Origin of the sequence: Parahoeflea alexandrii (assembly GCF_027214025.1) — a bacterium.
Taxonomy (GTDB): Bacteria; Pseudomonadota; Alphaproteobacteria; order Rhizobiales; family Rhizobiaceae; genus Hoeflea; species Hoeflea alexandrii_A.
Genome location: NZ_JAPWHB010000013.1, coordinates 1 through 40,541 on the forward strand (window position 1 = coordinate 1; position 40,541 = coordinate 40,541).

At 61.3% G+C, this 40,541-nt stretch carries 34 protein-coding genes and 1 pseudogene; 19 read left to right on the forward strand and 16 right to left on the reverse strand.

Annotation, left to right across the window (positions count from 1 at the left end; genetic code table 11):
* Nucleotides 1–240: 240 nt before the first annotated feature.
* The 8 genes and pseudogenes from O4H62_RS25405 (at nt 241) to O4H62_RS25440 (ending at nt 9,189) form a co-directional block, all read left to right on the forward strand.
* The gene (locus tag O4H62_RS25405) at nt 241–1,089 is read left to right on the forward strand and encodes a cytochrome P450 (RefSeq protein WP_269391687.1); all 849 of its coding nucleotides are present in this window, start codon (nt 241–243) and stop codon (nt 1,087–1,089) included.
* Nucleotides 1,086–1,406 carry a 2Fe-2S iron-sulfur cluster-binding protein gene (locus tag O4H62_RS25410; RefSeq protein WP_269391688.1) on the forward strand — a complete coding sequence of 107 codons (321 nt, stop codon included), beginning with the start codon at nt 1,086–1,088 and terminating at the stop codon, nt 1,404–1,406. The genes O4H62_RS25405 and O4H62_RS25410 overlap by 4 nt, the downstream gene beginning before the upstream one ends.
* Before the next feature lie 19 nt (nt 1,407–1,425).
* Nucleotides 1,426–2,559, forward strand: coding sequence for a C45 family autoproteolytic acyltransferase/hydolase (locus O4H62_RS25415; protein ID WP_269391689.1), 1,134 nt, complete (start codon nt 1,426–1,428; stop codon nt 2,557–2,559).
* Between the two features lie 138 nt (nt 2,560–2,697).
* Nucleotides 2,698–3,639 carry a LysR substrate-binding domain-containing protein gene (locus O4H62_RS25420; RefSeq protein WP_269391690.1) on the forward strand — a complete coding sequence of 314 codons (942 nt, stop codon included), beginning with the start codon at nt 2,698–2,700 and terminating at the stop codon, nt 3,637–3,639.
* A gap of 190 nt (nt 3,640–3,829) precedes the next feature.
* On the forward strand, nt 3,830–4,996 hold the full coding sequence (locus tag O4H62_RS25425; RefSeq protein ID WP_269391691.1) for an acyl-CoA dehydrogenase family protein: 1,167 nt from the start codon (nt 3,830–3,832) through the stop codon (nt 4,994–4,996).
* Nucleotides 4,993–7,092 carry an acetate--CoA ligase family protein gene (locus O4H62_RS25430; protein ID WP_269391692.1) on the forward strand — a complete coding sequence of 700 codons (2,100 nt, stop codon included), beginning with the start codon at nt 4,993–4,995 and terminating at the stop codon, nt 7,090–7,092. The genes O4H62_RS25425 and O4H62_RS25430 overlap by 4 nt, the downstream gene beginning before the upstream one ends.
* A gap of 123 nt (nt 7,093–7,215) precedes the next feature.
* Nucleotides 7,216–8,424 carry an NAD(P)/FAD-dependent oxidoreductase gene (locus O4H62_RS25435; protein WP_331284492.1) on the forward strand — a complete coding sequence of 403 codons (1,209 nt, stop codon included), beginning with the start codon at nt 7,216–7,218 and terminating at the stop codon, nt 8,422–8,424.
* A 48-nt stretch (nt 8,425–8,472) separates the two neighbouring features.
* Nucleotides 8,473–9,189, forward strand: a pseudogene (locus O4H62_RS25440) (IS6 family transposase).
* 292 nt (nt 9,190–9,481) lie between these two features.
* On the opposite strand, the gene O4H62_RS25445 reads toward O4H62_RS25440, so the two are convergent.
* A complete protein-coding gene (locus tag O4H62_RS25445; RefSeq protein WP_269391694.1) occupies nt 9,482–10,459 on the reverse strand; it encodes a winged helix-turn-helix transcriptional regulator in 978 nt (325 codons plus the stop codon).
* Nucleotides 10,460–10,646: 187 nt separating this feature from the next.
* Nucleotides 10,647–11,207, reverse strand: a complete 561-nt coding sequence (locus O4H62_RS25450) for a MarR family winged helix-turn-helix transcriptional regulator (protein ID WP_269391695.1) — start codon at nt 11,205–11,207, stop codon at nt 10,647–10,649.
* A gap of 186 nt (nt 11,208–11,393) precedes the next feature.
* Between O4H62_RS25450 and O4H62_RS25455 the strand changes: the two genes are divergently transcribed.
* The 9 genes from O4H62_RS25455 to O4H62_RS25495 all read left to right on the forward strand — a co-directional run bounded on the left by O4H62_RS25455 (nt 11,394) and on the right by O4H62_RS25495 (nt 24,985).
* Nucleotides 11,394–13,220 carry an AMP-binding protein gene (locus O4H62_RS25455; protein ID WP_269391719.1) on the forward strand — a complete coding sequence of 609 codons (1,827 nt, stop codon included), beginning with the start codon at nt 11,394–11,396 and terminating at the stop codon, nt 13,218–13,220.
* 13 nt (nt 13,221–13,233) lie between these two features.
* Nucleotides 13,234–14,418 (forward strand): beta-ketothiolase BktB, encoded by a 1,185-nt coding sequence (gene bktB / locus O4H62_RS25460; RefSeq protein WP_269391696.1) that lies wholly within the window; start codon nt 13,234–13,236, stop codon nt 14,416–14,418.
* Between the two features lie 47 nt (nt 14,419–14,465).
* Complete coding sequence (locus O4H62_RS25465; RefSeq protein ID WP_269391697.1) at nt 14,466–16,847, forward strand: 3-hydroxyacyl-CoA dehydrogenase/enoyl-CoA hydratase family protein; 2,382 nt, start codon at nt 14,466–14,468, stop codon at nt 16,845–16,847.
* 17 nt (nt 16,848–16,864) lie between these two features.
* Nucleotides 16,865–18,664, forward strand: coding sequence for an acyl-CoA dehydrogenase (locus tag O4H62_RS25470; RefSeq protein ID WP_269391698.1), 1,800 nt, complete (start codon nt 16,865–16,867; stop codon nt 18,662–18,664).
* Nucleotides 18,665–18,726: 62 nt separating this feature from the next.
* Nucleotides 18,727–19,866 (forward strand): ABC transporter substrate-binding protein, encoded by a 1,140-nt coding sequence (locus O4H62_RS25475; RefSeq protein ID WP_269391699.1) that lies wholly within the window; start codon nt 18,727–18,729, stop codon nt 19,864–19,866.
* Between the two features lie 92 nt (nt 19,867–19,958).
* Complete coding sequence (locus tag O4H62_RS25480) at nt 19,959–20,993, forward strand: branched-chain amino acid ABC transporter permease (RefSeq protein WP_269391700.1); 1,035 nt, start codon at nt 19,959–19,961, stop codon at nt 20,991–20,993.
* 4 nt (nt 20,994–20,997) lie between these two features.
* On the forward strand, nt 20,998–22,761 hold the full coding sequence (locus O4H62_RS25485; RefSeq protein WP_269391720.1) for an ABC transporter permease subunit: 1,764 nt from the start codon (nt 20,998–21,000) through the stop codon (nt 22,759–22,761).
* On the forward strand, nt 22,758–23,468 hold the full coding sequence (locus tag O4H62_RS25490) for an ABC transporter ATP-binding protein (RefSeq protein WP_269391701.1): 711 nt from the start codon (nt 22,758–22,760) through the stop codon (nt 23,466–23,468). Before O4H62_RS25485 ends, O4H62_RS25490 begins: the two co-directional genes overlap by 4 nt.
* 530 nt (nt 23,469–23,998) lie before the next feature.
* Entirely contained in the window at nt 23,999–24,985 is a 987-nt protein-coding gene (locus O4H62_RS25495; RefSeq protein ID WP_269391702.1) for a LysR family transcriptional regulator, read from the forward strand.
* Here O4H62_RS25495 and O4H62_RS25500 read toward each other — a convergent pair.
* The 13 genes from O4H62_RS25500 to O4H62_RS25560 all read right to left on the reverse strand — a co-directional run bounded on the left by O4H62_RS25500 (nt 24,927) and on the right by O4H62_RS25560 (nt 37,126).
* Entirely contained in the window at nt 24,927–25,160 is a 234-nt protein-coding gene (locus O4H62_RS25500) for a DUF2274 domain-containing protein (RefSeq protein WP_269391703.1), read from the reverse strand. The two genes, O4H62_RS25495 and O4H62_RS25500, sit on opposite strands and share 59 nt — an antisense overlap.
* A 3-nt stretch (nt 25,161–25,163) precedes the next feature.
* A complete protein-coding gene (locus O4H62_RS25505) occupies nt 25,164–26,345 on the reverse strand; it encodes a TrbI/VirB10 family protein (protein WP_269391704.1) in 1,182 nt (393 codons plus the stop codon).
* The gene (gene trbG, locus O4H62_RS25510) at nt 26,342–27,397 is read right to left on the reverse strand and encodes a P-type conjugative transfer protein TrbG (RefSeq protein ID WP_269391705.1); all 1,056 of its coding nucleotides are present in this window, start codon (nt 27,395–27,397) and stop codon (nt 26,342–26,344) included. Before trbG ends, O4H62_RS25505 begins: the two co-directional genes overlap by 4 nt.
* Nucleotides 27,394–28,077: a conjugal transfer protein TrbF gene (gene trbF, locus O4H62_RS25515; protein WP_269391706.1), complete on the reverse strand. Its 684-nt coding sequence runs from the start codon at nt 28,075–28,077 to the stop codon at nt 27,394–27,396. The genes trbG and trbF overlap by 4 nt, the downstream gene beginning before the upstream one ends.
* Nucleotides 28,077–29,396, reverse strand: coding sequence for a P-type conjugative transfer protein TrbL (gene trbL, locus O4H62_RS25520; protein WP_269391707.1), 1,320 nt, complete (start codon nt 29,394–29,396; stop codon nt 28,077–28,079). Before trbL ends, trbF begins: the two co-directional genes overlap by 1 nt.
* Before the next feature lie 4 nt (nt 29,397–29,400).
* Nucleotides 29,401–29,673 carry a putative entry exclusion protein TrbK-alt gene (gene trbK-alt, locus O4H62_RS25525; protein WP_269391708.1) on the reverse strand — a complete coding sequence of 91 codons (273 nt, stop codon included), beginning with the start codon at nt 29,671–29,673 and terminating at the stop codon, nt 29,401–29,403.
* Between the two features lie 2 nt (nt 29,674–29,675).
* Nucleotides 29,676–30,449 (reverse strand): P-type conjugative transfer protein TrbJ, encoded by a 774-nt coding sequence (gene trbJ / locus O4H62_RS25530; protein WP_269391709.1) that lies wholly within the window; start codon nt 30,447–30,449, stop codon nt 29,676–29,678.
* A complete protein-coding gene (gene trbE / locus O4H62_RS25535) occupies nt 30,446–32,929 on the reverse strand; it encodes a conjugal transfer protein TrbE (protein ID WP_269391710.1) in 2,484 nt (827 codons plus the stop codon). The genes trbJ and trbE overlap by 4 nt, the downstream gene beginning before the upstream one ends.
* 10 nt (nt 32,930–32,939) lie before the next feature.
* Complete coding sequence (locus O4H62_RS25540; RefSeq protein ID WP_269391711.1) at nt 32,940–33,200, reverse strand: VirB3 family type IV secretion system protein; 261 nt, start codon at nt 33,198–33,200, stop codon at nt 32,940–32,942.
* The gene (locus O4H62_RS25545; RefSeq protein WP_269391712.1) at nt 33,200–33,532 is read right to left on the reverse strand and encodes a TrbC/VirB2 family protein; all 333 of its coding nucleotides are present in this window, start codon (nt 33,530–33,532) and stop codon (nt 33,200–33,202) included. Before O4H62_RS25545 ends, O4H62_RS25540 begins: the two co-directional genes overlap by 1 nt.
* Complete coding sequence (gene trbB / locus O4H62_RS25550; protein WP_269391713.1) at nt 33,529–34,512, reverse strand: P-type conjugative transfer ATPase TrbB; 984 nt, start codon at nt 34,510–34,512, stop codon at nt 33,529–33,531. Before trbB ends, O4H62_RS25545 begins: the two co-directional genes overlap by 4 nt.
* A 176-nt stretch (nt 34,513–34,688) precedes the next feature.
* Nucleotides 34,689–35,129 (reverse strand): CopG family transcriptional regulator, encoded by a 441-nt coding sequence (locus O4H62_RS25555; RefSeq protein WP_269391714.1) that lies wholly within the window; start codon nt 35,127–35,129, stop codon nt 34,689–34,691.
* 11 nt (nt 35,130–35,140) lie between these two features.
* The gene (locus O4H62_RS25560; protein ID WP_269391715.1) at nt 35,141–37,126 is read right to left on the reverse strand and encodes a conjugal transfer protein TraG; all 1,986 of its coding nucleotides are present in this window, start codon (nt 37,124–37,126) and stop codon (nt 35,141–35,143) included.
* Between the two features lie 306 nt (nt 37,127–37,432).
* On the opposite strand from O4H62_RS25560, the gene O4H62_RS25565 reads away from it, so the two are divergent.
* Both O4H62_RS25565 and O4H62_RS25570 read left to right on the forward strand, forming a co-directional pair.
* A complete protein-coding gene (locus tag O4H62_RS25565) occupies nt 37,433–38,473 on the forward strand; it encodes a nucleoid-associated protein (RefSeq protein WP_269391716.1) in 1,041 nt (346 codons plus the stop codon).
* Nucleotides 38,463–39,665, forward strand: coding sequence for a hypothetical protein (locus O4H62_RS25570; RefSeq protein ID WP_269391717.1), 1,203 nt, complete (start codon nt 38,463–38,465; stop codon nt 39,663–39,665). The genes O4H62_RS25565 and O4H62_RS25570 overlap by 11 nt, the downstream gene beginning before the upstream one ends.
* Before the next feature lie 417 nt (nt 39,666–40,082).
* On the opposite strand, the gene O4H62_RS25575 is transcribed toward O4H62_RS25570, so the two are convergent.
* On the reverse strand, nt 40,083–40,541 hold a 459-nt coding region (locus O4H62_RS25575; protein ID WP_269391718.1), incomplete at its 5' end, for an integrase core domain-containing protein.

Genomic DNA, 40,541 nt, shown 5'->3' on the forward strand with positions numbered 1-40,541 from the left:
CCGCCGCCCCCGCCGCGCCCCGCCCCCCCCCCCCCCCCGCCCCCCCCGGCCCCCCCCCCCCCCGCCCCCCCCCCCCCCCCCCGGGGGGGGGGGGGGGCGAACTACTACCGTGAGAAACCCTGGCGCTCGCCCAGCGTTGTGTTCGAAGTAGACCCGCCGGATCACACGCGAACCCGGAGGGTTCTGGGTCGAACGCTGTCGATAAAGGTTGTGCGCGAGCTTGAGGAGCGGACGGCCGAGATGGCGGCAGATCTGGTTGAGAAGGTCCTGGCGGCCGGTCGGTTCGACGGCATCCGGGATTTCGGCAAGCCGCTGGTGATGCGGATCATCCCCGACGCTCTTGGTCTGCCGCCGGAAGATCGTGACAACCTACTGACCTACAACTATTATCTGTTAAAGGGACGGGGCGCTTGGCGGCATCTGCCCTGGACGGATGAGGAACTGGCTGAATCCGAGAAGGTAACCGCCTGGATTGCCAGAGCCTGCGAACGCGAGAACCTCGCGCCCGATGGGCTCGGAGCTCAGATCTATGCTGCTGCTGACGCCGGAGAGATCAGTTCCTACGAGGCAGGCATGCTGGTGCGGTCGTTTCTGTCGGCCGGCACCGACACGACCTTCGGCGCAATTGCCAACACGCTGAACTTCCTGATGACCTATCGGGACCAGTGGGACAAGCTTCGCGACGATCCCGGTCTTGCGCGGAACGCCTATGAAGAGGGCATGCGCTTTCGCGGCCCGGCCCAGATCATCGCCCGGAACACGTTGGACGAGATGGACTATTGCGGCGCGCGTATGGGCAAGCATGACAAGGTCATCGCATTTGTCGGTTCGGCCAATCGCGACCCCGACCGCTGGGAGGATCCCGACAGTTTTCAGATCGAGCGCAATGCGAACGGGCACCTGGCGCTGGGGGTTGGCATTCACGGCTGCGTTGGCCAGATGGTCGCCCGAATGGAGGCCGAGAAGCTGCTGGGAGAACTGGCCCGGTGCGTGCCGGACATGCGGATCGGGCCCGATGGCGTGGAGTATTCCGCCAACGGTCGGGTGATCGAGAAGCTCGATCTCGAGATCCTGGGGCACTACGCATGATCGCCGTGACGTTCGTTCTGGCTGATGGCAGCGAAGTCGAGCTGGCGGGGCAGGTCGGGCAGACAGTGATGGAACTGGGCCGCAACAACGGCATCCCCGGCATCATCGCCGAATGCGGCGGCGCCGCCATGTGCGCCACCTGCCATGTTTATGTCGACGAATCGGATCTGGACCGGGCAGGCAGCGTGGGGGAAATCGAGGAGGAGATGCTGGACATGACCGTCGCTCCGCGGCTGCCCCGCAGCCGGCTTTCCTGCCAAATCCGCCTGACGCCGGAAATGACCGGCCTGCGCGTACACATTCCCGAAGCCAGCTGATCACTCAGAGAGACCCGCCATGCCCCATATCTGTCCCGTAATCGAAATCTCCGGCAACCCGTTCGATCGGGGCGTCCAGTATGGCCAGGCGGCGGCGACGCTGATCGCTAAGGGTCTTGGTCACTACATGGCGCAGATGACCGGCATCGGATTCGACGTTTCACGCATCCATTCGGTCGCCCGTGCCTATCTGCCCCGGATGGAGGACTATGACGCCGGTCAGGTTGAGGAAATGCATGGCATCGCCAAGGGCGCAGGAGTCGGGATCGAAGATATAGCGTTCATGAACGCACGAACCGAAATCCTCAAATTGGCGCAAAACCCCCAATTGCGCGAACGCGCCGGCATTGAATCAGGCAATGATGAATGCACAAGCGCGCTGGCGCTGCCCGAGGCCACAAGGGACGGTCGTCTGATCATCGGCCAGAACTGGGACTGGAAGGCCGAATGTGCTCAATCCACACTGCTCCTGAAGATCCGGCGTGACGACGGCCCGGATATCTTGACCTTTACCGAAGCCGGGGGACTGGCGCGATCCGGAATGAATTCGGCCGGGCTTGCTGTGGTTTCCAACTATCTGGATTGCGATCGGGATTACCGGGAACTCGGGGTTCCGCTGCTGATGACGCGACGTCGGATTCTGGAACAGACCTATCTGGCGCAGGCCACGCATCATCTCTACAGCACCCGCCGTTCCGGCTCGAACAATATACTGATCGGCGATGCAGGAGGGGCAGGCTATGACATGGAATGCGCGCCAGATGAGGTGTTCGCAGTGTTTCCGTCCGACGGAATTCTCTCTCACGCAAACCACTGGATCGCGCCTGCTGCCCAGGCCAAGTTGCGTGACATGGGCATTGCGAACACGTCGGACACGCTGTTTCGCGGCTTCCGCGCCGATCAACTGCTTCGCGCAGCCAAAGGCAAGATCACACGCGACACCTTCAAGACGGTGTTTTTGGATGACTATCAGTCGCCCTACAGCGTCTGCCGCCCGGTTCGTCAATCGCTGACCATGACCGCCAGTGCGACAGTCGCTTCAATCATCATGGAGCCGGCGCTCGGGATCATGGAAGTGGCGATCCTGCCAGCGCAGAATCCCATCTATCAGATGGTCAATCTGGACATGGACCCGGCCTTCGTAAAAGTCTGATCCGTCAGGCATTTACCGGGATTGAAGGGCGGACGCGAAATTCGGTGGGGCGGGACGGCAGATGGATTGACAATGTGACGGTGTAGCGAAATTGTCATGTCTCCTTGTCGCCGCTGCGAGGGAATTGGAGAATTAATCATGTCTAAGCGCACGGATCTCCCTCCTTTGAATCCATTGCATGTATTCGAGGTGGCCAGCCGTTTGGGCAGCTTCACGAAGGCGGCGAAGGAACTGAATGTTACCCAGTCCGCAGTCAGCCGCCAGATCGCGACGCTGGAGGGCCATCTCAACGTCATGCTGTTCTCGCGACTGAAGGACGGCGTTCTCCTGAGCGATCTGGGCGAATACTACCGGGCGGAAATCAGCGCCGCCTTTGCACGTATCAGCCATGCGACAAGCGAATTGCAGGCGACTAAGAAATCCGAGCCGGTCAGGGTCAGGGTCTACAGCACATTCGCGGCAAACTGGCTGATCCCGCGCCTTCCGGAGTTTCAGGCGCGTCATCCGGAAATCGAGATCCAGATGAATACCAGCACAAGTCCCGTTGATTTCACGCGGGATGCCGCCGATATCGCGATTCAGTTCGGATCGGACCATTGGGCGAACGCCCAGGCCCGGTCGTTGCTGCCCGACGTTCTTCAGCCGGTGTGCTCACCCCGGTACGCGCAACGGCATGGTCTGCACGACAGCTTTCGGGGTTCCGACGATGTCAAATTGATCGAGGCCCATCTGCGGACCAAGGACTGGAGTTACTGGCTGGGTGTCCACAACATGGACAAGGAAGATTACCGCGTGATCAAACTGCCCAATTCGCTTTTGGCCTATCAGGCGGCGATGTCCGACATGGGCATCGCGATGGCCCAGGTTTCGCTGGTCAAGCCGCATTTCGAAAGCGGCGCCCTGGTCCCGGTTGGCAGTCCCGTGATGCGACCCGGCCTGGGATATTTCGTGATCTGGCCTGAATCCATATCGCTGGGTGCGCGCACCAAGGCTTTTGTGCAATGGCTCAGCAACGAGGCACGCGAAGAGATTTCAAATGTCCTGGAGCCCGCGCTGGTCCGCAACGGGGCCGCCAGCTGAGGTGATCGCCGCGCGACGGATTGGTGCATGAGGTATCCTCATGCCCAGCTTTCCACGTGCGCCGGTTTAGGGGTCCATGAGACCGGACGGGTCATAATCATTTCTCATCCCGCACCGACCAATGCGACAGTTCCCAGCGCCCGGGTTTGTTCTATTCTGGTCAAAATGGATGCCAAATGACGGGATCGACATGAATTTCCTTTTGTCTCATGAACAGCAGGTTTTCTCTGACAGTATTCGCAGGTTCGCCGAGAAGGAGCTTGCTCCAGGGGCTGCCAGCCGTGCTGCGCTGCCAGGTTACCCGACTGATGTTGCACGCCAATTGTCTGCTTTGGGTCTGCTGGGCATCACCTTTGATGAAGCGGACGGCGGCAGCGGCGGCAGCCTGCTGGATTCGATCCTCGCGCTCCAGACGATAGCCGAGATATGCCCGCGCAGCGGCGATATCGTTCAGGCCGGCAATTTTGGCCCGATCCGTGCCTTCTATGAATACGCGACGCCTGAGCAGAAGGAGCGTTGGCTGGGCAGGCTGCTGCGGTCGGAAATACTGATCTCTCTGGGAATGTCTGAGCCCGATGCCGGTTCGGCCGCCACTGATCTGCGCACGACCGCAAAGTTGGACGGGCAGGGATACCGCTTGAACGGGACGAAGGTGTTTGGCACCCATTCCGCCGAGGCCGAGTTGTTCCTCGTTTATGTGCGGTTTGGCCCGGGCGTTGGCGGCATCGGTTCCGTTCTGGTCGAGCGCGGCACGCCCGGCTTTACGATTGGCAAGGCAACGCGGTTCATGAATGGCGAGGAGTGGGCGCAACTCTATTTCGAGGATTGCCTGATCCCGCGTGAAAACCTGCTGCTGGGGCCGGGTGGTTTCAAGAAACAGATCAATGGGTTCAATGTCGAACGTCTCGGCAATGCGTCGCGCGCGGTGGCAGTGGGGCGGCATGCCTTCAACCTTGCCCGCGACTATGCGGCGAACCGGGTTCAGTTCGGGCGGCCATTGTGCGAATTCCAGGGGCTGCAATGGAAGTTCGCTGACATGCTGCTAAAGCTCGAAAGCGCCCAGTTGATGCTGATGCGTGCGGCGACACGGCTGGAAAACGGTCTTCCTTCGGGCCATGACACTGCGCTGGCCAAGCTGGCCTGCAACGAGGCTGGATTCCATGCTGCAAACGAGTCTTTGCAAATAATGGGCGGGCTGGGGTTCAGCGAGGAAAGCACGGCGCAGTACTGCCTGCGGCGCACAAGGGGCTGGATGATCGCGGGGGGCTCAATCGAGATCCTGAAGAACCGCATCGCTGAAGGGATCTTCGACCGTCGTTTCCCGCAGCGCAGCAGTCTTTCCGAGGTGGCGGAATGAAAAGCCCCCTGTTGCAGGCATTGACCCGACCGCGTTCGGTGGCCGTGATAGGTGCGTCCGACAATCTGGCCAAGCTGACATCGCGCCCTCAAAGTTTTCTGAAGCAGCACAGGTTTCCGGGGCAGTTCTATCCGGTCAACCCGGCGCGGGAGACCGTTCTGGGGATCAAGGCCTGGGGCTCGGTGGCCGCGATACCGGCCGAGGTCGATCATGCCTATATCCTGCTCGATGCAGCCGCCGCGCTGACGTCGTTCGAGGATTGCGCAGCTGCCGGCGTGCGGGTGGTTTCGATGCTGGCCGATGGCTTTGCCGAAGCCGGAGCAGAGGGCAAGGTGCTCCAGGACAGGCTTTCCCGGCTGGCGCAAGACGCCGGCATTCTGCTGATCGGTCCCAATTCCACAGGCGTGGTCCATGTGCCGGGCGGGTTTGTCTGCACGACCAACGCGGCCTTTCGCGAAGCGCCGCTTCTGGTGGGCCGCACTGCGGTGCTGTCACAGTCGGGCAGCATGATCGGTGCCATCCTGTCGCGCGGAGCGGCGATGGACATGGGTTTTTCCACGCTGGTGTCGGTGGGGAACGAGGCCGCGGCAGGAGTTGGCAGGATAGGGCAGATTCTGCTGGACGACCCCGAGACAGACTCCTTCATCCTGTTTCTGGAGACACTTCGCGAGGCCGATCAGGTGGCGGCCTTTGCACGCAGGGCCGCTGCACAGGGCAAACCCCTGGTCGCCTATGTGGTGGGGCGCTCGGAGGAGGGGCAGGCGCTGTCCGTCTCGCATACCGGGGCGCTGACGGGCGGGCGCGCTGCGCTCTCGGCATGGCTGGCTTCGGTGGGGATCGCCGAAGTGGAGAATTTCGAGACGCTTCTGGCTGCGCCGACCAGCCTGATCCGGGCCGGCGGTCTGGCTGGACGACCGCGCACGGCTACGGTGCTTTCGACCACGGGTGGTGGCGGGGCGATGGTGCTGGACCAGATCAGCCTGCGAAAGGTGCCGATCGCCGGATGCAGCCTCGAGGCCCGGCGCCTGCTCGAGGCGGACTACATTTCGCTTGGTCATGGCAAACTGGTCGACGTCACTCTGGCAGGCGCCAAATACGAGACGATGCGCCGGGTCATCGATACGCTGATTCATGACCCGGAGACCGGGCTTCTGGTGATTGCCATCGGCTCTTCGGCGCGGTTCAACCCTGAGCTCTCGGTCAAACCAATCGTCGATGCGGTTCAACAGGCGCGCCCGGGCGCGGCGCCGGTGGTGGCGATTCCGCTGCCGGATGCGCCAGAGAGCCTCAGGATGCTGCAACAGGCCAGTATTGTCGCCTTTCGCTCGGTCGAGATCTGCGCCGAAGTGGTGGCGCTGCTGATGGGCGACAGAATGCCCGTGCCGGAGGTTGCGACGCACCTGTCGAACGAAACCCGGTCGCTTCTCAGGGGACTGAGCGGCACACTTGAGGAAACGGCGGCGGGTGCGGTCTTTGAGACGCTCGGCATCGCCCGGCCTCGCAGTCTTGTTCTTGGACCTGATGATCCGGTGTACGAAGACAACGGGCTGGGCTGGCCGGTGGTGGCCAAGCTCGTGTCGCCCGACCTGCCTCACAAATCCGAGGCTGGCGCGGTGACGGTCGGCATCCGCTCGTTGGCCGAGTTACAGACCGCGATCGAGCGAATGAGCGCTGCCGCAGAGGCGCATAGGCCCGGCTATCGCAGGCGCGGCATCCTGGTGCAGGAAATGAAATCCGGCGTTGGCGAAGTCCTGTTGGGACTGACGCGTGACCCACTTGTCGGGCCGGTTCTGACAGTCGCAACCGGTGGTGTGATGACCGAAATCTACAAGGACGCCGCCGTTAGGCCTGCCCCGGTCTCCCGCCAAACGGCCGAGCAAATGATTGACGAAGTTCGGGGGTTGGCCGTTCTGCGCGGCTTTCGCGGGCGCCCCCGCGGCGATCTTGACGCGCTTGCTGAAGCAATCGCCGCCTTCTCGCAGATCGCGCTCTGCGATGAGGTCACTGAAGCCGAGATCAATCCCCTTCTGGTTCAAGAACACGGCGTGGTCCTGCTGGATGCGCTGATCTGTTTGCGAAGTGCAGAGTTATCCTAATCGAAGCCGCAGGAAACGACTGCTGCTGATGGTGCACAGGGGCTTGCGCTCCAGAGATTGGCAGTCGGCCGCGAGATCCGGTCGGTGAACGTTACATGTAAGGAGTGCCACTTGTCGGGTATTGTGGTTATCGGCGCGGGACAAGCCGGCGCGTCGCTTGCAACACGGTTGCGCAGGTCCGGTTATGAGGGCCGGATTACGCTCGTCGGCGCGGAGCCTTTGCCTCCCTATCAGCGTCCACCCTTGTCAAAGAGGTATCTGCTTGGCGAGATTTCGACGGAGAGTCTGTTGCTGCGGCCGACGGAATTCTACGCCGATCAGGCAATCAGCCTGAGACTTGGCGAGCCGGTCAGCGCGCTCGACCCGGTGACCCGCCGCATCCGCATCGGTGACAGAGTGTTGACCTATGATCAGCTGGCGCTGACAACCGGATCGGTAGCCCGGCGCTTGCCGGCCGGGATCGGCGGCAACTTGGCCGGGATCCACTGCCTGCGCAATTACTCCGATGTCGACCGGATGTTGACTGATTTTCGCAAGGCACGGCGGGTTCTGATCGTGGGCGGCGGCTTTATCGGATTGGAGGCTGCCGCGGTCGCGGCGGAGCGCGGCCTGGGTGTCACGGTGCTGGAACGCGCGGACCGAATCCTTCAACGCGTTGTCTGCTCCGAGACCTCGGATTACTTCCGCAACCTGCATGCCGCGCGCGGCGTGGATATACGGGAAGGCGTAGGGTTGATACGCCTGACGGGGGATAGGCATGTCACCGGGGCCGAACTCAGCGATGGCACACGGCTGGAAACCGATCTGGTGATTGCGGGCATCGGCATCGAACCCGAGACGCAACTGGCGCGATCCGCCGGGCTGCAAATCGACAATGGCATTGCGACCAATGCCTATGGCGTCACCAGCATAGCCGGAATCTGGGCCGCGGGCGATTGCGCCTCCGTCCCGCATGAGGGGACGCGGCTGCGATTGGAAAGCGTCCAGAATGCTGTCGATCAAGCCGAATGCGTCGCCGACAACATGTTGGGGGCAGGCAAACCCTATGTGCCGAAGCCATGGTTCTGGTCTGACCAGTATGATGTCAAGTTGCAGATTGCCGGGTTGAGTTCTGGGTATCGCCGCCTCGTGGTGCGCGGCGAGGAGCGCGGCCCGCGGTCACACTGGTACTTTGGCGAGCGAGGCCTGCTGGCGGTCGATGCCATGAACGACCCGCGCAGTTTCATGGTGGCCCGGCGAGCGCTTCAGTGCGGGATCGACGTCGACCCGCAAACTGTCGCCGATCCGGCTGTGGACCTCAAACTGATGCTTCTTGCTGATGAGCAGCAATAAGGGCACCGTAACGTTAACCGCGGCGATTGGCCTATTCGATTTTGCCGCATGACCCAATCCGTTCGTGATCACCTTTACCGCCGGCAGCGGTTCCCAACTGAAGTGATTGTTCATGCCGTCTGACTTTGTCTTCGTTTCCCGCTCAGTCTGCGCATGGTCGAAGACTTGCTGGCGGCTCGCGGGATAATTGTCTCGCGCCAGACAGTACGCCTTTGGCCCGAGAAATTGGGTCGGCGCTTTGCAAATGATTTCCGGCGGAAATCCAAGGGTCGGCTCGGCGATAAATGGTATTTCGATGAAGTTGTCATCTCCATCGGCGGCAAGAAGCACTGGCTGTGGTGGGCCGTCGATCAGGGCGGCTTCGTTCTCGACGTGCTGGTGCAGAGTCGCCGCAACACCAAGGCCGCCAAGCGGCTCATGCGAAGACTCTTGAGAAGACAGGGTCATGCGCCACGCGTCATGATCACCGATAAACCCCGCTCCTATGGCGCAGCCAAACGCGCGATCATGCCCGGCGTCGGACATCGTTCGAACAAATGCCTGGATAACCGGGCAGAGAATTCCCATCAACCGAAACGACGGCGAGAGCGCAATCTGAAGGGTTTCAAGTCAACCCGACATCTCCAGCGCTTCGTCTCCATTCATGAGCCGGTCGCCAATCTCTTCCACATTCCATGCCACGATATCCAGTCCGACCATTACCGCGAACCGAGAACTGCAGCCCTGGAAATGTGGAACGAGATCGCTCGCCTGCAAACAGCATAACAGAAAGCGGAAGACCAATTTTTGACCGGTGTTCGTTAAGTTTACAGCGCCCTCGAACACATGCTTGCGACCAGCGGCTTGCCGATTGCTCTGGTCATAGGCGTGATTTTCATGGCTTGCGTCATGCTGTTTCGCCGCGGCTTCTGTGGCGAAAGCGTGGCCCGGCTGAAAGTGATGCTTGAGCGCGGACACGACTGATCATTGGCTGCCGAAATTTGAATTGGGTTTACCAGTCAAGCCTCCCAGGCTGGGCATCCGGGCGGAGTGCTTTTCCACTCCGCCCGGATGCTGATCATGGCGTCGGCAGCGTGTAGTTGAGGATGTAATCGGTCTGGTTGGCCACAAGCGGCTGCCGGCAATGGGAGCAGACGACCTTGGGCACAAAATCCTGACCGCAGAGCCGATGACGCAACCGCAGCGGCGCCTGATCGTCGCGCAGCCAATGATCGCCCCATGCCATCATGACGATCATCGGCTTGTACAAATCGTGCCCCATCTCGGTGAACCGGTACTCGAAGCGGTTGCCGAAGTTGCCATAGGTTTCCTTCTTGAGCACGCGCGCCTCGACAAGACGTGCGAGCCGGTCGGCCAACACATTGCTGGCGATGCCGAGCTTCGCCCGCATCTCGTCGTAGCGGCGGACGCCGAACCAGGCCTCGCGCAGCACCAGAAAGCTCCAGCGATCTCCTATGATGGCAAGGCTTCTGGCCACCGAGCAAGGACGAACCCGCTGCAAGAGGTCAGGGTCAGAACTGCGCCGTGTCTTTGAACGACGTTCGACAGGTGAAAAGCCCGCGCCCGGACCGTCGCGGAAGTGCACGTCACGTGCGGAAACCGGCTTCATGCATTCGGAACAGACCGTCCCGGGATGGCATTTCTGGCCGCAACCGGTGTGGATGAGCTGCAGGGGCGGGGGCTCGCCGCCGGTCAGCCACTTGTCGCCAAACTCCATCAGCGACAGCATGGTCGGAAACAGATCCTTGCCGCGCTCGGTCAGGAAATACTGGTTTCCGGGTTCGCTCGAATGCCGGCCAGTGACGAAGATGCTGTTGTCGACCAGGGCCGCCAGCCGGTTGGACAGTGTCTGGCGCGGAATGCCCAGCCGTTCCTGGAACAGATCGAAACGACGCACGCCGAAGAACGCCTCGCGAATGATCAGGAAGCTCCAGCTGTCGAGGACAATCTCGACAGTATCGCGAACCGAGCAATGACGCTCCTGCAAGGCAACGGACTTTTGCGCCTCAGGGGCTGACAGTTCGGAGGCACACATTTTTGGCGGGTCCAGCTCTGGATTGCGACCTCTATAATATGCACCGGAAGCCATTTGGCAAAGCCTCGGCGTCCGGTTCCCGACAACAAGCTATTCCCAACCGTCGGCATTGTCTTCACGGACACCGGCAAAGGGCGCGACCGCGCCGCCCTTTGCCGGCGACGCACCCGCGGCAATCAATGCCGCCTCACTTGCTTGCTCTGGCCAATCTCCACAACATGGTCAGGATCGTGGAAGGATCATCGGTGCCCAACCGTTCCAACATGTTCTTTTGATGTTTGGCAAAACGCCGCTTTAACTCCGCTAGGGCTTCAGCGCCCGCCTCGGTAAGAAATATGTGGCGATTCCGCCGATCGGTCGGATCTGGTGTGCGCGTGGCCCAGCCGCGGGCCTCAAGGGCGTCGATGAGCGGCACCATGCGAGGGCGTTCGACGCCGAGCGCGGCAGCCAGGTCGGCTTGGTTGGCGCCCGGATTGTCAGACACAACCGCCATGACCGAAAACTGCGCAGTCGTCACGTTCATCTTATCAAAAGCGCGGTAAATGTCCTGAAAAACAGTCATTTCCGCGCGGCGAATTGAGTAGCCGATCGTGCCCTCGAGATAGGAAACATCCAGGGGCGCGCCCGTGTTTTCCAATCTTGCGCTTGTCGAACTGACTACCCTGGCCTTGGGCTGCCGGGCCTTTTCATCGCGAAGATTGTCGGCCGCGTCATCCCGGGCCGCTGCGCCAGCTGAGTCTTTTTTCATAGGATTCCTCGACACTTGGATCAGGCGCCATCCACACCGGATTCGCTTGTTCGGCTTGTCTTTTCACATTCGACGCCATCTAGGCAAGGTCTGTAATGATTATTGACATTAATAGATAACTTCATTATCTAATAATCGTCGCTTGAGGCCTTGGGGCCGGTCGATGCCAGGGAGGTTTCATTGACTGTGAATAAAGTGCCGATTTCCGCTGCAGGCGGCTCGGTCGGGACAGCGATTGTTCTCGCCGGACCGAACCCGGTTTTGCCGAGCTATCCGACATTCGGAGATATGTTGCGTGCGAGTGCGAAGCGTGCGCCGGATGCGGTCGCGTTTGTTCACCGCACGGCCGATGTGGTTGAAACGGTCTCCTACGCCCAGGCCCTTCAGCGTTCCGAGGCCTGTGCGGACGCACTGCGGTCATTCGGATTGTCTCAGGACCGGCCCCTGGCAATCCTGTCACAAAATTCGATCCCCCACGCGATCGTGGCAATGGGCGCGATGTTGGCCGGCGTTCCGGTCGCGCCGATCTCGGTTCCCTATTCCCAGATTTCGGACATGACGCGGTTGCGCCAGGTCTTGACGCTGCTCGGCCCCGGTTTGGTGTTTGCCGAAGATGGCGCAGCCTTCGGCCGCGGGCTGAAACTGGCTCAAAGCCTTGGCATACCAACCTCTGCCAACACCAATGTCGATGGTCCGGAGGTGGATCATTGTCTGGATTCGCTGCTTTCTGCGTCGACGGCTGGCGCATCCGGCGGAGCGGAAATTGCCCCGAGCTCCGTCGCCAAAGTGCTTTTCACATCCGGGTCCACCGGTGAGCCCAAGGGGGTGATCGTCACCCATGGCATGATTTGCTCCAACCAGGCGGCAATGGCGGAACTTTGGCCCGCTGTTCAAACGGAACCGCCGGTGATCGTCGATTGGCTGGCGTGGAACCACACATTCGGTGGCAATCTGGTCTTCAATTGCGCCATCCACAACGCCGGCACGCTGGTGATCGACAATGGCCGGCCGATGCCCGGCCTTTTCGCGGAAACGGTACGGAACCTTTCGGAAAATCCGCCGACGATACACTTTGGTGTCCCGCGCGGTTTTGACGAGTTGATCAATGTGCTGCGGACGGATCCTGCGTTCGCGGAGAGATATTTCAGCCGCTTGCGATACATGTTTACCGCCGGCGCCGCCTTGTCGGCGGACTCCTGGGACGCCTACCGTCGCCTGGCAAAGCAGCACGGCCGGGCGGATCTGCAGATCCATGTGGCCTGGGGGGCCACAGAAACGTCGCCCGTGGCAACCATGTCGCCGGCATCAAACACGGTCGCCAACAATATAGGCGTTCCGCTCCCCGGTGCGGAAATCAAGATGGTCCCGAACGAGGAAAAGCTTGAGCTGCGCGTGCGCGGGCCAATGGTGATGCCGGGATATTGGCGCGCGCCGGAGCTCAGCGCCAAGGCATTCGACGAAGATGGTTTCTACCGGATCGGTGATGCAGGCAAGCTTCTGGACCCTCATGACCCATCCAGGGGCATTTTGTTTGACGGACGCACGGCCGAGAATTTCAAGCTGGCAACCGGAACGTGGGTGCAGGTGGGCGCGCTGCGCCTTGACGCGGTGACGGCGGGTGAAGGTCTCATTCAGGATGTCGCGGTCGCCGGGCAGGACCGTGAGGAAATCGGGCTGCTGGTGTTCCTCAATCTCACTGCGGCGCGAAAGCTGGCGGCACTGCCTCACGCTGACCTGGCGGAATTGAGCCGCAATCCCAAGGTGCGCGAGGCAGTTGCCGCATCGATGATCCGTTCGGGCAAGACGGGGTCGTCCACGCGCATCGGGCGGGCAATCATTCTGCCTGACGCGCCGTCGTTTGAAGTCGGGGAAATGACGGACAAGGGCTACCTCAATCAGCGTGCGGTGCTGCGGTCGCGTGCCGATCTGGTGGAACGTCTGTTCGCGGAACCTGTTGAAACTGATGTGATTTTGCGACCGTTGCCGGTTTATGAGCGCGGCGGAACAAAGTGAAAGGTCATTTGAAATGAACGATGAAGTTTTCTTTCTTTCGGGCGCACGCACCGCAATTGGCACTTTTGGCGGCAGTCTGAAAGGCATGTCGCCAACCGAGCTCGGTACGGTTGCTGGCAAGGCTGCAATCGAGCGGTCCGGCTTGCAGGCGGCTGATCTTGATCACGCTGTTTTTGGAACAGTCATTCCCACGGAAGCGGCGGATCTGTTTCTCGGTCGCACCGTCGGTGTGAACTCCGGCCTCCCGATCGGATCAGGCGGGCTGACGCTCAACCGGCTTTGTGGGTCCGGCGCTCAAGCCATCGTTTCAGCCGCAATGATGATCAAGTCCGGGGATTCACGGATTGCGCTCGCGGGTGGCGCTGAATCGATGAGCCGCGCGCCCTTCTCGGTCGAGGGGATGCGCTATGGCCGCAAAATGGGCAACGGCGTTTTGTACGATTGGTTGACCAATACCCTGGCCGATCCCTTCGGGCACGGAGGGATGGGCGATACCGCTGAAAATGTGGCTCAGAAGTACAATATCACACGCGATCGTCAGGACGCATTCGCGCTTGAAAGCCAGGACCGCGCGGCGCGGGCAATCGCGGAGGGGCGGTTCAATGGCCAGATCGTGCCGATCGAACTCAAAACCCGAAACGCAACGGTGGTCTTTGACACCGACGAGCATCCCCGCGCGGGCACCACGCTTGACGCACTCGCTGCGCTGCGGCCCGCTTTCCGCAAAGACGGCACGGTCACGGCCGGCAATGCCTCGGGTATCAATGACGGGGCGGCCGCCCTGGTCCTGGCCCATGCCGATGAAGTCACACAGCGCAAGCTGAACCCGATCGGGCGCCTTCTCTCCTGGGGGATCGCCGGCGTGCCGCCGGAAATCATGGGCATTGGTCCAGTGCACGCGGTGCCGCTGGCGCTGAAGCGTGCGGGTCTCACACTGGATGATATCGACATCTTCGAATCCAACGAGGCGTTTGCCGCGCAGGCCATTGCCGTGAACGATGCTCTCGGCCTGCCGACGGACAGGGTCAATCCCAATGGCGGCGCTGTGGCGCTCGGTCATCCGCTTGGCGCGACCGGCGCCATTCTGACGGTCAAGGCGCTCAACGAGTTGAAGCGCATCAAGGGCAGGTACGGCGTTGTCACCATGTGCATTGGCGGAGGTCAGGGTATCGCCCTGGTCATTGAAAACCTTCACTAGGCCGCATCCCCAGCCTCTTGTCCCAGTTCAGATCCGAGTATGTATTCATGAAAAAACCGATATCTCCAGTCTCCAATTTGAAGATCCACCGTGCCCCGGCCGAACGGCTGGCCGATGGCTCCCTGCGCCAGCCGCTGCGCAGGGCTGCCGTGATCGGTGCCGGTTCAATGGGATCTGGAATTGCCGGACTGATCGCCAATGCCGGCATCCCGGTGCTTCTGCTCGACATTGTTCCTGCCGCGGCGACCGACCGCGATGCATTGGCAAGGAAAGGCGTCGAACGGCAGCTCAAAAGCAATGGCTTCATGCATCCAGATCTCGTTTCCCTGGTGGAGGTGGGCAATGTTGAAGACCACCTGCACCGGCTCTCGGAAGTGGACTGGATCATCGAGGCGGTGTTCGAGGACCTCACCATCAAGCAGGATCTGTACGCGCGGATCGAAGAGGTGCGGAAGGATGGCGCAATCGTCTCTTCCAACACGTCGACAATACCGCTGCATCAACTTGTCGAAGGCCTGGGGTCCCGCTTTGCCGGTGACTTCGTCATCACGCATTTCTTCAATCCCCCACGGGTCATGCAGCTTCTCGAGCTTGTGTCCGGACCGCAGACAAGGCCGGACATTCTCGAGCGCGGCCGGCGCATCGGGGATGAGGTGCTCGGCAAATCGGTGGTTGTTTGCCGCGATACCCCGGGCTTCATCGCCAATCGCGTCGGCAATTACTGGATGTCGGTCGCATCCCTCGAAGCGATGAAGCTTGGGTTGAGCGTTGAAGAAGCCGATGCGGTGATGAGCGCGCCCTTTGGCATTCCGCGCACCGGTATTTTCGGTCTGTTCGACTTCGTCGGCATCAACCTTATCCCGCTGGTTTGGGGCAGCTTCATGAAGACGCTCCCGGCTGATGATGCACACCGTCGGCACGACCCCACGCAGAGCGCCTTCTTTTCCGACATGCTGGCGCGCGGACTTGTCGGGCGGGCCGCCGAGGGAGGCTTCTATCGCCGCAGGAATGCAGCGGGCGAGCGTGTTGACGAGGTCATCGATTTTGCGTCCGGTCACTACCGGCCCCGCGTTCAACCCGAATTGAAGAGCCTGGGTGCGAAGAGCCTGCGTGATGTCTGTGCGGCGGGCGACAAGGGTGGCCAATATGCCTGGGCAGTCCTGTCCAATCTCATCGTCTACGCCGCGACAATCGCCGCGGAAATTGCTGATGATGTCGCCGCCATCGATATGGCGATCCGCCTCGGCTACAATTGGAAGGAAGGTCCGTTCCAGATTGCCGACCGGGTTGGCGCGGCCTGGATTGTCGCGCGATTGCGCGACGAGGGCAGGGCGGTTCCGCCGCTGCTGGAGATGGCGGTTACGGGTGCGGGCTTCTATCCCTCAATCGACGAGATACTGGCCACCGATGGACGCATCCTGACGCTTGAGCCTGTCGCGGGCGTGTTGAGTTTTGCCAGCATAAAGCGTCATGCAAAAACCGTTGCGACCAATGGCTCGGCGTCCATCTGGGACATTGGCGACGGCGTCGCCGGCTTCGAAATCCACACAAAAATGAATGTCTGCGATGCGGATGTCGTGGCCATGGCAAGCCGTGCGCTCAAGCTGCAATCCGATGGATTTCAAGCGCTTGTTATAGGATCAGACAACCACCGGGCCTTCTCGGCCGGCGCAAGCCTCGATGTCTTCATTGATCTGGTGAAAAAACAGGACTGGGCCGGCCTTGATGCCTTTGTCGCGGGCGGGCAGGCGGCTTGGCTGGGCCTCAAATACGCATCTTTCCCGGTCATCGCCGCGCCTTCGGGTCTTGCGCTCGGCGGCGGCTGCGAACTGATGTTGCATGCCGACCAGGTTGTCGCCTCCGCTGAACTGAATGCGGGTCTGCCCGAGCGAAAAGTGGGCATTCTGCCGGGGTGGGGCGGCGTGACGCAGCTTGTGGTGCGCCAGCAGGCACGGCACTCCGATCTCCTGCGGGCGGGGCAGGCGGCATTTGCGACAATCGCCATCGGCGATGTCTCGGGATCGGCCTACCAGGCGGCGGACCATGCGTTTTTGCGCGATGGCGATCAGGTCGTCCTGAGCCGGGAGCGGCTGCTTGCGGTTGCCAAGCAGGAGGCTCTGGCGCGGGCCGGAACCTACACCGCTCCCGCCCGGGCCGCTATCCCTGCGGGGGGCGCGCCGCTGATGGCATGCCTCGAAGAACAGATTTCCCGGCTTGTCGATGACAGCGGGTTCACGCCTACCGATGCGGGCATCTGTCGCGAGATTGCCCGGATTGTATCCGGTGGTTCGGCGCAGGCGGGTTCACTGCTGAGCGAAGAGCAGTTTGCACAGTTGGAGCGGGACGGAATCCGCGAACTCGCCGGGCGGCAAACCACGTTTGACCGTCTTGTGCATCTGCGCAACACCAACCGCCCCCTGGCGAATTAGGGGGGCGGGCGCGCATCATGTCCTATTCCCCCCCGATTGCCGAGTTGCAGTTCAGCCTGCTGAATTCCACCCGCGCCCTGACGCATGGCGGCGGATCGCTTGACGAAGACGTGCTGGCGGCAATTCTCGAGCAGGCGGGAAGCTTCGCGTCTGATGTGCTGCTCCCTCTTGACAAGGTCCTCGATCGATCCGGCGCATCCTACGCATCGGGCAGGGTGACGACCGCATCCGGGCATCGCGACGCCTACGCTCAATTCACGGGTGGCGGTTGGTCGGCTCTCTCCCTGCCCAGCCAATTCGGCGGCCAGGATTTGCCGTTGACGCTCAATGCCGCGTGTCTGGAAATGTGGCACGCAGGGTCGATCGGGTTCACGATGGGGCTGCTGCTGAACATGGGGGCGGCGGAGACCCTGCATGCGCATGCAAGCGCGACGCTGCAACAGACCTATCTTGAAAACATCGCCACCGGCCGCTGGGGGGCGACGATGGCCATCACCGAGCCAAATTCGGGGTCCGATCTGTCCGGGATACGCACCCGGGCGGTCGAAGGCGCGGATGGCAGCTATGCTATTTCAGGCACCAAGATCTTCATCTCCTATGGCGACCATGACCTGACTGAGAACATTGTGCATCTGGTGCTTGGGCGCCTTGATGATGCCCCGGAGGGAACGAGCGGCCTGTCGCTGTTTGTGGTGCCAAAACTGGTGCCGCTGGCAGATGGGGGCCTTCAACCCAACAATGTGCAATGCCTGGGCATCGAGACCAAGACCGGCCTGCATGGCTCACCGACCTGCACCATGGCCTTTGGCGCCGGCGAAGCTTCAACGGGCTGGATGATCGGCGGCCCGAATCGCGGCCTGGCATGCATGTTTGTGATGATGAATCGCGCCCGCCTTGCCGTTGCAACGCAAGGGGTCGGCATCGCCGAGCGCGCCTTCCAGATGTCCTATGACTATGCCGCGTCGCGTCTTCAGGGCCGCATCGACGCCCGGGACCGGCAGCAAGTGCCGCTGATCCGCCATGCGGACGTCAAGCGAAACCTGATGAAGATGCGCAGTCTTGCGGCTGCGGGCCGCTGTCTGATGCTGGCCGCGGCCGAGGCTATCGATGCTGCGCGCGGTGCCGGCAGTCAGATCGAGCGCGCCAGCAATCAGGCGCTGGCCGATATCCTCACGCCGGTGGCGAAGGCGTTTTGCACCCAGGCCGGGGTGGATGCCGCTGATCTCGCCATTCAGGTTCATGGCGGCGCCGGATATGTCGAGGAGTCGGGCGTGCCGCAGCTCTGGCGCGATGCACGCGTCACCACGATCTACGAAGGTACCAATGCAATCCACGCGATCGACCTGCTGACCCGTGGAATCGCCGGCAGGAACGGTGCGCACTTCGATGGTCTCCAGGAAGAGTTCGGCAAGATCGCCAGCCGTCTGGCGGAAAATCAAGATCACGATCTAAGCCGGCTCGGGCGAGCCCTGTCGAAGGCTTGCGCCGACCTGAGCGCGGCGGTGGAGCTGAGCCGGGCCACGCTGAAAACCGACAGGCACACGGCGCTTGCGGGTTCGACGCCGCTCCTCGAATTGGTGGGCCTGGTCGCAGCCGCGAGCTATCTCGCCGCCATCCTTGAAAAGTGCCCCGCGGGGCATCCCTTGCGCACCAGGCTGCGCGAGAATTTCGTCTTTTTCGCTCTTCAGCTCCTGCCCGAGACCGGCGCCCTTTTGGCGATGATTACGGCCGGCAGGCAGGCTTTTTCAGGAGTGTTTCATGAATTCGACAGGCCCGTTGGCGTGAGCGCCGCGGGATCGAATGCTTTCGATGGGTGAGGCGAAAAGCTCAGCCGGCGGAAGCGATTGGGAGAGACTTAAAGTAACCGGAGGAAACAATTATGAAGCGAATTCTAGCCCTGGCTTCGGTGGCTCTTGCCACCGTCGCCTCACCCGCGCTTGCCGACATCACAGTCTGCATCAGCCTATCCGCGACCGGTCCGGCCGCATCGCTCGGCATTCCGGAACAGAACGCCGTGCCGTTTCTGCCGACCATGGCCGGGGACACAAAGATCAACTATATCATTTACGACGATGCGACCGATCCGACGGCAGCGACGCGGAATGCGCGCAAATGCACCGAGGATGACCGCGCCGACGTCATTATCGGCTCCTCGACCGCACCGACTTCAGCCTCGGTCGCAAGCGTCGCCTTTGAAGCACTGACGCCTGTGATTGCGCTGGCGCCCGTGTCGGTCAAGGATGATGTGAACGTATGGACCTTCCGCGCCGTGCAGACCAACCGGATGATGGCGAGCGCGCTCGTCGAGCACATGGTCGCCAGCAATGTCAAAACGCTTGGTTTCATCGGCTTCGCGGATGCGTTTGGCGATGACTGGATCGCCGCGCTTGAAGAATTGCTGAAAGACACCGGCATCAAAATGGATCCAGTCGAACGCTTCGCCCGGTCAGACACCTCGGTCACTGGCCAGGCGTTGAAAATCGGTCTCGCCAATCCAGACGCTGTCATGGTCGTCGCATCGGGAACACCCTCTGCCCTGCCTCCCACCGCGTTGCGTGAACGCGGCTACACAGGCCAGATCTACATGACGCACGGCTCTGTCAGCCCCACCTATATTCGCGTTGCAGGGGCGGCCGCCGAAGGCTCAATTCTGCCCGTCGGCCCGGTCGCTGTTGCGGAACAGTTGCCCGACAGCCATCCCTCCAAAGCAATTGCCGTCGATTTTGCCACCAAATACAACGCCGTTCACGGCGAAGGCAGCGTTTCGGCATTCAGCGGGATGATGTTCGACGCAGGTCAGCTGGTGGCGCATGCCTCGGTGGAAGCCTTGAAGACTGCGCAGCCCGGCACCCCGGAGTTCCGCAAGGCCCTGCGTGATGCCCTTGAGAATGTGCGTGAGCTGGTCTCGGTGAACGGTGTTTACAACACCAGCCCCGATGACCACTACGGTCATGACGAGCGGAGCCGCGTTCTGATCCAGGTCAAGGACGGCAAGTTCGAATATCTCCCTCTCAACTGACCCATCCACCCGGATGAGCCAAAGCGTGCCCCGACATTAGCGCCGGGGCACGCCTGATCTCCAAACAAGCGCGCAACCGGAACATCGACACGATGGATTCAACTATCACTCTATTCTTGTTGCAGGACGGGCTGATCAATGGTTCGATCTATGCCTTGCTGGCCGTGGCCTTCGTTTTGCTCTTTGCAGTTACAAGGATCATTTTTGTCGCTCAGGGCGATTTCGTTGCCTATGGAGGGCTCACCTTCGCTGCCTTGCAGCAAGGCAGTGTGCCGGGCTCCATCTGGTTGCTTGCAGGTCTTGGAATCATCGCGGGAACGCTGGAATTCCTGCGTGAGCGACGCGCATTGACCAGACCCAAGGTCCTTGGAATTCTGGCGGGGGATTTCGTTTTCCCGCTGACCCTGACCGGTGTTGCGATCCTGGCTGCGCCGCAGGACATGCCGTATCTCTTTGACATGGCGCTCGCGCTTACGCTCGTGGTTCCCATGGGACCCTACATCTACAGGATTTGCTTTCGACCAATGGCCAGCGCCTCGGTGCTGGTACTCCTGATTGCCTCAGTCGGAGTTCACTGGCTGATGATCGGACTTGGCCTGCTTTTCTTCGGCGCCGAAGGATATCGTGCGGCGCCAATGTTTGGCGCCAACTTTGCTCTCGGGCCGGTGCCGGTGTCGGCTCAAAGCCTGCTGGTGATGGGTGCAACCCTGGCCTTGCTGGTCGGGTTCTATCTGTTCTTTGGCCGGACGCTCGCTGGCAAGGCACTGATGGCAACCGCCGTCAATGCGCGTGGCGCGAGTCTGGTCGGCATTTCCCCGTCCTTCTCCGGTCGTACCGCGTTCCTGATGGCCGCATTTGTTGGAGCGATTTCCGGTATTCTCATCGCGCCGCTGACGACGCTTTACTATGACAGCGGCTTTCTGATCGGGCTCAAGGGATTTGTTGCAGCCATTGTCGCGGGATTCGCAAGCTTCCCGCTCGCCGTGGCCGGCGCGATCGCCATTGGCATCGCCGAGGCGGTCTCCGCCTTCTTTGCCAGCGCGTTCAAGGAGGTCATCGTTTTCAGCCTTATTCTCCCGATCCTCATCTGGCGATCCATCCGTGCGCCGCATCTTGAAGAAGATTGAGCTCATGAACACCAAAAGCATCCCGCTCCTGATCGCCCTCGCGGCACTGCTTGCCCCCTATCTTCCGGGTGTGCCGTTGTTCTGGGTGTCCCTGCTGAACTTCATCGGGCTTGCAGCTCTTGTGACGCTCGGGCTTGTCGTGTTGACCGGCGTTGGCGGCATGACATCCTTCGGCCAGGCGGCCTTCGTCGGCATCAGCGCCTATACGACGGCGGTCCTGTCGGTAAAGTATGGCATCTCACCATGGCTGACGCTCCCCGTCTCAATCCTGATCACCACGCTTGCGGCCTTTCTGATCGGGCTGATGACGGTTCGTCTGTCCGGGCATTACCTGCCGCTGGGCACCATAGCCTGGGGTATCGCCATATCCTATCTGTTTGGAAACCTTGAGTATCTGGGGCGCTACAACGGCATTTCCGGCGTGCCGCCCCTCTCAATCGGCGGTGTCGAACTCATCGAGGGCCGGCAGGTCTATCCGGTTGTCTGGTTGTTTGTCACGGTCGCGGTCATCGGGACAAAGAACCTGCTGGATTCGCGTGCCGGTCGGGCGATGAGCGTCCTGCGCTCCGGCAAAACCGCGGCCCAAGCCTTTGGCGTCAATACGACGCGTACCAAATTGATAGTGTTTGTCTATGCGGGCGTGCTTGCGGGTCTGGCCGGTTGGCTGTTCGCGCATATTCAGAGAGCGGTCACCCCCAGCGCCTTCGGCATCAATGCCGGCATCGAGTATCTGCTCATGGCGGTTGTGGGCGGCGCCGGCCACGTCTATGGCGCCATCATTGGCGCGGCTGTCGTGGTTTTGCTGAAAAACCAGTTGCAGGACATATTGCCGTTGATCTTTGGGCAAGGCGGCAATTTTGAATCCATTGCCTTTGGCGCCCTGCTGATCCTTGCCCTTATTTATGCGCGTGACGGCATCTGGGCGGCAATAGACCAGCGCTTCTCCAATCGGCGACGCCACATCAATCGCGATGCGAAGCCGCTTGAGACGGCGCCTGCCAAACAAGGCGACTTTGCGCTGTTGAAGGTCGAGGGCCTGACAAAGCGGTTTGGCGGTCTGGTTGCGGTGAATGGAGTTGGTTTCGAAGTGAAGCCTGGCGAGATTCTGGGGCTTCTCGGGCCGAACGGTGCTGGAAAGAGCACGACCTTCAACCTTCTCACCGGCGTGATACCGTTGACGGAGGGAAGGATCTGGATCGACGGCGGGCGGGTTGACGGCAAGCTGCCCGAAGAGATCGCAGCTCGCGGGGTGGCGCGAACCTTCCAGCACGTCAAGCTGGCACCCGAAATGTCCGTTCTCGAAAATGTGGCGCTTGGAGCGCATCTGCGTGGTCGGGCTGGCTTCGTGCGGGGGATGCTGCGCCTCGATCGCGAAGAGGAGGAACGCATCTTCGCAGAAGCAATGCGCAACCTCGAGCGCACCGGGCTCGCGGACGACGCCTTTCAGCTGGCAGGCAGTCTGTCGCTTGGCGCTTCGCGCATGGCGGAGATCGCCCGGGCTCTCTGCCTCGCGCCCAATCTGCTGCTGCTTGATGAACCTGCGGCCGGCCTGCGCAGGTTTGAAAAGGAGGAACTGGCGAAGCTTTTGAGCAGCCTGCGGGCTGACGGAATGGGTATCCTGCTGGTTGAACACGATATGGAGTTTGTCATGGGACTGACGGATCGCATTGTTGTGCTGGATTTCGGCACACGCATCGCCGAAGGCACCCCAACGGAAATCCAGCGGAATCCGGCTGTTCAGGAAGCCTATTTGGGAGGCGTGCAATGAGTGTGCTCCTAACCGCGACAGACCTCTCGGTCAGCTACGGCAAGGTTGTTGCAGTTCACAACATTGCGATCGAGCTGCCCGGCTCCGGAATTGTGACGCTCATTGGCGCCAACGGCGCCGGCAAATCCACGACCCTGCTGTCGCTCATGGGTGTATTGCCCGCGAAGGGGAAGCTGATGTTCGATGGCATCGACATTACCAAGTCCCCGGTGGAGGAGCGCGTGGAAATGGGCATCTCGCTGGTGTCGGAAAAGCGGGACTTGTTTTCTAGCATGTCCGTGGAGGACAACCTGCGTCTTGGCTGTTATCGCCGCAACCGGTCCCATGGCGGCGAGGCGCTGGAGGAGGTCTTTGGGCGGTTTCCGCGGCTGAAGGAACGCCGCCGCCAGCTTGCGGCAACGTTGTCCGGCGGAGAACGACAGATGTTGGCGATGGGCCGCGCACTGATGGCGCGCCCGCGATTGCTGATGTTGGACGAGCCAAGCCTGGGACTGGCTCCCTTGATCGTGCGCGACATCTTTCGCATCGTGACCGACCTTAGGGACTCCGGAATCGCCATCTTGTTGGTCGAGCAGAATGCACGCGCCGCGCTTGAAGTGGCGTCTGCGGGCTACGTCATGGAACTGGGGGAAATCACAACGCATGGTCCAGCGAGTGAATTGATCAATGACAGACGGCTGATCGAAAGTTACTTAGGAATTGGATAATAAGAGCTGCGCTTCGTATCCATATATATTCTGAGAGATGATCGGGGAGCCGCCGATCGCTGACGCTATTTTGATGCCATCGTCCATAACGTCAGAGACAAAATCCGATCATCAAAGAAATGTTTATGTGCTGCGCACCGGGAGAAGGTTGTAGATAATTCTGTTGCTTAGCAAATATAATACGTCATCTTGCTAAAAATACCGAATATTCACTGGTTTACAACACAGAAAAATTATCTATTTAATAGAATAAAGCGACAAGTACGGTATGTATTGTAACCTTCATCGCAAATAGGAGAAATCCATTTCAGCTGCAAGTTATTTAAATATGTCGGTGAACGTAATTTATAAGGCCGACAGTCGCTCGTTTTTATTGTGGCTGAACATATCAATGAGGTGTTCGACAAGATGCGAGTTTTCGGATCAACAGTTTTTTGTCCCTCTGCTGCGAGGGTAGGCCGCATGAAATGGTCCATTTCGGGTAGTCCGGCCACGATTGCAATAATTCATCAGGATTTTGCTTAGCCGTCATGCCACAACTTTCGGAAATCCGCTACTTCGTAGCCGCAGCTGAGAATGGAAGCCTGCGACAGGCAGCCGAAACGCTGGGTATTGGCCAGTCCTGCGTCAGCCGCTCGATCATGCGTCTGGAAGACAAGCTCGGGGTCTCGCTACTCGAACGGAGCAACACGGGGGTTCGACTGACTAATGCGGGACAGCGGTTTCTGGATGACGTGCAGCCCGCGCTTCAGCAACTCGATCAGGCGCGTCGGTCAGCTGGCGCCGCCGGCCGTGCGGAAGCGGGAACCGTCCGGATCGGTGTCCTGACGTCGCTCGCCGGCGGATTCCTCCGGAAACTGCTTGTCGTTTATCGACAGGAATATCCGAAAGTTCGTATCGATGTTCGTGACGGAGGCCGTGACGAGCATATCGCCGCTTTGCGGACGCGTGAGCTCGACATGGTCTTCGTGCCCGGGTCGCGCCCGGTCCGGAACTGCGAATGCGCGGAGTTGTGGTGCGAACGGATCCACATCGCCCTTGCCAGGGGGCACAGGCTCGCCAGCCGAAGCGATCTCGATTGGCCTGATCTGTCCGAAGAACTGTTCATCACGAGCAGCATTGCGCCAGGACCTGAAGTCCACGATTACATCGTACGCCGGCTTGCCGACTACGCGATTTTCCCGAGAGTCGAGGCGAGAGGCGCCTGCTTCGAGACCCTGGTGAACCTTGTCAGCCTCGGGGAGGGTCTTACCGCAACCACTGCGGCCTGGGCGGCGGTCAAATTGCCGGATCTCGTTCTCCGGCCCTTGGCTGACCCGGAGGACGTCCTCCCGTTCAGCGCGATCTGGCTTGCGGAGAACGACAATCCGGCGCTGCGCTGCCTGGTCAGCACGGCCCATGTGCTCGCCGGGCGGGTTCGGCGCGGCAATTCCGATTGGCTACCGCGGCGACTGGATGTCAAGGCGTCTGTCGACGTGACTTCCGCAGACGCGCGAAGACGCGATCGGTCGCCATGAACCGTAACAACATCGGCGCGATCAGTCGTGTAGGCTCAAGCGCCGACTGACCGGACTCCCGGGCCATCACCTCGGCATAGGCGACGAGGTCCTGGTGAACGTCCGGAGGCAATTCGACGGCGACCTTGACGGGCTTGTCGTCAGGGATGGATGTGAGTTTCAGCTTCGTGCTCATGGCTCAACCTCGATAGGGTTCGAGAACGAGATCGCGGGTGACGATGACACGAACCGGGGATCCCGACCGGACCGTCAGGGTTGGCGGCACCTGCAATTGGCGCTGAATGATCTGCTGACCGGCATCGTTGATGGTGTCCTGGGCGCCGCTGCGAATGGCTTGAACCAGCCGATCATCGTCATCCATGGTGAGTTCCGCGCCGACTGCGAGCAGCGTTGACAGCCCGGCCGCCTTTGCCAGATCCCACCAATGATAATCGACGCCGTCCTCCAGGCCCGCAAAGCCGCGTGTATCAGCACCCGGTTGATGCTCGAGCACGATGGACCGGCCGTTCGGAAAGATCAGGCGGTTCCACACGAGCAGGACCCTGCGCTGTCCAAAACCGACATCGTTCGAATACTCGCCGATGATGCGTGTGCCCTGAGGCACGAGCAGGATCTGCCCAGTCGGACTGTCATAGATGTGTTGCGTCACCTGGGCCGTGATTTGGCCGGGAAGGTCGGATCGGATGCCGGTGATCAGCGCGGCCGGGATCACCGAGCCGGCCTGAAGGACGAACGGTGACGCCGGCGACATGACGCGATCGGGCGCGACGGTGCCGCGGTCGGTCGGCGCGTTGAGGAAGGCGAGTTGGCGATCCCGTGCGGTAGTCGCTGCGGACTGCCCGGAAGGGTCGAGCCCCAGATAGTTCGGTACCTCAGATTCTACCGACCTGTTCGGGGTGGCGGTGCCGGCCTGGAAGAAGACGCGGCTGGTGCGTGCGGCTTCCGCCTCAGCAAGCCGCCGTTGCTCCTCGGGATCGGCCGCGGGCTGCGTGATGGCCGGTGGGGCGACGGGTTGTCCTCTTTCTTGGGCGGCAAGGATCGGCCGGCCGAGATCGCCCGGCAAAGGTGGACCGAGAACCGGGCCAGTATAGTCGTGCGGAAGGTCCTCAAGCCCATCCGCTGTGCGGCGATTGTCGGTCGTGTAGAGCTCCTCACCACCAGTCTGTGAGTCTGGTGGCCGAAGCGCATAGATCAGGGCTCCACCTATTCCGATGGACACGATCAAACTGGCTGCCGCCAGGGTCCGCCGCGACAATCGCGTGACCTGTGGCGGTTTCGCCCGCAAGCGCATTGCTGCGGCTACGTCGGTCTCGGGTCCGGAGCGCTCCGAACCTGGCCCTCTGGTGTTTTCATCGCTCATGACTCATGTCCTCCGCTATGGCCCCTCGGCGCTTGCGAAGGTCCACTGGACCTTCGCATCCACGAGAGTGGACCGCTTCTCACTCCGTCGGTTCGCACGATCCTGACCACCTGTTGCTTGCGGCCGCTGCCGAGGCGCAGTTCCGCCGCGGCAAAGATCTGGTCGACGATCAGGATGTTGTCGTGGATGCGGCTGTTGACAATCTGCGGTTCGCCGTCAGATCCGATCACGAAGAGGGGCGGCATCTCGCCCTGGACAATGCCCCGGGGGAACTGGATATAAACGCGACGGCCATCATCGAAGACCGAAACCGGTCGCCATGGCGGCGTGTCGCCGGTCAGGGCGTAGCGGTAGTGGCGCGCGCTCAGAGCCGGTATTGAGGGCCGGGCAGGTGTGGTCTGGCCCTTCTTGGCGGGTCGCTCCGGATAGGACCAGGCGACGGCCGGCATGAACGGCTCTTCTCCAGCACGCAGCTCGATCATGTAGACACGCCGGTCGGTGCTGATAACGAGGTTCGTCGCGATATCAGGGCGTGTAGGCTTGACGAGGATGTGGGCGCGGCGTGTGCGTCCACTTCCGCTTTCCGTGTCGCCGATGATCCAGCGGGCCGTGTCGCCAGCCGCGATTGGTCCGGCGCCGGTCAGGCTCTCACCGGGCTCGAGTGCGATATTGGTGATCTGACCCGGAGCGGCATAGACTTGGTAGAGCGCACCTTCGCTCCAGGGATAGATCTGGATGGCGTTGTAGTAACCCTCACGCCTTGGCTCGACCCTTGCGGCGGCGTTGGCGTTCTCGACACGACCGGTCGACGTGCTCGCGGTCTTTCCGCCATGAGCGGGCGTCCAGGCCGGAGGAACGTGCAGCGGCTTCGGAGTTTCATCGGTGACCGCGGCCGGCACCGAGGGTAGGAGCGGCACATCGTTGTCGTAGGTGATTTCCGGCGGCTTATAGGTCGCGCAGCCGGAAAGCGCCGAAACGGAAATCAGGAGAACAGCGAAAGAGGCTTTGCACAAAACCGCCCCTCCGGTTTTACGGAAAAGAGGCACTGTCATTGTCCAAGCTCCTTCGACCAATTGATGGCATTGATGTAGATCCCGAGCGGGTTCTTGCGCAGGCGCTCCGCATTGCGCGGCGGCTGGACGACGATTGTCAGGATCGCGGTCCAGCGCTCGGTCGCGGCAAGTTGGCCGTTCTCGTAGTGGCGCTCGGTCCAGGCGACCCGGAAACTGTTGGGTGAGGCACGGATGACGCTGGAAATCTCGACAGCGACCTGGCTCTTGCCGACCTTGGCAAAGGGATCGTTTGCGCGGGCATAGTCGTTGAGCGCCAACGCGCCGCGGTCGGTGGTGAAGTCATAGGCTCGGAGCCAGTTTTGACGCACGATGATTGGATCAGCGGGAATGGCGCGGACATTCTCGATGAAGCGAGCCAAGTGGAAGGTGACCTGCGGATCGGTCGGCTCATAGTCGGCCGCGGCCGGCCCCACCGCCTGCGCTTCGCCGAGGGCATCAACCTGTACGATCCAGGGCACCACGGTGCCGCGCATCGACTGCCAGACCAGTGCCGAGGCGAAGCCGGTCGCCAGGAGCAGGCAACCGAAGGCCATTAGCCGCCAGTTCTTTGCCTGTACGCGAGCGGAGCCGATACGCTCGTCCCAGACTTGGGCTGCTTTCTGGTAAGGGGTCTCGGGTTTGCGCGTCTTGCCGTAATGGGTTGCGGGTCTCTTGAACATCAGCGGTCACCTTCGGATAGATCGATGGAGGAGCCGCCGCCATGGGCGTCTCCGGAACGGATGGAATGGGCGGTGGCGGAAGCGCCGTGGCTGACGTGCTGGGACTGTTTCATACGCCTGGCCCAGGCGGGCATGTCGCCTTGCGTGGCTGCGGCAGTGGGTTCAGCCGCTGGGGCGTTGGAAAAACTGCCACCACTGGCCTCAAGGGCTGCCCGTCCCCCCTCGGCATAGCTTTGCTTCATGCTGGCCGAAGCGTGCCGGAGGGGTGAGGCAACGGCGCCTGCGCCCGCTTTGGCGACCCCACCGACACCGGCGGCGACCCCGGAGGGTCCCGATTGTCCGGCGGAGGCGAGCGAATAGGAGATTGCCGCTCCTCCCGCCAGTGCAGCGCTCCCCCGGGCCGCACTGGAGCCTGCGGCCAGTGCAGCCGATCCGCCTCTCGCGGCAAGGGCGCTGCCGGCAACCATCATGCCGCCGGCGGCGAGACTGGTCCCGACCGCGGCGCCCGCACCGAGCTGCGGACCTCCGGAGACGATGCCGTTGGCGATTCCCGGTCCGAATATGCCGAGCCCCAACAAGGAGAGCGCCGCGAGCACGATGGCCATGGCCTCGTCGATCGTCGGCTGCTCGCCACCAAAACCGCCGGTGAACTGGGAGAAGAGGGTCGAGCCGATGCCTATGATGACGGCAAGCACCAGCACCTTGATGCCCGAGGAAATCACGTGGCCGAGGACCCGCTCGGCCATGAACGCGGATTTGCCGAAGAGGCCGAAGGGGATCAGTACGAAACCGGCGAGCGTCGTCAGCTTGAACTCTATCAGGGTGACGAAGAGCTGGATGGAGAGAATGAAGAAGGCGAGGAGTACCAGCGCCCAGGCAAAAAGCAGGCAGGCGATCTGGATGAAATTCTCGAAGAAGGCCCAATACCCCATCAGGTCTGAGATGGATTCGAGTAATGGTCGGCCTGCATCGAGACCGATCTGGGCCACCTTGCCCGGTTGCAGGAGGTCCGCGGCGGAAAATCCTGTGCCGCTGGCCTTCAGCCCAAGTCCGGCGAAGCTCTCGAAGACGATGCGGGCGAGGTTGTTCCAGTTGGAAATGATGTAGGCGAAGACGCCAATGAAGAGGGTCTTCTTGACGAGCCTCGCGATTATGTCGTCATCGGCGCCCCAGGACCAAAACAGCGCGGCCAGCGTCACGTCAATGACAATCAGTGTGGTGGCGATGAACGCCACCTCGCCACCGAGCAGGCCGAACCCGGAATCGATGTAGGAGGTGAAGACCTGCAGGAAATGGTCAATGACGCCGGTGTCGCCCATGACGCTATTGCCTTTCCGGCTCGCCGCCGAGGAAGCGCTGCCGGTTCTCCGACCAGACTGAAAGGCAGTCCGTATCGCGGGTTGCCGCTTCTCCGAGTCTCTGGCAACGGCGCAGTTCGCGGCGGGCCGGATCGGCGTGGTGACTGGCGGACGCTGCCGGTGCGGAAACTGAGCCCTTCGGCGCTTGGGGCGCCCGGGTCAGTTCGAGCACGGTCGCCGTGATAGCGACCGCGACAAAGATGATGGCGCCGATGCGTGCGAGGGTTTTACCGTCCATGGTCAATCGCCGCCGTTAAACATCCGGACGTTGCCGGGCTGGTAGCCGGCCCCCGGTTCGAGGAAGCGGCTTCGTTGCTCGCGGCCCTGTTCGGCAGCCGCAGCCCGCTCGGCGTCGGCCATGGCCCGAGCACGACCGTTGGCGGCGACAACGGCGGTGAGATCGGCAAGTTGCTGGCCCTGCAGGGCCAGAAGCTGATTGCCCGCCTGGGTCGCCTGTAGCGCACCGGCCGCTCCCTGGCTCCTGCCGACCAACTCGCTCATTTGGGTGCGGTTGGTGTCGATATTGCCGATCACACCGGCCTGCACGCGCATCGCATCCTGCAGACCGGCGACCGTGTTTTCCCATCGCTCGCGCGCGCCCGCGATCAGGTCCTGATCGGAGGCCGAGATCGAAGCATCGCCATAGGTGGTTTGAAACGCCTGATCGATCTGCTGGACATCAAAAGCGATGCGCTGAGCATCGTTCAGGAGTTGTTGCGTGCGCTGAACTGATTGCTGGAGCTGCTCCAGCGCGGAATAGGGCAGGCTCGCCAGATTGCGCGCCTGGTTGATCAGCATCTGGGCCTGGTTCTGGAGCGAAGTGATCTGATTGTTGATCTGTTCGAGCGCGCGGGCCGCCTGGAGAATGTTCTCGGCGTGATTGGTCGGGTCGTAGACAATGCGGCCGAAGCCGAAGAGCGCGTGGGCGGGCGGCGCCATCATGGGCGACAGGGCAACAGGCAGGGACAGAAAGGATGCGGCGATCAGTGCCGCGCGGGTACGACGGAAGGTCATGACTGGGTCTCCATGTTGTTGAGGGTGGGGATGAGGTCGGCCGCCCAGCCGGCGTTGCGGGCGCGCAGCCAGGCCTCGGTGAAGCCATCGCGACCATGTTCGGCGAGGAGCTTTTCGAGAGCGGCGTGATCGGCTTTGGATGAGGCGCCGCAGAAGGCGAGCGCCACTTCGCCAAGGGCGAGTTCGAACAGCCGGTTGCCGGAACGGGATTGGCAGTAATAGTCGCGCTTGGGCGTCGCCCGTGCGAGGATCTCGATCTGCCGGTCGTTCAATCCGAAGCGCCGGTAGATCGCGGTTATTTGCGGTTCGATGGCGCGCTCGTTCGGCAACAGAATACGGGTCTGGCAGCTCTCGATGATCGCCGGCGCGATCGGCGAGTTGTCGATGTCGGAGAGCGACTGCGTGGCGAAGACGACGGAAGCGTTCTTCTTCCTCAATGTCTTCAGCCATTCACGCAGTTGTCCGGCGAAACCCTCGTCGTCGAGCGCGAGCCAGCCCTCGTCGATGATCAACAGGGTCGGCCTACCGTCGAGTTGATCCTCGATGCGATGGAAGAGATAGGCGAGTACGGCGGGCGCGGCGCCGGTGCCGATGAGGTCCTCGGTCTCGAAGGCCTGCACCGGCGCATGGCCAAGGCGCTCGCTCTCCGCGTCGAGCAATCGCCCGTCGGGGCCGCCGACGCAGTAGGACTGGAACGCCCGCTTCAGGTCCTGTGATTGCAGCAGGACGGACAATCCGGTGATCGTGCGTTCCTCGATGGGTGCGGAAGCCAGCGAGGTGAGGGCAGCCCACAGATGCTCCCGCGCCTGGGGATCGATCGTCACCCCCTCCCGGCGCAGAATATTGACCAGCCAATCGCCTGCCCAAGCGCGCTCGGGCACGTCTTGGATACGTGCCAGTGGCTGGAGGGAGACGCTGTCCTGGCTGCCCTCCGTCAATCCACCACCGAGATCGTGCCAATCTCCTCCGCAAGCGAGCGTGGCTACACGGATGGAGCCACCGAAATCGAAGGCGAATATCTGTGCATCACGGTAGCGTCGAAACTGCAACGCCATCAGGGCCAGAAGGACCGACTTGCCGGCTCCAGTCGGGCCAACGACTAGCGTGTGGCCGACATCGCCGACATGAAGGGAAAACCGGAACGGGGTCGAGCCTTCGGTCTTGCCGAAGAGCAGGGGAGGTGCTGCCAGGTGCTCGTCCCGTTCCGGCCCCGCCCACACCGCCGATAGCGGGATCATGTGGGCGAGATTGAGCGTGGAGATCGGCGGTTGCCGGACATTGGCGTAGACTTGACCGGGCAGTCCGCCGAGCCAGGCTTCCACGGCATTGACGGTTTCCGGCATCGCCGTGAAGTCGCGGCCCTGGATCACCTTTTCAGTGAGCCGCAGCTTCTCGTCGGCAATGCGGGGGTCCTCATCCCAAACGGTCAGTGTTGCTGTCACATAGGCCTGGCCGGCGATGTCGGCGCCCAATTCCTGCAGGGCCTCGTCGGTATCCGCAGCCTTGTTGGCGGCATCGGTATCGAGAAGTGCTGACGCCTCATTGGTCATCACCTCCTTGAGGATGGCGGCGATCGACTTGCGCTTGGCGAACCATTGCCGGCGGATGCGGGTCAGCAGGCGTGTGGCATCGACCTTGTCGAGCAGGATCGCGCGGGTTGACCAGCGATAGGGAAAGGCGAGCCGGTTGAGTTCATCAAGAATGCCGGGGGTCGTGGCGCTGGGGAACCCGACGATCGTCAGGACGCGCAGATGCGCGTTGCCCAGCATTGGCTCAAGTCCACCAGTGAGCGGCTGATCTGCGAGCAGCGCATCGAGATACATCGGAATCTCGGGCACGCGTACGCGATGCCGGTTGGTCGAAATAGTCGCATGCAGATAGGTCAAGGTCTCGGCCTCATCGAGCCAGGCGCATTCGGGCATGAAACTTTCAAGGAGTGACAGCACGCGCGATGTGCGATCGATGAATCCCTGAAGTTGCTCGCGCGCGCCTGCTTCGCCGCTTCGTTCCCGGCCCTCATAGAGCAACCGTTCCGTGCGGGAAGCGTCTTCGGCCGGCGGCAGATAGAGGAAGGTCAGATAGTAACGAGACTCGTAATGCGCGCTGCTGGGCCGGCGATCGTCCCACTGGGATGATCGCTCATCGGTCTCACCCTCGAACATCGCTTTCCGCTCCGCATCGACAAGCGCTGAGGCCGGGTCGGGAAACGTGCTCTCCGGGTAGTCGCCCGCGGGGATCCGCATTGCTTCGACGAAGATCGCCCAGCCGGAACCGAGGCGGCGGAAGGCGTTGTTGAGCCTTCCCGCGACGGCGACCAGTTCGGCGGCGACGGCGCTGTCGAGATCTGGCCCTCGGAAGCGGGCGGTACGCTGGAAAGAACCGTCCTTGTTGAGGACAACGCCTTCGCCGACGAGGGCTGCCCAGGGCAGAAAGTCCGCGAGGCGGGTTGAATTGCGGCGGTATTCGGTGAGGTTCATCATAGTATCTGCCTCACACGCTCAGATGCGACGGAATGCGAAGGTGGCGCCGCCCGACATCCGCGAAGAGCGGGTCGTGTCGGGCGGCCCAGACCGCGACGGCATGGCCGATCGCCCAGAGGACGAGACCAACGAGCCACAGACGCAGCCCGAGACCGAGCGCGGCGGCGAGCGTGCCGTTCAGAATCGCGATCGCACGTGGCGCGCCGCCGAGCAGGATTGGCTCGGTCAGGGCACGGTGGACGGGCACAACGAAACCGGGGATGTCGTTCATCAGATCAGTGCCCCGCCGCCGAAGGAGAAGAACGAAAGGAAGAAACTTGAGGCGGCGAAGGCGATCGACAGGCCGAAGACAATCTGGATCAGACGCCGGAAACCGCCCGACGTGTCGCCGAAAGCAAGCGTCAGACCGGTGATGATTATGATGATCACCGCCATGATCTTGGCGACGGGCCCCTCGATGGATTCAAGGATAGACTGCAGCGGCGCTTCCCAGGGCATGGACGAACCTGCCGCGTGAGCGGCCGACGCGACCATCAAGGTGATCACGGATGTTGACGCGGCGCCAGCGGCCTTGCAGCAATGACGAAAGGTGAGGGGGATCATGCGGGTGGTCCTTCTAAAATCCGGGTTGCGGGGCTGAGACGATAGTCACCGTCCGGCGTCAGGCCTGTAACGACGGAGAGTTCGCAGAGACGGCGTTCGGCGCCGCGGCCGGAAAGCACGATGACGAGATCGATAGTTTCTGCGATCAGCGCGCGGGGAACCGTGACCACGATTTCCTGGATCAGTTGTTCGAGACGGCGCAGGGCGCCGATGGCTGTGCCGGCATGGATCGTGCCGATGCCGCCGGGATGTCCGGTGCCCCAGGCCTTCAGGAGGTCGAGCGCTTCCGGCCCACGCACCTCACCGATCGGGATGCGGTCGGGGCGCAGGCGCAGCGACGAACAGACCAGATCGGAAAGTGTGGCCACGCCGTCCTTGGTGCGCATGGCGACGAGGTTCGGCGCCGCGCATTGCAACTCACGCGTATCCTCGATGATGACAACGCGATCCGCGCTCTTGGCCACCTCGGCGAGTAGCGCATTTGTCAGCGTGGTCTTGCCGGTCGAGGTGCCGCCGGCGACGAGGATATTCTTGCGGCTAACGATGGCTGCGCGCAGCGCATCGGCCTCGCCCGCATTCATGATGCCGCGCGAGACATAATCGTCGAGCGAGAAAAGAGCGACGGCCGGTTTACGGATTGCAAAGGTCGGCGCAGTGACGACAGGCGGCAACAACCCCTCAAAGCGTTCACCCGATTCAGGCAGTTCCGCCGAGACGCGTGGGCTTCCGGCATGAACCTCCGCGCCGACATGATGGGCGACGAGGCGGATGATTCGCTCTCCGTCGGCTGGGGCGAGGGTTTCGCCCGTGTCCGCAAGGCCTTCGGAAAGGCGGTCGATCCACAGCCGGCCGTCCGGATTGAGCATCACCTCGACGATGCCAGGCTCTTCCAGAAAGCGCGCGATCGCCGGTCCGAGCGCGCTGCGCAGCATACGTGCGCCGCGCCGAAGGGTCTCCGATTTCTGATATGCAGCCGGCATCTCGCCCCCGATAATGGTTGGGATCGCGATGGCGATCCGGATCGGGATAAGTAAAAGAGGCAGGAAATGGCCTCGCGCAACACCATCAAGGGCGTAGTAGGGGTGTGGCGTGCAATGACAGGGAAATGGCGGATGTCCTACGTACGCGGTGGGTTTCCCGGTGACACCAAGCAGCCCTAATCATGTGTGTCGCGAGTCGGAGCACCCGGTGCGGAGGGAGAGACGTCCTCAGGGATCTCCCTTAGAAAACTCTGCCCTTTCTGTAGCCGACGCCCGAGCGTCTCGACAAAGCCCTCGAAGCGTTCCCGGCCCTTGATCTGAGCAGACGACTGCGCGTCCTGGGGGAGTGGCGGTGTGATCGTGAGCCAGAACCGGATGAAGAGCGCCAGTGTCTCGGCGCTAATGCCGACGTCGCGTTCAACCCGCTGCATCTGTCGAGTCAGGCGGTCGAGCCTGCGGGTGAATGCGGCTTCCATGCGGTCAGACCCGTCCGGCGACAAAAACGAGGCGACCGCCGCCTCAACGATGGCCGAACGGGACAAGCCCTTGCGATCGGCGAGGTCGCCGATTTGTTTGAGCATTTCTGGCGGGAAATAAACGTTCATCCGGCTGCGCATTATATTTGTCCTTACAATTCTATTTCGTCCCTGGGGTCGAGCGCCGCCTGTCGCGCGACCTGCCGGCCTCGTCGTTGAAACGCCTGTGCTTGCCGCGCAGGATCATCGGCATCATCTTCCAACAGGTCGAACTCTTTCGACGGAGGTGGTTCCTTGGGCGGTTGTACGACTTCCTCGTGTTCGGCCAGTTCCGGCTGCCGTCGTATTCCGCCATCTGAACTGTCCTCAGCGGGCCAGTTGTCATCAGGAGTTGGTTCGGCTTTTGGTGCGGCGACACGACCGGTCCAGGTGGCGTTTCCCGCAGACGGTATGATTTTGGATGGATCGGGCGGGGCCAGGACCCTCTCTGTGAACCGTCCGTCCTCATAGTAGCGGGCCTTCTTTGCCCGGATCGGCGGTAGGCCCGCAAGCATGACGATCTCGTCGGTGGCGGGAAATTGCATGACCTCGCCGGGTGTCAGCAACGGTCTCGCGGTCTCCTGTCGCGACACCATTAGATGGCCAAGCCAGGGCGAGAGCCTGTGACCCGCATAATTCTTCATGGCCCGCATTTCCGTGCCCGTGCCGAGCGCATCCGATATCCGTTTGGCGGTACGTTCGTCATTGGTCGCGAAGCTTACGCGGACATGGCAGTTGTCGAGGATCGCATTGTTGGGGCCATAGGCTTTCTCGATCTGGTTAAGCGACTGCGCGATCAGGAAGGCCTTGATTCCGTATCCGGCCATGAAGGCGAGGGCGCTCTCGAAGAAATCGAGCCGACCGAAGGCTGGAAACTCGTCGAGCATGAACAATACACGCTGGCGCCGGGTTTTGGCCCGCAGGTCCTCGGTGAGGCGTCGCGCGATCTGGTTCAGCACGAGCCGGATCAACGGTTTGGTGCGCGATATATCTGAGGGTGGGACGACCAGATAGAGCGTGGCGGGTTGCTCACCTTCGACCAGATCCGCAATGCGCCAATCGCAGCGCCGCGTCACCTTCGCCACGACGGGATCGCGATACAGTCCGAGGAAGGACATCGCGGTGGAAAGCACGCCGGAGCGTTCGTTGTCGGCCTTGTTGAGGAGTTCGCGTGCCGCAGAGGCGACCACCGGATGCGGGCCGGCCTCGCCAAGGTGGGGTGTGGTCATCATTGCCTTGAGCGTTGCCTCGATCGGCCGCTTCGGATCGGACAGAAACGCGGCAACCCCGGCCAGCGACTTATCCGGTTCAGCATAGAGAACATGGAGAATGGCGCCGACCAGAAGCGCATGACTGGTCTTTTCCCAGTGGTTGCGCCGTTCAAGGGATCCTTCCGGGTCAACCAGAATGTCGGCGACGTTCTGGACATCGCGCACTTCCCAGTCGCCGCGGCGAACCTCAAGCAGAGGATTATAGGCGGTCGAACTCGGGTCGGTCGGGTCGAATAGCAGGACACGGCCATGCTGCGACCGGAACCCGGCGGTGAGTTCCCAATTCTCGCCCTTGATGTCATGGACAACGGCGGAGCCGGGCCAGGTCAGGAGGGTGGGAACGACCAGACCAACGCCTTTGCCTGACCGAGTTGGCGCGAAGCACAGAACATGCTCGGGTCCATCGTGACGAAGGTAGTTTTCCGCGAACTTACCGAGCACGACGCCGTCCGGTCCGAGCAGGCCGCTGCGTGCAATTTCCTTTGGTTCGGCCCAGCGTGCGGAGCCGTAGGTGATCACGTCTTCGGCTTCTCGTGCGCGCCATACCGACATCACGATGGCCGCGCCGATCGAAAGGAAACCGCCCGAGGCCGCGATGCAGGCACCCTCGACGAAGATCGGCGGAGCATACGCTTCATAGGCATACCACCACCAGAAAAACGCTGGCGGGTAGTAAAATGGAAAGCCGGCCAGTTCGAACCAGGGAGTCCCGAGCTGAGGCTGAAATCCAAGCCGCCATGCAACCCATTCGGTCGCCCCCCATGTGGTGGTGAGGACGATCAGGAAGACGATGGCGATTTGGCCCCAGAGGATTTTGGTCGCGGACATTGTCGCGCATCATGAGCTTCTGACCGACCGTACTTGCAAGCGAAGTCAGAAGGTCGTCTAACGAACGGCGGCAGTTGCGCACATAAAGGACAGATTGAATGCTCTGCGGAGCAGGCGCGTTTTAATAAATGACTGCTGTGCGCCCCAATTCAGGCGTACAAGCCGGACAGTCCGATTTTGGTGCGACGGGCGTCAAATCAGAAGTAGCATACCACTCAGAATTGGGCAGGGTCGCGCCAAGCGCTAACGGGGTCCGCAGGCTCAGGTACCTCCAAAGACTATGGCAATATTCCTCGGAATCATGAAATGATAAAGCGCAGCAATGGGGGGGAGATTTTGCCTGACAATATTATCAAGGTCGCGATCCATCACTTGGAGCGCAATCCCGAAAACATTTACGAAGTTCATCAGGGCAATGGGCAGCTCGCGGTCAGCGCGACGGCCAAACGCCTTATCGATGAATTGCATAAGCTCTACGCCCGTCGCCCGTCAAAGGCCTACGGTAAGTTCTCCGAAAATACGGCCGACTACCCGACGTCGGTCCGGCTGACCGAATACCTCACCCAAGCGGCGTCTTTCGAAGACACGACGATTGCGTTGATGAACACCCTGGCGAAGGAAGCTCAGGCGCGCGCGGCCTCCGAAGGTGGGCACGTGTTCTTCGCGCATTTCCAACGCGACGACAGGCAATACATCCTGGTCGCCATCGTCAACGACAAGATTAGCGCTGCGTTGACCGACGCAGCCGACCTTCAGGACGTTAAGCACCTTGATGTCGACGGCTACCGTTTCGCCGGCCGGGTGAGTCTTGAGAGTTGGGCAAACAACGAGGAGCGGTACGTCAGCTTCTTAAAGGGCAAAGGCAACGTTTCGGAATACTTCATGGCCTTTCTGGGTTGCGACACGACCGCTGCCAGCCGGGTCGACACCTCCAACATGGTCAAGGCGATCAAGCATTTCGCCGACAGTCGACCCTTCGAACCGGCTGAACGAGCCGAGTTCATGACCCGTGCGAACGATATATGCGCCAGGGACTCCAAGGCCGATAAGGCAATTAACTTTGCGACCTTGGCGAACGAGTTGTATCCCGATGACCCGGAAGCCCTCATCGAGGTATTGGCCGATCCTGATCGCGGCCTGAGCGACGGATTCGTCGCCGATCGCAGGGCATTGCGTGGCCTGGTGTCCTTCAAGCGTAAGACGTCGAACTGGTCGGTCGAGTTCGAACGCGAGGCGCTGAATTCTGACAAGGTCCGGTATGATCCGGAGTCGAACAGCATCATCCTTTTCGATGTGCCCGACGACCTCCGTGAAGATTTGCTGGCGGAGAGAGCCGATGGCGAATGATGCCATCACCTGGGCGGACCTTCTGGAGATATACTGGAACTGCGTCTGGGTGGATGACCACATTGCAAATCTGACCATCGTCAGCGCCGGCATCGCAAGGACGCTAGAGCTCGTCGAGACTTCCGACCGCGCCTATCACGAGGCCGACATAGCCTTGCAGGACGATAATGCGCAGCTCACGGTCGGTTCTGACGTCGAAGTGCGTATCGGTTCACCCCACCGTAGCCTAGGCCTATTGCTAAAGGATTGGGACGCGTTGCTCGCCTCCTCGTTCTCCAGGATGCGCGAGCCGTCGGCCTTCTTCATCCGCTCCGACAAAACCCACAATGCCACCCTGCCTCCCACCGAGACGCTTCTCCAATATCGGTCGACCATGAAGCTAGTGAAGCTTCTCTCGGAATCCGCGCTGTTCGCCGATCAACAGCAAGCCAAGCTCGTGTATTTTGCCGATGCTCGCATCGAAGTGCCGGTAAAGTTTACCGCGAAGGACCTGCGTTCCATCGATTCCGCTCAGGTCGACCTCCTTGCGAAGGCCCTCGAAGGTGAAGTCCATGCGGAACAGCGCCTCGGTATCCTGGCGGACGCTGTGGTGGAGCTTGTTTCTGGTCAGATCGCTGTCAGCCGCTTTCACTATCTTATGCAGAACGTCGACGAACTCGTCCGGCGGGTTAACGACGGGTACCGCTTGTTCGCGTCGAGCTTCTCTTACTCGAAAATCCGCAGCGAGCTGGAGAAGACCCAATCCGAATACGTAGCCAGGATCCACAAGACGTTCAGCGACATCCAAGGCCAGCTTCTGGTTCTGCCCGTTGCATCCGTCGTTGTCGCAACGCAATTGAAAGCGCCGAGCGTCTGCGGCCCCGAGCTTTTGGCCAACGTTGCCGTAGTCTGCGGTGCCTGTCTGTTCGCCGCCTTACTGATCGCATCCTGCATTAATCAATGGATGACGCTCAACGCTATATCGAGCGAGATCAAAGGCCAGCGGACTAGGCTCAACGCCGAGTTCAGTGAGATCAAAGACCTCTTTACCGGCAGCTTCGATGCTCTCGACGGTCGGATCCGGTGGCACAGGTGGGTAATGGCCTTGATCGCCGGCCTGTGCGTGGTCGGCGCAGGGTTTACTGTAAGGGCCTATTTTGTGCTCACGAACGTCGACGCATGGTCGTGCCTGGTCGGGCACGGGGCCCCATAGCAATGCATGGCCACCGCCAAAAAGGCGAAGGGTTGCTGCTAAGAATGCCCGCTTAGATTAGACGCTCCAGGGGGAACGTCCGCTTCCGGGATAGTCGCTGCAAAATGCGGACGGCCGGGATGGTGCGAGAGCGATCTTAGAGGTCACTCGCGCTTGGTGGCGTCTATTACATCCCGACCTCCAGTACCGGACAGTCCCATCCCGGCCCCGATTCCGGTCATCCGTCTTCGCAGCAGAAAACGCCCGCTGTCCGCCCGTTTGAGATCTATCCCAAAATTTGCCGTACAGGCGTTCCCGCAGCCTATACTCGGGATCCGCAACCGTGATGCGCTTGCGTGTTCGTGAAATGTTCCTATTCTTCGAAAATGCCAGAGCAGTACCGCAAATACCACCGTCACCTGACCTGCCACTGAACTTTCATCCGGCTGCGATTAGAGCCTCGGCGGTTTTGGATACGCCAAATGGCGCGGTGTGAGCAACCGGCTCAAACGCGAAGCTTCCATATTGCGCAGCGTTGGAGCCGGTTGCGGCGATTATCCCGGCATAGTCTGCCGGGGTCTGGTATCCGAGCGATGAGTGCGGCCGGAAATTGTTGTAATCGTTTGCCCATTCAGCAATGGCGCTGCGGGCATGATCGAGGCCGAAGAACAGGCTTTCATTCAGCAACTCGTCACGCATGCGGCCGTTGAAGCTCTCGACATAGCCGTTTTGCATTGGCCTTCCTGGTGCGATGTAGTGCCACTCGACCTTGTGATCCTTCGACCAGGCGAGGATGGCGTTCGAGGTGAGTTCTGTGCCGTAGCACGTCGGGAACATGTTCTGCCGACAGGTTATGGCCGCACGCGCAGCTTCCATATCGCGCAGCGGGTGGCCATA

What these genes read in the sequence shown, in the direction of transcription:
- trbB (WP_269391713.1), bottom strand. Translation starts at nt 34,512, where the DNA reads ATGCCGGCTGCATATCAGAAATCGGAGACCCTTCGGCGCGGCGCACGT.
- O4H62_RS25560 (WP_269391715.1), bottom strand. Translation starts at nt 37,126, where the DNA reads ATGTCCGCGACCAAAATCCTCTGGGGCCAAATCGCCATCGTCTTCCTG.
- O4H62_RS25485 (WP_269391720.1), top strand. Translation starts at nt 20,998, where the DNA reads ATGAACACCAAAAGCATCCCGCTCCTGATCGCCCTCGCGGCACTGCTT.
- trbF (WP_269391706.1), bottom strand. Translation starts at nt 28,077, where the DNA reads ATGTTCAAGAGACCCGCAACCCATTACGGCAAGACGCGCAAACCCGAG.
- O4H62_RS25470 (WP_269391698.1), top strand. Translation starts at nt 16,865, where the DNA reads ATGTCCTATTCCCCCCCGATTGCCGAGTTGCAGTTCAGCCTGCTGAAT.
- trbE (WP_269391710.1), bottom strand. Translation starts at nt 32,929, where the DNA reads ATGATGAACCTCACCGAATACCGCCGCAATTCAACCCGCCTCGCGGAC.
- trbJ (WP_269391709.1), bottom strand. Translation starts at nt 30,449, where the DNA reads ATGACCTTCCGTCGTACCCGCGCGGCACTGATCGCCGCATCCTTTCTG.
- O4H62_RS25425 (WP_269391691.1), top strand. Translation starts at nt 3,830, where the DNA reads ATGAATTTCCTTTTGTCTCATGAACAGCAGGTTTTCTCTGACAGTATT.
- O4H62_RS25450 (WP_269391695.1), bottom strand. Translation starts at nt 11,207, where the DNA reads ATGAAAAAAGACTCAGCTGGCGCAGCGGCCCGGGATGACGCGGCCGAC.
- trbG (WP_269391705.1), bottom strand. Translation starts at nt 27,397, where the DNA reads ATGACAGTGCCTCTTTTCCGTAAAACCGGAGGGGCGGTTTTGTGCAAA.
- O4H62_RS25465 (WP_269391697.1), top strand. Translation starts at nt 14,466, where the DNA reads ATGAAAAAACCGATATCTCCAGTCTCCAATTTGAAGATCCACCGTGCC.
- O4H62_RS25430 (WP_269391692.1), top strand. Translation starts at nt 4,993, where the DNA reads ATGAAAAGCCCCCTGTTGCAGGCATTGACCCGACCGCGTTCGGTGGCC.
- O4H62_RS25405 (WP_269391687.1), top strand. Translation starts at nt 241, where the DNA reads ATGGCGGCAGATCTGGTTGAGAAGGTCCTGGCGGCCGGTCGGTTCGAC.
- trbL (WP_269391707.1), bottom strand. Translation starts at nt 29,396, where the DNA reads ATGGGCGACACCGGCGTCATTGACCATTTCCTGCAGGTCTTCACCTCC.
- O4H62_RS25490 (WP_269391701.1), top strand. Translation starts at nt 22,758, where the DNA reads ATGAGTGTGCTCCTAACCGCGACAGACCTCTCGGTCAGCTACGGCAAG.
- O4H62_RS25495 (WP_269391702.1), top strand. Translation starts at nt 23,999, where the DNA reads ATGCCACAACTTTCGGAAATCCGCTACTTCGTAGCCGCAGCTGAGAAT.
- O4H62_RS25445 (WP_269391694.1), bottom strand. Translation starts at nt 10,459, where the DNA reads ATGTGTGCCTCCGAACTGTCAGCCCCTGAGGCGCAAAAGTCCGTTGCC.
- O4H62_RS25475 (WP_269391699.1), top strand. Translation starts at nt 18,727, where the DNA reads ATGAAGCGAATTCTAGCCCTGGCTTCGGTGGCTCTTGCCACCGTCGCC.
- O4H62_RS25415 (WP_269391689.1), top strand. Translation starts at nt 1,426, where the DNA reads ATGCCCCATATCTGTCCCGTAATCGAAATCTCCGGCAACCCGTTCGAT.
- O4H62_RS25545 (WP_269391712.1), bottom strand. Translation starts at nt 33,532, where the DNA reads ATGATCCCCCTCACCTTTCGTCATTGCTGCAAGGCCGCTGGCGCCGCG.
- bktB (WP_269391696.1), top strand. Translation starts at nt 13,234, where the DNA reads ATGAACGATGAAGTTTTCTTTCTTTCGGGCGCACGCACCGCAATTGGC.
- trbK-alt (WP_269391708.1), bottom strand. Translation starts at nt 29,673, where the DNA reads ATGGACGGTAAAACCCTCGCACGCATCGGCGCCATCATCTTTGTCGCG.
- O4H62_RS25565 (WP_269391716.1), top strand. Translation starts at nt 37,433, where the DNA reads ATGATAAAGCGCAGCAATGGGGGGGAGATTTTGCCTGACAATATTATC.
- O4H62_RS25410 (WP_269391688.1), top strand. Translation starts at nt 1,086, where the DNA reads ATGATCGCCGTGACGTTCGTTCTGGCTGATGGCAGCGAAGTCGAGCTG.
- O4H62_RS25500 (WP_269391703.1), bottom strand. Translation starts at nt 25,160, where the DNA reads ATGAGCACGAAGCTGAAACTCACATCCATCCCTGACGACAAGCCCGTC.
- O4H62_RS25505 (WP_269391704.1), bottom strand. Translation starts at nt 26,345, where the DNA reads ATGAGCGATGAAAACACCAGAGGGCCAGGTTCGGAGCGCTCCGGACCC.
- O4H62_RS25555 (WP_269391714.1), bottom strand. Translation starts at nt 35,129, where the DNA reads ATGCGCAGCCGGATGAACGTTTATTTCCCGCCAGAAATGCTCAAACAA.
- O4H62_RS25570 (WP_269391717.1), top strand. Translation starts at nt 38,463, where the DNA reads ATGGCGAATGATGCCATCACCTGGGCGGACCTTCTGGAGATATACTGG.
- O4H62_RS25540 (WP_269391711.1), bottom strand. Translation starts at nt 33,200, where the DNA reads ATGAACGACATCCCCGGTTTCGTTGTGCCCGTCCACCGTGCCCTGACC.
- O4H62_RS25480 (WP_269391700.1), top strand. Translation starts at nt 19,959, where the DNA reads ATGGATTCAACTATCACTCTATTCTTGTTGCAGGACGGGCTGATCAAT.
- O4H62_RS25420 (WP_269391690.1), top strand. Translation starts at nt 2,698, where the DNA reads ATGTCTAAGCGCACGGATCTCCCTCCTTTGAATCCATTGCATGTATTC.